This is a genomic window from Leptolyngbya sp. AS-A5 (assembly GCF_039962495.1).
In the GTDB taxonomy this organism is placed as follows: Bacteria; Cyanobacteriota; Cyanobacteriia; order Leptolyngbyales; family Leptolyngbyaceae; genus Leptolyngbya.
This window is the reverse complement of the sequence record NZ_JAMPLL010000020.1, coordinates 1-57671: the sequence shown is the minus strand read 5'-3', so window position 1 is coordinate 57671 and position 57671 is coordinate 1. Positions and strand designations below refer to the sequence as shown.

Here is a 57671-nt window from a genome sequence, read left to right as displayed (position 1 = left end):
CCACTGACAACTTGGGAACTTAACATGGCAACGATTCAACAGCAAAAAATTCGCATTCGCCTCAAAGCGTTCGATCGACGTTTACTCGATACATCTTGTGAAAAGATCGTCGATACTGCAAACCGCACGAATGCGACCGCAATTGGTCCGATTCCGCTTCCGACTCGTCGTAAAATCTATTGCGTTCTGCGCTCTCCGCACGTTGATAAGGACTCGCGTGAGCATTTTGAAACTCGGACGCACCATCGCTTGATTGATATCTATCAGCCTTCTTCTAAGACGATCGATGCTCTTATGAAGCTCGATCTTCCGGCAGGTGTGGATATTGAAGTGAAGCTGTAATTGGGAAGGATGTGAGAAAATCACATCCTTTATTTTTTGAATTGCTTACATCTCTTAACAGTGATCCGTTACAGTAGAGAAAAGCACCTCACCGTTTGCAGAGTAATGACTTCATCGATCGCGGTTCGCGAACTTCCCCTATTCCCGTTGCCTGACCTCGTTTTATTTCCAGGTCGTCCCTTACCGTTGCACATCTTCGAGTTTCGCTACCGAATGATGATGAACACGATTCTGGAGAGCGATCGACGGTTTGGCGTGTTGATGTGGGATCAAGCCAAAGGGCAACCTGCGCCTGTTGGGTGCTGTGCAGAAATCGTGCAGTTTCAGCGATTGCCGGACGATCGAATGAAGGTTTTGACGCTTGGACAGCAGCGCTTTAGAGTGTTGGAATACACTCGTGAGAAGCCTTACCGCGTGGGTTTGGTTGAGTGGATTGAAGATCGTCCACCAACTCAGGATTTGAGACCTTTAGCGAAGGAAGTGAATCAGCTTCTTCATGACGTGGTGCGGCTTTCGGAGAAGCTGTCTGGTCAAGATATCGAGCTACCAGAAGAAATCCCGAGCTTGCCGACTGAGCTTTCGTACTGGATTGCAAGCAATTTGCATAATGTGCCGGACGAGCAGCAATCACTTTTAGAACTGCAAGACACTCAGGCTCGGCTAGAACGAGAATCTGAAATTCTGACTTCAACTCGAAATCATTTAGCAGCTCGGACTGTGCTGAAGGACACGCTGAAAGATGTTGCAGAGTAATAGTCAGTAGAATGATACCCGTCCATTAAGAATGGCGGGTTATTTTTTGGCTATCCAACCGCTTGCTGTGCTTCTTGTTGAGTGACTTCTTGGAAACGGATTTCATCTCGGCGCGGATCGACTAGGCTCACTTTGAGGCGCAATTGATCGCCGGGACGCGCCGATCGCTGAAACACCATCGGCAACTCCAGACCCAATTCTTCGAGCAGCACCAAACCTAACCCTTCATGCTCCCGCAACCAGCGCAGCATCAAAGCGTCCCACACTTCATTAGAGTGCCGTCGCAAATATTCCAGGCTCCAGTAGCGATTGGTTTGACGCTCGACAAAGACCGCCTCTTGAACCGCGAGACCAATATTGATCATCAGTTCTTTTACTTCCTCGACTGAGAAAGGCAGAACATCGCCGCGCAAATGCGCCTTGATTTGAAAGTGAGCGACTAAATCACTATAGCGGCGAATCGGAGAGGTGACTTGAGTGTAGGTGTCGAGTCCTAGACTGGCGTGACGAGCAGGCGTAATCGTCAGCTCGCTGCGGGGCATACAGCGACGGATGGCGCACGATCGCACAGGCCCTGCCGGAAGTTGCAGCAGTTCTTCATCCGACGGTAATTCCGGCTGAGGTTGACCGCGAAAGGGAAGCGGCAAATTATGCGTTTGAGCGTAACGAGCGGCAACTTCTCCTGCCAAAATCATCATTTCAGCGACTAATTGACGGGAGAGGGAGTCATCAAGAACTTCGATCGTCACTTCGCCATCGCTTTTTACTTTGATCGAAGATTCCGGCATATGAATGCTAATCGCCCCTTGGGACTGTCGCCATGCAGTGCGCCGTTTTGCCCATTTTGCTAGTGCTTCGATTTCTGGTTCACCTTGAATTCCAAGATGCAGCATCTCATCGACATCATCGTAAGTGAGGCGATACGTTGACCGAATCGAACTGGCGTGAATGCTGTACTCTTCGACTGCGCCCTCTTCCGTTAGCGTCACGGCAAAGCTCAAGGCGCAGCAGGTTTTTCCTGGATTTAAACTCATTGGGCCGGTTGCTAATTCTGATGGAAACATCGGAATCATCCCGGTTGGTAGATAAATCGTGGTGATGCGTTTACGAGCATCCAGATCAAGTTCATCACCGGGAGCGACCCAACGAGTTGGATCAGCGATGTGAATCCAGATTTTCTCGCGCCCGCCGGGGAGAACTTCTAAGCTCAAGCCATCATCAATTTCGCGGGTGCTTTCATCGTCGATCGTGTAAACCTTCAAGTGCGTCAGATCAAGGCGATTGACATCGAGATCAGCAGGTGGGAATTCCAAACGATGGTGCGTCACTTCCAGAACCTTATTAGAGAATTGAATCGGAACCTGAGCACGCCGCAGGAACATGTTCTCGTGTGGACTCCAGATTCCAAGATCAACGAGAAGCTGGAAGGCGGCTGAAGACGTTTCAGGACGTTTCAGAGCGGCAAGTACCTCGATCGCGCTGGATCGATTCGGTGCTTCTTCAACAGTAGCAAATCGCTCCAAAGCATCAAGTCGGGGTCGATCAGTGGACTGCCACTCAGTAGGCGTTCCGGCTAGGACGAGTTGAATGCGTTCTAAGAAACTCTGCCAATCGCGCTGGCGTTGAGCTTCCATCTCGATTTGGTGCTTGAGTTCTGCAACCTGTGTTGCGGATCTGGGTTCGTAGCGATCGCCTTTCTGCTTAAAGTAAAGCTTATCTTCGGACAGCAAGTAGTAAGCGGCGTAACACATTACCGGACTCTGATCCGAAAACAGCAGCATTGCTAACTCTTTTGGATTGGTGCTGTCGCCGCCTTCACTCAGGATTTCCCAGGCGACTTCTAGGCTGGAAGGATCAAGGAAGGGCTGGACTTCTTTGAGAAAACTTGGAATGTCGGAAGGCTTAAAGGTCTGATTTGCGACTTCGTAAGTAATTTGGCGCGGATGAAGGGTGTGGTTTTGAGAACGATCGTCGATCGCAATCCAGTGCTTTTTACCTTCTGGACGATCGGCAACAGCGAGGCGGCGTTCTCCGTTGACGCGAAATTCGATTAAGGTTCCCTTCTCCATTGAACTTTGCGGGGGTGATGAATGAATTAAATAGGGGTGGCTGGGATTCGGCGGCTCACACCCTACACATTAGCACCCCCACAACGGTTTGAAGGGTTTAGCCTTCTTGATTAACAAACGGTAGTAAAGCAATGACGCGGGCGCGTTTAATTGCAACGGTGAGATCGCGCTGCTGCTTTGCGGTGAGTCCGGTAATTCGGCGAGGCAAAATTTTACCGCGCTCAGTGATAAATTTGCGGAGCAGATCGACATCTTTATAATCGATCGGATCACCAGGCTTAATCGGGGAAACTCGACGGCGGAAGTAAGTCATGACGGTGTGATTGGTAAAGGGTCAATGGGCGGTAGTTTTCAAAACTACGGGCAAAAACTTACCAGCTTTTGCTGACAAAGATTATTTAATTTCTTTGTGGGGGGTGTGCCGATTACAGTGGGTGCAAAACTTCTTCAGTTCTAGACGCGCTGTGGTGTTACGGCGGTTTTTCGAGGTGGTGTAACGAGAGACACCGGGAGAGCGTTTTGCCGGATTGGTGCGGCACTCAGTACATTCCAGCGTAATGATTAGCCTTACGCCTTTATTCTTTGCCATAGTTTTTATGCAAATGAAGACACGAAGATCTATTATTTCATACTTGCCGGGAGATGGGCAAAAAATTGTTGGGTGGGGGTGCGATCGAAATGCCTAAAAGGTTAATCAGTAGTTAGCTGTACATCGCGGATGTGGCATTCTAATGAGCGAAGCATTTTAACGGGTAAAGTCTTGTGAGGTTTCTGCTTCCCAGCGATTACTTCAATACAAAGAAAGTAGATGAGACGTTTTTGGATCAGGTTGCCTGTCTGCGAAGTGTAGGATTTGAGACATCAGCGATTTCTTTGGACGCTTTAGCTTCAGGAACGTCTAAAGTTTCTCCCCTGCCTGGTTCGGAAGAAAAGCTGATTTATCGAGGCTGGATGATTACCCCTGATGACTATTTGCGCTTAACTAATGCCGTAAAAAATGCTGGTGCAGATGTTTTAATCTCTCATGCTGAATATCTAGCAACGCACTACTTACCGAATTGGTACCCATTAATTCGTGATTTGACACCAGAAACACGCTTCTTTTCTATCAACGATGATCTAGAGAGCGCTTTAACTGGGTTGGGATGGGACAACTTCTTTATCAAAGATTACGTTAAGTCTCTTAAGACCTCGATTGGTTCAATAATCAATGAACCTTCAGCGATTAGAACAGTTGTCGCTGAAATGCAAAAGTTTAGAGGCAGCATTGAGGGCGGTCTTTGTGTTCGACAAGTTGAAGACTTCATTGCTGAGACGGAGAAACGTTACTTTGTGGTGTACGGTAAACCATTTGCAGCATTGCCTAATGAGGAAATTCCAGGAATTGTTAAAGAGTGCGCCAAACGCATTAACAGCCCGTTTTTCTCAGTGGATGTGGTAGAGCGCAGAGATGGTTGCAAACGAATTGTAGAAATTGGTGATGGTCAAGTATCGGATTTGGTTGGTTGGACGGCTGAACGTTTTGCTACATTGTGGGTAGAGTACAGTTAACAGTTATGCGGACACGCTTTGCGTGAGCAGAAGGCAGCGACATCGAAACCGGATCTTTTGAGCTTGCAGACGAAATGTTAACCGCAAACGATCGCTTATTTGAACGGATGCCCGATGCCCAACCTTGGATCGTTCGCATCGGGCACCGAGCCGTTGATCGTTTTGGTGCGCGGAGTTTGAAAAACCCATATGATGCAGGGTGTTTACGGGGAGCAAATTAGGTTAGAACATTGTGAACAAGGCTTCTGTACTTCCATCATTCTTACTTCTCGATCGCGTCCTTCAAGATTGGCTTCTCGAAGATATGGGGCGCGGCGATCACACGACTCAAGCGTTGATTTCGCCTGGAACTCGGCAGGCGGTTTGGATTGCAAAAGAGGCAGGCGTGATTGCGGGATTACCGATCGCGGCAAGAGTGTTTTATCTGCTAAATCCGTCTACTGTATTTACGCGATTGGTTGAAGAAGGGGAAGCGGTAGAGAAAGGGCAGACGATCGCGGAAATTCAAGGTGCTTACGATGCACTGTTAACGGGCGAAAGAGTTGCGCTGAATTTAGCGATGCGCCTCAGTGGAATTGCAACGATGACGCGGCAGTATGTTGAGAAGATTGAGGATTTACCCACGCAGTTAGCCGATACGCGCAAAACAACACCCGGATTGCGATTGCTTGAAAAGTATGCAACGCAGGTGGGAGGTGCAACCAATCACCGGATGGGATTGGATGATGCGGCGATGATTAAAGACAATCATATTGTTGCGGCGGGAGGAATCGAAAATGCGATCGCCCAAGTTCGCGCTCAGATTCCGTATCCGTTGACGATCGAAGTCGAAACCGAGAATTTAGACATGGTGCGGGAAGCGATCGCACACGGAGCCGATATCATCATGCTCGACAATATGCCGTTAGAGTTAATGGCTCAAGCGGTTCAAATGATTCGCGCTGCCAATGATCGCATTAAGATTGAAGCTTCGGGAAATGTGACTCTGCAAACCTTGAGAGCGATCGCAGAAACGGGAGTCGATTTTATTTCGAGTAGCGCTCCAGTGACACGATCGACTTGGTTAGATTTGAGTATGAAAATCAAGCTCTAACAAGCTACAGAAGCAAATTATCAAAAGGCTGAGTGTCGTTCCATCGGTAGACACTGAAATCGCGTCGATCGACGGTTAGGATGCGTCCATGTCGGAGATGTTCAGCTAAAACGACAAGTGACGCAAATGCCATTTGCAACTTGACGCAGGAAGCGGACAGAAGCGGCGCTATTGTTTCGAGCAAGTAGGAAATAACAGGTTTCTATCAGAATTAACGGTTCTTGAATGGAGCGTAGTGCAATTTGGGTAGCTTGATGGTTCGGGTCTCGTTGATTGAACAGTGCAAGAAAGGCTCCTGTATCGATAATGATCATGCCTGACCTTGCTGGTGTTTTTCTGCGAGATAGTTTTGAATCACAGATTGATAAGATTCGTCCGGATCAGCATCGATAAACCTAACTAATCCCGCTTCCTCAAAAGCTTGTAGGGCGTTTGCCGGTGGAGACTTTAGGCGTTCGTTAGAGATCGATCGCTTGCCCTAAAATCTCAGCAATATCTTGCCGAGTTTGTTGCTGAATGTAGGTTAGCTTCGCCGCGTGGTTTGAATCAATCTGAGTATTGATTTCCATCTTGCAAGGATCAACTTTTTCTTCATTTTACCGTTGTAGTATTGACAAATGAGCGGATAAAGATCGAGGTATCGGAGATTGTGATCTTACAGATGTTGAGAGCGATCGCCCAAACGGGTGTGGATTTTATTTCGAGTAGCGCTCCAGTGACACGATCAACTTGGTTGAATTTGAGTGTGAAATTCAAGCGATGACTCAAGCAAATTGATATGGAGAATCGAAGGGTTCAGCTTGGCCGTCCTTTAATGCAATATGGCTTGCAGGTTTGAGCGATCGAAATTAGAAAATGTCTTGCGTAAACGATCTTCGTGCTGAATCATTAATAAGTTAGGTCGCTATCCTAAAAGGGACTTGCGCTATTGTCAGGTTGAAAAATTATGATTGCTACATTCGCTGAATTAAAAAATCGTCTAGAAGCTGCTTTGGTGTCGGCGTTTGGTGCAGAACTGGTAGGGACTGATCCGATGCTTGTGCCAACCAATAATCCGAAGTTTGGGGATTATCAGGCGAATGTGGCGATGTCGTTGGCGAAGCGATTGGGCAAACAGCCAAGAGCGATCGCGCAAGAAATTACGCAAAATTTGCAGGTTGATGATCTTTGTGAAACGGCGGAAATTGCAGGCCCTGGATTTATCAATTTGAAGCTGAAGCCTGTCTACCTTCAGACGCAGTTAAGTGCAATGGCAGGGGATTCGCGCTTAGGAATTGCGGTGGTAAAAGAACCAAAGAAAGTGGTCGTGGATTTTTCGAGTCCGAACATTGCGAAAGAAATGCACGTTGGGCATTTGAGATCGACCATCATTGGGGATTCGATCGCTCGCATTCTAGAATTCCAAGGGCATGATGTGTTGCGCCTCAATCACGTCGGCGATTGGGGAACACAGTTTGGAATGCTGATTACTTATCTTCGGGAAGTTGCACCCGAAGCATTAACGACAGCAGATGCTTTAGATTTGGGCGATTTAGTTGCGTTTTATAAGAAAGCGAAACAGCGATTTGATGAAGATCCAGCGTTCCAAGAAAAGTCACGTCAAGAAGTGGTGCGATTGCAGTCGGGTGCAGAAGATACTTTGAAAGCTTGGCGATTGTTGTGTGATCAGTCGCGTCGTGAGTTTCAGGTCATCTATGATTTGCTAGATATTCAACTTACAGAACGGGGAGAGTCGTTTTACAATCCACTATTACTGCAAGTGGTCGAAGACTTGGAGAAGGAAGGTTTACTGGTTGAAGATCAAGGCGCAAAATGTGTGTTTCTTGAGGGCTTTACGAACCGGGAAGGCAATCCATTACCTTTGATTATTCAGAAGTCAGATGGCGGCTATAACTATGCAACTACTGATTTAGCTGCGATTCGCTATCGAGTGCAGCAGGATAATGCCGATCGCTTAATCTATGTCACTGATGCAGGTCAGGCAAATCACTTTGCTCAAGTGTTTCAGGTTGCCCGCCGCGCAGATTGGATTCCGGGTAGTGTTGAAGTCGTGCATGTGCCATTTGGATTGGTGCAGGGTGAAGATGGGAAGAAGCTGAAGACACGATCGGGCGATACCGTTCGACTGCGGGATTTGCTCGATGAAGCAGTGGAACGATCGCGCACTGATCTAGAAACTCGACTCGCAACCGAAGAGCGCCACGAATCCGAAGACTTTATCAATCATGCTGCAAAAACAGTAGGGATCAGCGCAGTGAAGTATGCTGATCTAAGCCAGAATCGCACTAGTAACTATATTTTCAGTTACGACAAGATGCTTGCGCTTCAAGGCAATACTGCGCCTTATATGCTTTATGCTTATGCTCGGATTCAAGGGATTAGTCGCAAAGGCGGAATTGACTTCAATCAGCTCGGCTCTAATGTTCAAATGGTGCTAGAACATGAAACCGAACTCGCTTTAGCAAAACAGTTACTTCAGTTCAGCACTGTTCTATCCGAAGTAGAGCAAGAACTATTTCCAAATCGACTTTGTGACTATCTGTTCCAACTCAGTCAGAAATTCAATGTGTTTTACGATCGCGATCAAGGCGTTCCTGTGCTGCAAGCAGAAGAACCCGCGCGAACTTCTCGATTGGTACTGTGTGACTTGACAGCAAGAACATTGAAGCTTGGACTATCGCTGTTGGGAATTCAGGTGCTAGAGCGGATGTAAGAGGCGCGATCGTAGAGAGGCTGGGAACTGGAAGATTCCAACCCCTGTTCTCTCTGACGCAGACGATCGAGAAACTGAAGTACAACACCTTCTAAGTGACGATCTACGATCGGTTCCGCAAACTTATCCAATGGATTAAGATCCACCACCCATTCACCGATTTGAACTCCAACAGGTTCTAAATGTTTACCTGAAAGTTCTCGATACAGCACTCGATAGTGGCGCTGTTTGAGTTGGGATAAAAACCAAAGCACATCATTTTCACTCAAGGGATGTTTTTGCGCGTTTGCAAGGCTTCCAGCAATGGTATCGCGATCGAACGAAATTAACCCCGTTAGATTAAATAGCTCACTCTGCTCGACCAAGCACTGAGTTTGAGCGCGAGTAGGCAACGCACCCAGCTTAAACTTATCTAAAAGCTGTGCTAGAAATCGAATCGGAACTGCACTCTCAGTATCAGAAATGTCGGGAGCTAGGAGCAACGAGGGTTGCCCTTTAATCGAAACTGAATCTATTGAAAGGTGAGCGATCGCTCGTTCAACTTGCTCAATCTGCTTTGCTTCGACACAAGAACACAACACTTGCCGCCATTGTTCACTGCTTAAAAGCTCTAGCAGTGCAATGTACTTACAGCCTAAACTATGTCCGATCCAAGAGTAATTCGTTTTATCCTGGTAAAGCTCGTAATCATAGTTAAGATGCTTTGCGATCGCTGTTAGTTCTTGTCTCAGCGTATTTTGCTCCTCTAAAAGCTCGATCGCTAATGACCAATGACGAAAACCAAACCGAAACGGTAAGGCAACGACGGTATATCCTGCTGCAAAAATCTCTTGTAGCAAATGCCGATACGCGATCGTTGGAAACGACCCAAAGAAAGCACCCCCAATAAACTGAACCACACCTCTGGGATGAGGATGCAATGCGACCCAACTATGGCAAAGCGGTCTGAATTGAAAAATACTCATCCTACACCTCTAGAGAAAGGGTTGACGGCAATCTCTAACCGCCAACCACTTGGAACAAACGACCAAACCCGAAGACTAACGCCAATGCTTGATTACATTCCTCGCATGGTGACAGGAAGGTCTAACTCTGCAAGCGATTGGTTCAGCGACTCTAGATTTGCACCATTGCCGTTGCTGCTGACCATCAATCCTGCAATCATTGCTCCCAAATCTGCTGCTGCACTGTCGGATGCGGAAGACATTCTGACCGCGCCCGGTGTCAGTTCTAGCCCGACTGAACTACCTGGAACCAGAATTCTCGGCGGTTCAGACTCAATCTCATTTAGCGCTTTACCGCTCGCCAGCGCCAGTGAGTAATTGATTTGATCAAAGTCAGTGCTAGCAGGATTGGCGGGGAAGTCATTCGGCAAGAACGTGCCGCGAATTTCAGCATTTAGCAACACCTTGACCGGACGCGGACTCTGAGGTCTACCGATCAATCTTTCTGGAAGCGTTGTGCCTGTGAAGATCCGGGGTAAGAAGAGCGAAACAAAGCCCCGAATTTCCAAGGCTGGGTCGTCTTGGGATGCAAATCGAACGACATCAGGAAGCAACTCGATCGAAGCTGTCTTCTGCGCTGGAATCACAAATTCCTGACTGATATATCGTCCTGTTGTGCCAACGCGGATCAACGAGAGCGTATTGTTTGATCCAGCAATGTCGAAGATCAAGAAGGTATTCCCCTCCAGAATGCGAGTAACAGCATCTGCCTGAGCTGGACTATCCGGTAAGCTAATGCGGAACTCTAAGCGATATCTCAAGTCGATCGTTTCCAAGTTAGAAAGCGTCAGAAAGTAACCTTGCACAATGCGACGAGCAACGGGTTGTGCTGCTGGCGGCAATGCTAGTCTGGGAGCAATTCGTTTGACGAGCAATTCAAAGGTCGAAACTTCCATGATGCGAAACTCCAAATTGAATAATATGAGAGGCTCTTAGCTCTGTTTGAGACTTTCTATTCAAATTGTGGAAGAGCAACCTGGCTTTTACAGTACCCAGGTGGGTACTATTTCTTTGTCTACAATTTAGTCACTATCTCAAAAGAAAGATGGTGCAAATCTGTATTGAGATGTTAAAGTTCTAGGATTCGAGTCTGTATCGCCTAATTCGGACAATTGCTCCGAAGCGGAGGAACCAGTTTAATCGGGGCTTACTGTTGTGAACTTAGAAGTTCTAAGCGAGCCAACAGGGGACAATCTCTCAGTCCTCGCCCGTCAGCTAACTCCGTAGGCACGTTGAGAGTTTGGCTCTGGAGAACCAAATCATATGATTCTGCAATTGAATTTAGCGGCAGTGTTTACTGCTGTAGTTCAGGCTACGGTACGCCGGACAAAACCAATCCTATCGAGCGATCGCATTCTCTATCCGGCGCTCGGTTTCCTGGGTGTGATTGGTGTGTGGTGGATTATTGCACTAAGCAAACACGAACTGATGCCCACGCCGCCCGAAGCGCTGGTAGCAAATTTAGACTACATTCTTAATCCGTTTTATCGTCGAGGTCCTGGCGATCTAGGAATTGGTTGGCTGTTACTCGCAAGCTTGAGACGAGTATTGATTGGGTTTGGTCTGGGTGCGATCGTTGCCATTCCGATCGGCTTTTTGATTGGAATGTCCGAAAAAGCGATGATGGCGCTGAATCCGGTGATCCAGATTCTCAAACCCGTATCGCCACTGGCTTGGCTCCCGATCGCGCTGGCGATTTTTAACTTGGCTGATCCCTCTGCCATCTTTGTAATTTTCATTACCTCGCTATGGGCAACGATCATCAACACTGCATTGGGAGTTGCCAGTGTTCCTAAGGACTATTTAGACGTAGCGCGAGTGTTGGAAATGCCGCGCTGGAGACGCATACTCAAGATTGTTTTGCCTGCAAGCTTGCCGTATATTTTTACAGGCTTACGAATTAGCTTAGGCGTTGCTTGGCTTGTCATTGTTGCCGTGGAAATGCTCACAGGCGGAGTCGGGATCGGTTTCTTTGTGTGGGATGAATGGAGCCGATTGAACCTGAGTTCAGTGTTCTTAGCCGTGCTAGTGATTGGACTAACTGGACTATTGTTAGACCTCGCCTTAGCCCAAATTGAAGCTTGGGTTACACATCGCCGCCGCGCTTCGTAGGGGAAAAATTATGACGAATCAATGGACGCGCCGCGAATTTCTTGCAGGAGTAGGCGCATCGGCGATCGCAGCTACCTTACCCTCTTGTGCAATTAATGCGAATCGTGCGCCGCAAGAACTCTCTGAAGCGGCAATGTCGATCACTCCGGTCATTAAATCGAGTGAACTTGAGAAACCGAACCTAACGATCGGCTATGTTCCAGTAAACGACTGTGCGCCGTTTGCGATCGCTTGGGAGAAAGGCTTTTTTCGCAAGTATGGCTTGAATGTCCGCTTGAGCCGTGAAGCAAGCTGGGCAACCTCACGAGATGGCGTAATCTTTGGTAGATTAGATGCCGCCCCGGTCGTTGCAGGGGCGGTCACGAATGCCAGAACGGGTGCAGAAGGGGCGCGTCACGCTCCGATGTGTGCAGGCATGACGATTCACCATCACGGCAATGCGATGACGATGAATCGCGCTATGTGGAATGCAGGCTTGCGCCCGTGGTTCGAGTACAACGGGAATTTAGAAGCCTTCGGACGAGATTTTCGCCGCTACTTTGAAGGCTTACCCTCAGAACGTCGAGTTTGGGCAGTCGTGCTGAGTTCTGCCATCTATGAATACTTCGTTCGCTATGTTGCAGCAGCAGCCGGAGTTGATCCGCTCAAAGAGTTTCGCATCATCATTGTTCCACCGCCGCAGATGGTGACGAATGTGCGAATTGGAGCAATGGAAGCATACATGGTTGCAGAACCGTGGAACACCCGCGCCATTACTGGAAATGAAGGCATCGGATTCACGTTTGCTCAAGGTCGTGAGATTTGGAATGGACACCCCGATCGCTTACTCGGTGTGATGCAATCGTTTATCGATGAGAATCCTAAAACCTACCGCGCCTTGCTCAAAGCGATGATCGAAGCTTGTCGCTACTGTGACGAAAATCGAGAAGAAGTAGCTCAAATCATTTCGGCTCGATCGTACACCGGAGCGAAACCGAAGTTTACTAAACCCGCGATCGTGGGTGAATACAACTATGGTGGCTTTGACGGCAAGCAACGCATTGTTAAATCAGATGCAACCACGATGTTTTTCAAGATGTCGAAAGAAGTTCCGCAAGTTGCGAACGAGCATTCTACGTTCATGTGGCGATCGCGCAGTCTATGGTTCATGACGCAAGCCGCTCGCTGGGGACAAATCAAAGAGGTTCCCAAAGATGCGGACAAACTTGCAGAACAGGCTTGGCGCACTGATGTCTATCGAGAAGTTGCGGCTGAGTTAGGCATTGCTTGTCCGGCTGAAGATTACAAAATCGAACCTGCTGAAGCGTTCATCGACAAGAAAGCCTTTGATCCGAGCGATCCAGTCGGGTATCTCAACAGCTTTGACATTCGTGTGAGTCGATCGACAAACATTTATCTTTCTTAGAAGAGGTTCTCATGGTTCAGTTCAACATGATTAATGATGTTCAAAACGTTGCTCCTACCCAGTCAGAGGCACCGTTTCTCGCAATCAATCACCTTTACAAGTCTTATAAAACGGGCGACCGTGAAACGGTGATTCTCAAAGACATTAACTTAACGATTGGGGAGCGCGAGTACATTTCGATCATTGGTCATTCTGGCTGCGGTAAATCCACGTTGCTAAAGATTGTTGCGGGACTAGAGCGATCGACTTCGGGTTCTGTATTGCTCGAAGGCAAAGAAATCCGCAAGCCGGGAGCAGAGCGCATGATGGTGTTTCAACAGTATTCGCTGCTGCCGTGGTTAACCGTGAGCCAGAACATTCGGTTGGCGATCGATGAAGTGCTAAAAGATGCGTCTCCCGTTGAGAAAAAGCAAATTGTGAGTGAGCATTTAGCCATGGTGAATCTCACCGCTGCTGCCGACAAGTATCCGGATGAGATTTCCGGCGGGATGAAGCAACGGGTCGGAATTGCCAGAGCCTTGGCGACTCGTCCGAAAATGCTGCTGATGGATGAGCCATTCGGAGCGCTCGATGCCTTAACACGCGGCAAACTTCAGCGTCAGGTGTTAGAAATTTGGGAGCAACATCGGCAAGCTGTGATCATGATTACACATGATGTTGATGAAGCGATTTACATGAGCGATCGGATTGTATTGATGACCAATGGGCCTGAAGCGACGATCGGCGAAATTTTAGAAGTTCCCTTTGCACACCCGCGCGATCGGGCCAAACTTCGCAATTCACCAGAGTATTACCAATTGCGAAACCATGCGCTGAACTTCCTGGATTCTAATTTTGAATCCGACGACTAGCGCAACACCTAAGCAACAAGAAAAGATAGGCAGACCGATATACTAAAGCTATTCCTCTGCGGCATATCGTCATGGTCACACTTCAGCTTCGTCAACTGGTGGTTCAGCCAGGTCAACGGGTTCAACTTCAAGAAGTCAACTGGCAAGAATTTGAAGCGATCCTCGACGAGCTTGGAGATAAGCGTGCCTGTCGAATTGCTTACAGTGATGGAGTGCTAGAAATTCGGATGCCTTTACCAGAACACGAAGTTGATAAGGAACTCATCGGTGATATGGTCAAGATTCTGCTCGAAGAACTTGACCTAGATAACGAGTGTTTTGGATCAACTACCTTTAAGCAGCAAGATCTGGCAAAAGGCATTGAGCCTAATCAGTGTTTCTACATTGAAAATCATGCAGTGATGGTCGGTAAGCGCAGATTGAATCTCACCGTTGATCCTCCTCCAGACTTAGCAATTGAAGTCGATGTTACATCTAAAACTGGATTGGAGGCTTATCAAGCATTAGGAGTAGCAGAACTTTGGCGATTTGAGGACGGTCAACTCCGAATTAGCGTGTTGCAAAACGGGGAATATCAGGACGCACAGGTTAGTCCTCACTTTCCCGATTTCGCGATCGCTGAAAACCTCACCCACTTTCTAGAATAGAGCCAAACTGAAGGACGCAGGCAAACTCTAAAAGCCTCTCGGCAATGGGTACGACCTCAGTTAGGATAAGCTGATTTGAACTGACTATTGAACTTGAACGCCCTGTTAAATGAAAAAACCGATCGCTTTCTGAGCGATCGGTTTTTTCATTTAACCAACAACACGAACTATTCCCGACCTGCTGGAGCGGGTTGCTGTGAGGTTTGCTGTCCTCCCGGTTTCGCGAATGCCGTCCGCTCTAGAAGGTTTAATGCTCTTGCATACTGCGGATCTTGGGTTGTTCCAATCAACTTCGGATTGGTCGCCAAGAACTTCTGCTGGGCATCCGACAGATCTACCTTGATATCTGGGGTGACTCCTTTCTGACTGATATCAGTTCCCTTCGGCGTGTAGTAGTGCGCGATCGTCACGGCAACGCCTGATCCATCGGACAGCGAATGTACCGACTGCACCAGTGCCTTACCGAAGGTCTGACTGCCAACAATCGTTGCGCGTTTGTTATCTTTCAGCGCTCCGGTGAGAATCTCACTCGAACTTGCCGATCGACCATCCACTAACACCACCAAAGGTAGCTTAGATAATTGTCTACCGTTGGCATAGGCAGTATCACCCACACCTTGCCGATTCACGGTTTTGACGATTGCGCCCTTGTCTAGCCACATCCGGCTAATATCGATGCTCGCTTGCAGCAGACCGCCCGGATTGCCGCGCAAATCCAGCACAAACGCATCGACTTTTTGAGCACTCAAGTTCTTAATCGCCCGTTCCATCTGCTCCGCTGCGTGGCTGCTGAACTCTCCTAGACGGATATAGCCGACTTTGTTCTTGCCTTCCTGCTTCACGCTGGCGCGGACTGCTTGCAATTCGATCCGAGCGCGGGTCAGCGGCATATTAAATGCTGATGCACCATCGCGCTGAATTTGCAGCGTTACCTTGGTTCCGACTTCTCCCCGAATCAGATTCGAGGCATCTTCAACCGTCATGCCTTTCGTGGTTTTGCCGTTAATTGCCAGAATACGATCGCCCGTCTTGATCCCCGCTCGAATTGCCGGAGAATTCTCCAGTGGCTCAACCACCGTTAAAACTTTCGTTTTTTCGTTTTGCTCAAGACGAATCCCGACCCCAGAAAGCTCTCCAGAAGTTTGACTGCTCAACGCCTCAAACTGTTTAGGATCCATAAATCGCGTATAGGGATCGTCGAGTTTTTTCAGGGCATCTCGGAGTGCTGTGTATGCCTGCTGACGAGAACTATAGTTCCGGCTCAGGAGCGTTTGCCGGACAGCATTCCAATCGTTTTTATTGAAACTGCCATCTACGTATTCGCGATTGACAATTTGCCACGCTTCATCAAGCACGGATTTAGGACTGTCTTGAAGAGCCGCTTTGACGGAGCGATCGGCGTTAAACACGGTTCCAGCAGCGGTAGCCGCAATGACACCACTACAGAGGGCAACTTGAAGCAGCGAAACACGTCGGGTGGGTCGGTTCATTGAGTGTAGAGGAGAAGTGGACAGTTTGAAATCGAAATCACGCCTGCAATCAGGGTGACACAGATGAAATTAATCTGAAGGGAATAAATAACGTGACGAAGGGTTAGAAGATACTGGAATCCAAAAAACTAGATACAGCGTACACAGTTAAATTCCAGAAAGTGGGACGACTTTAGGACAGTTAATCAGGTGACTCTAGTTTAAGGCTAGACATACTGATTAATATGACCTAACTTCCGTAAGGTGAATGCAATCATTATGACAATCTAACGGAATTTGGGTAAATTGTTCTAGAGTTCCAGGCTGAGTTCTATTAAGCTTTCTTAAAGAGGTTTTTCTACTGTGGTTTTGAGCGCTAAACGGCTTTGGATTGGAATTGCGGGTGTCGCTAGTCACTGCGCGATCGCAGGTGTGGCGATCGCGGGAATCGTCGCGATTCAGATCGATCGGCTGAAACAGCCTTCGATTTCGCTGCTTACGCCGCAGCAAGCGGAACAACAAGAACGATCGCGGCTGAATCTTCTCAGCAAAACGCCGAGTTTTGGCTTTGATAATCTAATTGCGGGCTGGACGTTTTTGAATTTTATCCAGTATTACGGCAATGTTCCCGCACGACAGGCAACTGGATTCTCGCTAAGCCCAGAATATTTTGACATTATCACTCGTCGCGATCCTCGCTTCGTCGAAAGCTATCTATTTCTGTCAGGAACGGTATCCCATCAAATGGGTAAACCAGAATTAGGGCTGAAATTGATGCAGCGAGGCATTCATACGCTTTCACCTCAAATGCACCCAAGAGCATTCACGCTCTGGCGCTGGAGGGGAATGGATCAGATTCTTTTGCTTGGAGATTTACCGGGAGCGGCTCGATCGTTCGACATGACGGCAAAATGGGCGACTGACACCGAGGAATACAAGCAGTTCGCACCCAACTTTCAGGAAACGGCTGACTTTTTAAGAACCAATCCTGAGATTCGCTGGGTTCGGTTCCAAGCTTGGTTGTTAGTGTATCAGGATGCGATTGCTGGCGGCGATCGATTCACCCGCGATCGAGCAAGACGCGAACTCCTGAAACTGGGCGCAATAGAGCAAACAAACAAGAAAGGCGAAACAATTTTTATTCCGTCTAAAGCATTGCAGCAGCCGAAAGCCAAGTAGATCGAAGGTAAAACATACAGCTCAAAGAATGAGCTGATCGATCATTCGCTCGGCTTGAGATGCGTAGCCACCCCCAAACAGATTAAAGTGATTCAAGATGTGATACAGGTTGTAGAGCGTTTTTCGCCGCTTGTACCCTGCATCAATTGGGTAAATCTCTTCGTAGCCCCGATAAAACTCAGCCGGGAAGCCGCCAAACAACTCAGTCATTGCCAGATCAACCTCTCGATCGCCCCAATACGTTGCGGGATCAAAAATTACAGGCTCCCCAGATTGCAGTACGGCGGCATTTCCTGACCACAAATCACCATGCACGATCGACGGTTGTGGATGGTGATGTGCCAGTAGTTTTGGAATTTGCTCTAGGAGACGCGATCCATTGCGGAACCGCCCGCCGTTTTGCGCTGCTAATTTCAATTGATACCCAATTCGGTGCTGGGTAAAAAATTCCATCCAATCTGATGTCCAAGAATTAATCTGGGGGGTTGAACCGATCGTATTATCGCGCTCCCAGCCGAATGCCGTCGATTTGTGATACTGGTGCATTCGCGCCAAGTTTCGTCCCAATTCTGCCCAAGATTGAGCGCTCCCACGACCGAGATCAAGCCATTCTAAAACGATATAAGCTGAACTTCCCGTGCCACCCACACAGATTGGTTTTGGCACTCGGATGGCTTGTGCTTCTGCTATCTGCTGCAATCCGAGCGCTTCTGCCTCAAACATTGCAAGCTGATTGGCTTGATTCAGCTTGACAAAGAACGTAAGCTCACCATTACTCACCTGATAGCCCTGATTGATGCAGCCACCGCTCACCGATCGTCGGTCGCGGCTTTCAAACGCTTGTCCCAGTGCTTGACTAATCTGAGCATCAATTTGCGTCCACATCGCTTATTTTCCTGGCTTCACCACCACACAACCGTAAGCCTGAGTGGGCAAATAGGTTTGTGCTGCGGTTTGCAGATCCGCAGCAGAGAGCGATTGAATGTAAGTCGGATAGTTGAACGCTGGCTCTAAATCGCCGACTAAAGTTTGATAGTAACCGTACAGACCGGAACGATCGCTCGGTGTTTCATTCCCAAACGTGAAATGATTTGCCACCTGAGCCCGGACGCGATCGAGTTCCGATTGTTCTACCCATTCGGTTTGCAGCGCTTCAAGGTGTGACGCGATCGCGGCTTCGACTGCATCAATATTTTCAGCGGGTAGTTGAGCCGAGATGCAGAAAATTCCTTGATGGCGGTAGGTCATATTACTAGCAGACACACTTGATACCAAACCCCGTGTTTCTCGCAAATCTTTGACCAATCGGGCTGTGCGTCCATGTCCGAGAATGCTTGCTAAGCCATCAAGCGCATAAGTCTGCTTGAGATCGACGAGTCCCGGAACGCGCCACAACATCATCAATCTAGCCTGCGTCAAACTGGGATCAAGATGCTCTTGGCGAATGATTTCGGTAAAGGGCTGTTCTACGGTGAATTGTGAGCTTTGCTGCACATCGTTGCGCTTTGGTTTAGACACGCTCTCTTCGACAATGCGAATCAATTGATCCACAGGTAAGTTTCCGACTGCAACGGCAGTCATAGATCGTGGGTGATACCATTCGGCGTGAAAATCGCGCATTTGTTGAGCGCTGAGCGTTTCAATCACTGAAGCAGGACCTAAAACCTGTCGTCGGTACGGCAGCGATGTAAACGCCATCTCGGACATGTATTGATAGGTGCGACGGCGCGGATTATCTTGCGATCGTCGGATTTCTTCTAGCACGACAAACCGTTCCCGCTCAAAGCCATCTTCTGGAATTTGGGCATTAAGCACTACGTCCATTTGCAGTGGTGCGAGCATTGCAAAATCTTGGGGCGCAGTTGTGATGTAGTAGTGCGTGTAATCTTGGCTGGTTGCAGCATTAGTCACAGCTCCACGCTGCTCGATCTGCTGCTCGAATTCACCGCTCCGCAGCCGATCGGTGCCCTTAAACACCATATGTTCCAGAAAGTGAGCCATGCCATTGATCGAATCCGACTCGACGGCTGATCCGACATCTAACCAAACATTCAGATTCACCGCATCAATGGGAATCTGCTCAGCAATAATCGTTAAGCCGTTGGCGAGGCGATGAATGGTCGGGGCGTTGAGTTTGGGCAATCGAATGAGGGTTGAAGTCATAGCGGTTTGTGGCGTTCTTTACCTATCTTAGTGTTTGCCGAGGAGTAATTCACCTTCAAAATTCATCCAATTCTCCTAAAGTCGCGTCTTTCGGCTTATTCGCTTGGTTCTGCAATTCACTACAATGAAGGCAAGATGTTAAAAAATGTTAAGCAATGCAGAGCAACTCTTCCCGAAAAGTCGTCGTTGTGGGTGCGGGAATTGGTGGATTAACGGCAGCAGCGCTGCTTGCTCATCGCGGATATGAGGTTCTCGCCTTAGATCAGGCACTTGTCCCCGGTGGATGCGCTTCAACATTCAAACGACAAGGCTTTACCTTTGATGTCGGCGCGACTCAGGTTGCAGGCTTAGAACCAGGTGGAATTCATCATCGGATTTTTACAGAACTCGCGATCGAGCTTCCTGTCGCAACGGATTGTGATCCCGCCTGCGCGGTCTTTCTTCCGGGTGAAACTGAGCCGATTCGAGTGTGGCGCGATCCAGAGCAATGGAAAACCGAGCGTAATCGCCAGTTTCCCGGAAGTGAACCGTTCTGGCAATTGTTGAAGGACTTATTTCGCTATAGTTGGGCGTTTCAGTCGCGTGATCCGGTGCTGCCGCCGCGAAATATTTGGGACTTGTGGCAATTGACGAAGGCAGTTCGCCCCGATACGCTGCTGACGCTGCCCCATGCGTTTTCAACCGTAGGGGATGCGTTGCGAACGTTTGGATTGACCCACGATCGCCGACTGCACACTTTTCTTGACTTGCAACTGAAACTATATTCGCAAGTCGATGCGGATGAAACAGCGCTCCTGTATGCGGCGACTGCATTAAGTGTGTCTCAAGCACCACAGGGATTATTTCATCTTCAAGGCAGTATGCAGGTTTTGAGCGATCGTCTGGTTGAGGCGCTCAACCGCGATCGCGGCAGACTTTTGATGCGTCACACGGTTGAGCAAATTCACACTGAATCCGGGCGCACGACCGGGGTTACAATCCGCAATCAAAAAACCGGTGAAACTTGGATTGAGCCCGCTGATCATGTGGTCACCAATGTTACCGTGCAGAATTTAGTTGAACTGTTAGGGGAAGCTGCACCTGAAGGATATCGTCGTCGCGTCGATAAATTGCCGCCTGCTTCTGGTGCGTTTGTGATTTATTTGGGAGTCGATCGCGCTGCCATTCCCACAGATTGTCCGCCACATTTGCAGTTTCTCTACGATTATGACGGCGCGATCGGTGAAAACAATTCCCTGTTTGTGTCGGTCAGCCACGAAGGAGACGGACGTGCGCCCAGCGGAAAAGCCACGATCGTCGCCTCATCGTTTACCGATACGGGAGCTTGGAAAAATAGCGGTGATTACGAAGGCATGAAGCAGCGATATGCGGCAGAAGCTATCGAGAAGCTAGGACGCTATTTCACGCTGACTCCGGAGACGATTGTGTATCAAGAAGCAGCAACTCCTCAAACCTTTGAGCGATTTACAGCTCGTATCGAAGGAATGGTCGGTGGTATTGGTCAGCGTATTCCCACATTTGGCCCGTTTGGATTTGCCAATCGAACTCCGGTTCAGAATCTTTGGCTTGTCGGCGATTCAACTCATCCCGGAGAAGGCACCGCAGGCGTGAGTTATTCTGCATTAACCGTGGTGCGTCAGATCGAAGCGTTAACGTCTTAGGTTTTGTTGCCATAGGGGAATCAGCGATTGTGCTTGCTCATGGGCGCTAGTTCCAAGCGGGATTTTTTGGGCGATCGCGATCGCGCCTGCTGGATCAGCGCTGGCTTGCGACATTGCCGTTTGTAAAAGCTGCTGGCTCCATTGATCGATCAGCGATCGCGCCTCTTCACGCATTGGGCTAGACAGCGCCACGCTATCTGCTTTGCGAATCGCATCTGCGATCGCATCGACGGTGCCGCCATTTGCGATCGTTCGAGCTTCTTGTAGCGTTTGCTCAGCTAGGGCATTGCCTTCAATTCGATCTTGCACCAGCGGATCAGGTTGAGTTGCTGCCCGTTCTTGGTCGCGAATCGATTGAAGCTGGCGGGCGTATTGTTGCCGTTTGGTTGCAGCTTCTTGCCCCAGAGCGCGACGCGACGAAATCCGGCTCAGCAGATCGATCGCTTGCTGCAAAGAACTAGCATCGCCACGGTTGGCAATTTGTTCGGCTTGATCGATTAAGGGACGGTCTTCACTGCTCTGAAATTCGGTGGTGATTTGGTCAATGAGTTGCCGTGCTTCTTTGGCTTTGGGATTAGAACTGGGAATTTGAGAAGCAGTTGCGATCGCGGCTTGGAGATCTTCAGGTCGGGTGGATTGTGCCAATTGACGAGCGCGATTCAGTTGGGCGATATCCACCTTTTCAGCCTGCCAGCGAGCAATCAACCTCTGCGCTCTGCTGAATAAGGGACGATCGGAACCAACTTTCTGAGCTTGAGCGATCGCCGCATCGTAATCTTCGGGAGCACCGTTCCAAATTCTGCTGACCGCACTAGCTAACGTTTCAAAATCTTCGACTTCTTTCTGCAAATTTGCGCTCGTCGGGATTTGCCTGATCACATCGAGTGCAGTGGTTAAGTCTTTGCGATCGAGTGCCGCTTCTGCAAAATCCAGCATCTTCTGACTGGTCTCCCCGATCACTTCTTGAGCGACTTGATAAACGTAACTCTGGTTGCCGATACTGGTTAAGAGCTTAATCGCCTCTAGGAAATTCTTGACTCCACCGGATTCGACTAGATTCTTCGCTTTGCCAATTTTGGTAATGTCTTCGCGGGTGGCTGTGATTTTATTGCTGAGTTCTTGGTATTTGGTGGTTTGCCAGAAGATGTTATCGATCGACAACAATCGTCCTGCCTCGGTCAATGCAATCTGCACTCTCTGTTTCCGCAGCGCGTCTTCTGCTTTTCGGTAAAGCGTTTCGGCTGAAGTCCAGATTTGCTCCCAGCGCGTGATTTTGTCTTCAACTTGCTGGTAAGCACTGCCAATTCTCGGAACTTTTCTCGCGGTACTAATCGCTTCGTCGAGTCTTCCGGCTTGAAATGCTTCTTCGCCTAGATTCAAAATTTCTTGTGCCCACAGTTCGATGAAGCGCTTGGCTTCGTTGTAGAGGGGGTGATCGGGCGGCAGGCTTTTGACAAGCTCGATCGCCTCTAATAAATCTTTGGTGGTGCGCTTGTTGGCGGCAATTTCAGCACAGTGTAAACGCAGAGAAGCCGAAGCGAGGGGCCAAAAGATCGATGGACAATTCGGAACAGCAGGAAGTTTGAACAGAAACGCAAGCGACAAGGCGGTGGTGCCTCCAGTCACTACAAACCCTAGGGCAATCATGGCTCTCCAGTCGTTCAGCAGCCATTTTTTGAGCCGATGAAATCGATCGACGATCGCCATTCGATCTAGTTTTCCCTCACCGTGAGGAGGTTCTTTAACCGTTTTAATCGGTTGTTTCTCCGGAGTGCGATTGCTCGATCGACGTGACGGTTTAGGGTTCCGACGATTGGAAATGCCGCGATCTCTGGTCATAGATGGGTGTAAAACTGCAAGAATGCGATCAGGGAATGAAAGCGATCGCGTTAGAAGCCATCCTACCCCCCATTCAGGGAAAAAATAACCTCAAGTGGTTTGAGTTAATCATCTTTTCAAGAAATGATCAAGCAAGCGCAGCGCGTAAAACCTGGATTTGGCTGGTCTGCGTTTGCCTGATCCCGATATGATCAGATCCGCACATTTATATCAGGTCAGGATTCATGGAAGCGCAACTGCAAGGAAAAGTCGCGATCGTCACGGGTGCATCACGCGGAATTGGGCGGGCGACGGCGCTAGCACTCGCAAACGAAGGCGCATCAGTGGTCGTGAATTACGCCAGTTCTAGCGGTGCGGCAGATGAAGTGGTGGCGCTAATTACCGAAAAAGGCGGAAGTGCGATCGCGGTGAAAGCCGATGTGTCGAAAGCCGATCAAGTCGATGCGCTGATTGAAGCCACGATGGAGAAATACGGCAGAATCGATGTGTTGGTGAACAATGCAGGAATTACTCGCGATACGTTGTTGCTGAGAATGAAGCCTGAAGAATGGCAAGCGGTGATTGATTTGAATCTTACTGGGGTCTTCCTCTGCACCAGAGCCGTGAGCAAAATTATGCTGAAACAACGCAGTGGACGGATTGTAAATATCACCTCAGTTGCCGGACAAATGGGCAATCCAGGGCAAGCAAATTACAGTGCCGCGAAAGCGGGCGTGATCGGATTTACCAAAACAGTTGCGAAGGAACTCGCCAGCCGAGGAATTACAGTGAATGCGGTTGCACCCGGATTCATCGAGACCGATATGACGCATGACTTAAAGGCAGATGAAATTCTCAAATTTATCCCGCTCAGCCGTTATGGTAAGCCGGAAGAAGTCGCCGGAATGATTTGCTTCCTTGCAGCCTCTCCTGCGGCTGGCTATATTACGGGACAGGTGATGAATGTCGATGGCGGCATGGTCATGGCGTAATGGAGCAACGAAGATGAAGATTGGCGTGATTGGGGCGGGGGGAATTGGCGGCACGATCGGCACTCTCTGGGCAAAAGCGGGACACGAAGTTTTCTTCAGTTCTCGCAATCCAGAACAGCTATCGAATTTGATTACCGGAGAGAATACGCGGGCGGGAACCGTGGCAGAAGCGGCGGAGTTTGCGGATGTGATTCTGCTGGCGTGTTATTACACGACGATCGACGAAGCGATCGCGGCGGCTGGATCACTCGATGGCAAGATTTTGGTCGATGCCACCAATCCTTATGAGCGCGAGAACGGCAAACTTCATCGAGTGCCGGATGCAAGTTCGGGTCTAGAGCTCGCGGCAAAACTGCCAAATACAAAAGTTGTGAAAGCCTACAACACGCTACCGACTGCAACGTTTGCGAACGAAGCGCATCGGTCTGAACCTTATACGGTGTTTTACTGTGGGAATGATGCAGAGGCGAAAGCGATCGTGGCTCAACTGATTATCGAGAGCGGCTTTATCGGCATGGACACGGGCAATCTCACTCAGGCAATTCATCAAGAGCCGGGAGGCGTGTTGTACAACCGTCCGATGCTCGCGAATGAAGCACAGCAGTTAGTCACGTCTCTGATCTAACGCTGGTTCGAGAGGAGTTCACTTCGATGTTAAATCCGGGATGCCCCTAAATCGAGGCGCTTTCAGGTTGGTCTATTTTGGCTTCACCACCAAAACCGAGCAGGGGGCATCTTCAACAATCTGACTGCTAACCGAGCCAAGGAGAATCCGCTTCATTCCGGTTAAGCCTCGGCTCCCCAACACGATTAAATCTGCATTGTGGATCTTCGCAAGGCGGACAATCTCTTCGGCTGGATCTCCGATGACGATTTCGACAGCGCTCTCGCAGTCTAAGCGCCGTTGATAGGCGTGTAGCTGCTGCTCAATTTGGCTGTAGGGAAAATGTTCGACAGCGGTTGCGGGTCGATCGACGACCACTTCTACTTCGGATTGGTTCGACGGAACGACGTGCGCCAAAACGACTTTCGATCGAGCTTCGAGATGGAGTTCTTGCAGCGTTTTTAGCACTTGGTCGGAGAGTTCTGATTTTGCAATTGGAGGATTTGCTGTTACATCCAACGCAACGAGAACAGTATTCAGCATCGGAGGTTTCCCCAACAGAGCACCACGAGATCACTCTAGCGCAGTCTTTCTCTGGTTTCAGAAACGATCGGATTCCCTTAAGCTTCTTTCCGTCTTTGGATTGCCGCAGCGTGACCGAATTCCTTCTAAAATTTATAGACTGAATAATTTCTGCCGACGGATTCATGGTGAACGACGAACAAATCAGCCTGTTTGATATTCCTGCGACCGAGCCATCGACACCGAGTGGCTTTGATCCGGAGTTGATTCCGACGAGCGCAAAGATTCCAATTCCCACAGGCACGTATCAAACAATGGAGCAGATGAGCGCTCATTGTAATCACTGTCATCGCTGCGATTTGGGAGCCTCACGGACTCATGCGGTGATTGGGCGCGGTAATTTGAACGCACCGATCATGATTGTGGGCGAAGGGCCAGGACAAACTGAGGACGAAACGGGTGTGCCGTTTGTCGGTCGATCAGGGCAACTGCTTGATCGCATTCTCGCCGCTGTGCATCTCACAACCGAGGAGCACGTTTTTATCTGTAACGTGGTGAAGTGCCGTCCGCCGGAAAACCGCACTCCGACGACCGATGAAGCAGAAGCGTGCAAAGGATACTTGTCCGAGCAGATTCGTATGGTGAATCCGAAGATCATTTTGCTGACGGGCGCGACAGCGATGAGGGCACTGGTTGGCATCAAGCAAGGGATTACGAAGGTGCGGGGGCAGTGGATCGAGAAGGACGATCGCTTCTATATGCCGATTTTTCACCCTGCTTATCTGTTGAGAAATCAATCGAAAGAAAAGGGTAGCCCGAAATGGCTAATGTGGCAGGATATTCAAGCGGTGAGAGCGAAGCTTGACGAAATTCAAGCTAAGTAACGCTTTCAGGCAGTCTTACCGTAATATCCCATTGAGTTGAGAGAAACCGCACGTTTTCAGTAAAGACATTCGCCTGATCGGTTTGCTGAATCACGGGAAGAACTGTTCCGGCGAACGCTAAGAAATAGGCTTTGATCCGTTGGGGTTTGCGACGGTAAGCCACTTTCATTTCGTTTTGCAGATCTTCGAGGTAAACTGCCGCAATTTCAGCCCGATCGCTCGGTAGCTTTTCGACGATCGGCTGAAGTAAATCAAGCGCTTTGAGGATTTGCTGCACATCTGCGGTAGCCTCTGCGGGTGAATCGATTACCGGCGTTTTAACGATCGACGCTTTTCCTTTATCGGTAAGATAGGCTCTGACCACCTGAAACTCGCGGGTAGCGTTGTCGTAAACTTTTGCAACTTTGAGGTATCCATCTTCGGACAGTGTATCTAAGTAGTAGCGAATCATCTGCATCGAAGAACCGATTGCAGTTGCAATACTTTCTCCGGTGGTATTTCCGGCATCAATCACCTCTAGGATTCGCTGTTGCTTTTCGTTGAGTAGCATGGAGAGCCTATATCCCTAGCAGGATGTTTACTGTACCAAATTCGAGAGTCGTTTTACTATGTTAGGCTTTTCGCAAATTGTTAAAATTTGTAATACGATAGGGACATTCCTCTCATTTTTTACTAAATATGGAACCCGCATTCGCACTGAATATCTCGATTTGCGCTGCGATCGTTGGAATCACCGGATTCGCGATCTATACCGCGTTTGGTCCACCTTCCGCGAATTTGGAAGATCCGTTTGAAGATCATGAAGACTAACGATTAGAGGGTGTCAGCAGATGCCCTCTTTTTGATTTTGCCTCTTCTTAATTTTGTATGTCCGAATTTCCCAGGGGCGGATGCGATCGGGAACTTGGAGGGGACGTTCGAGTAAGTCAAGCGCTTCAACGATCTCGAAGTCGCCTTTTAGGTTGAGTTGTGCGGATTCGCCGTGGCATTCGTAACAGCGCAGAATGTACTCGTCTGGATTGTCTTCGGATTGCTTCAGGCTAGAGAGAATGAGATTTTCGGATTGGAGGTCGAGGAATGAGTAGACGGGCGGGAGTGTGCCGTTTTCGGAAGGTTGATCGAGTGTGAAGACTTCTAAGGGCTGTAAAAGTTCAGTCGCTTTCCGCGTGGTTTGAGCAGTTTTCCAAGTTCCAGCATGAGGATACAGGGCGTAAGTAAATTCGTGAGAACCTAAATCCGCTTTAGGATCTGGAAATTCTGAGCCACGCAGCAAAGTAAGACGAATTTGGTCAGATTGGCAGTCGAAACCGTGCTTGCAATCACTTAAAAGACTAACGCCGTATTCTCCATCATTCAGATCCACCCATCCAAGTGCGGGAACTTCCCATTTCGCTTTTTCGGCTTCGGTTTCGGGGCGAGTAGTTCGCTCAATCGCGCCGCCTGCCATTTCATAAGTCGCGAAATTAACTTTTAGGTTAAGCGGAAACGCAGCTTTTACTAAAACGTGCCGTTCCTGCCAATTGACTGACGTGTATATGCTCAGAATAGGTGAATCAGGCTCCAAGTAATACCACTGCTGAAAAATAGATTCTCCGATCGCTCGTTTAACTTCAACTCCAGGGATCAAAGATCCCCATTTTCGATATTTAATCTCTAGCAATCTAGAACGATCGAGAGGGTGAGCGGCATAGTTCGGATCAATATTCCAAGCGTCCCAGTACTGCCCACTATCTTGAAAAGCTTGAAGATCATTTCCAAGCCCGTTTAGAATTTCGCGATCGTTCACTTTATCAAAAACGCTAGATAAGCTACCTGTTTCAAAATCAACGATCGCTTTAATAAACTCATTTTCTAAGATGAACTCATCGGAAGATACATTCGTATCAGGCAATAAAGGCTCACCGGGATAGAGCCAAAAGCATCGATAGCCGACAGATGGAATGGTTTCTGCCCAAAATGAGTAACAATAAACGCAAAACTCGCCTGTGTTAATCCAAGATTTCTCTATTTGAACTTGAACATCTTCACCATTTAAATTGCAAATTTTCCAGTTCCGTTCGTCTGAAACAGACTTTATTAAATCTGCCGTAACAATCCCAGATCTTTCCCAACTTGATGGATTAAAAACTACAACAAGTTCTGCTTCTGGATGGGGCGGAACAGGAAGCTTAATTTGCGTCCCAATATTCGATTTGCCGTAAACTTTGTCAAGAATATCTCCAAACTCAAACTGCTTAACGACTGCGGTATTGTAAACTTCGCGAATTGATGAACCTGGCAAAATATCATGGAACTGATTGAATAGAACAACTTTCCAAGCTTCTTCTAAATCTGTCTTTAAGTAGCTTGAGGTTGTCAAACTCGAAGATAAAGAAGCATCCAGTTCGACAAGATGTAGCCGAGCTTCTGCTTCCCGATTAAATCGTTTTTGATCGCCATGTGTTGTATAACAACCGCGATGAAATTCTAAATAAAGCTCATCGTTCCAAGTCTCTTTTGGAGTTTCTAAGTTTTCTAAATATCTCAATGCAGTGGTGAATTCTAACTTTGGAAAAAAGGGCGATCGCTTCCACCGTTCCGCAATTTCCAACATATCGCGAGTCGGGCCTCCACCGTGATCACCCACGCCAAATAGCCAAAGCGCATTCGGCTGTCCGGTTTTTCTTACCCAATCCCAAGCGAATTTTGCCATTTTGATCGGCTCAATTCCTTCACCGATCGGGGATGACATTAAACTTTTAACTTGACTTCCATCCGGTGCTTGCCAGTTAAACCATTCATACGGAAACTGCGTCGTATCATTCCATCGAAGCTTCTGCGTCACAAAATAATCAATTCCTGCAAGCTTGAGAAATTGTGGAGTTTGCCAATTGAAGCCAAAGGTATCGGGAAGCCATGCAACGCGACAGATTTCGCCAAACTTTTCTTGACAGTATCGTTGACCATATAAGAGATGACGTGCGATCGATTCCGCATTAATCAAGTTCATCTCTGGTTCAACCCACATTCCGCCGACAATTTCCCATTTTCCTGCTTTTACTTGCGCTTGAATTTGGGCAAAAATCTCCGGTCGATTCTGTTCAATCCACTCGTATAAAGCGGGTGTGGTGTGACAAAACGTAAGCTCAGGAAAATCTTTTTGCAAATTGAGAACAGAAACAAATGTGCGTTCTGCTGCTCTCCAAGTTTCCTCAACATCCCAAAGCCAAGCCATATCTAAATGAGCATGACCAAGAAGAAAAATTGTATGTTGTTTAATTTGAGAACTGAGCGGTAAAAGCGAGGTTCTTAAGGCTTCTAGAGATTGATGAAAATATTGTTGATCGTCAACCTTCCAATCCAAGTTAATCTCAGGTTGATCTAACTCAAACGCATCAATATAGCCCTGAATTACTTCTAATTCATCTGCGACAAATCCTGGATCAATTTCGTCGTAATTGGATTCGTAGATGAGGCGCGATCGCATGAGCCCCCCAATGTCATGCCCCGGACTCGCTAATCGAATTGCAACCGCAACTTTCTCACCTGGAACGACATTTGAACTCAGAACAACCCGACAAGAATGATCAAATAAATCACCCTCTTGAACTTTCCGACCGTTGACATAAACTTCAGCCAATTCCGCCCACCAAGTTAATGCCAATCTCAGCGTTAACCCCGCTAACGGATACTCATTCAGCGCTTCAGGCAAACCGAATTCTTGGTAAAACCAGCGAACTTTGCGCCCTTTTTCCCACACCAAATAGCGCTTCTCATTTAGTTCAATTTTTGTGAGCGATTGTGTGGAAATATTCTCGACCGCGCAATCTTCGCACACCCCCCAACCCTCAATTGCATCAGCTTGTACTAAATTTCGTAAGCGCTCGATAAAAGAAGCAGTGAGAACGTCAGTCATACCGATATGATGAGGGTGAAACGTGCGATCGTCGTAATATCGTCCCTCAGTCTATGACTTCTCGACGCTATCAAAGCCAATTATTTAACTTCGTTACACGGCAGACCCAGAAACTCGCGGACAAAAGCGCCACACTCCTGCGACACGCTAAAATCACGACAATCTGGACAACTCAAATTCTGCTCTATCCGATTTACGCTGCATTTCAGGGAACCAGGGCGATCGCTCAGCAAATTGGGCAACGGGTGGAAAAAGCGGTGCTGCGATTGCGGATGAGTCGAGAAGAAATCGCCATTGATCCCGATGCCAATTTAAGTGATGCCCCGATTCAAAACGTGCTCACTGCGGTAAAACGAGCGTTAGTTAGCGGCGGAAACTTACCTGCATTAAGAGAGCGTCACCCACTGGTTCTGATTGGGCGATTCTTGGCACGTCGAGACCCTGAGAATTTAGCCGTGTCGAATCCGTATCAAATTCAAGCGATCGCTTCTCTCGTCGATACGCGCAACCTTGTCTTGATTCTTGACGGCAATATCATTCTCGATACGCTCACCCCAGAGCAACAGCGCCAAATCGAACACCGCATTCGATTAGAACTCGCACGTTACTGGCAATGGCGACGCAAGCTTTATCTCAAATCCGCACCGCTCTCGCTTCCCGAAGATCGAGAAACCTTACTGCCCCCGATCCGAGTGTTTCGGCAACTCATGGCATGGGTTCAAGCCAGCCCAGTTGCGATCGCCCTTAACCTATTCCAAGAAGCCGAACTGGTCACACAGCCGAATGAACTCGATTGGTTTGTGCCTTCTGTTCCGCTTTCTGCTTGGAACCCTAGCAGCTTAATTGGGCGATCGCCCAATCCCAAAAACCTCACTGCCTGGTTTGCTCAACTCCCCAACTTCTCAGATCTAGAAGCCCTGATCTGGGCGGCAATCCGTTACTTTTTTGGAGAGCGTACCCAATTTGCTCCGACTCAAGCTGGATTGCCTGGAGCGGTTGAGGCTTCCCCAAGCTTAGGATTTGCCCATCTATTTCGTAAAAACCTTGCAACGCATGATGCACAGGAACCTTTGATTCTCGAAGGAAGAGCGACCGGATTTGAAGAACCGCGATCGTTCTCTTTTAGGCCTTCTCTGCGTCAGCAAGTCCGCGAAGCATTGAGAAAACTTTCAGGCGCGATCGCAATTCAGCGAAAATCAAAAATCATCGTGCGGCAAGAAAGCCTGATCGTTGTGCAACAAGAAACCTCAATCGAACAGATTTACGTTGAAGCGCGATCGCAACTTGTCAGTCCGGAGTCGTCTTCCACTGAAATCACGTCAACTCACGCACACAGTCCTGTAGCAAGAACCGCAGAACCCTCAGAAGTCGTAACGGCATTTGATTGGATCGAGACTCCAGCAACGCATGTGGAATACGTCCTCACACCCTGGCAGAAAGTCCTGAAATGGCTCGATTCCGGCATTTTGTGGATCGAACAGCGGCTAGTCATCTTGTGGCGCTGGCTCACGCGTCGAAACTAAAACGATCGCGCACTCCTGTAAGATAAAGGGACGAACTGCAAACTATCCGCCATTGCCTTTGGAGTCATTCATATGCTCACACTTAAAGTCGTTGTTTACATCACTGTCGCTTTCTTTGTCGGTTTGTTCGTGTTTGGGTTCCTTTCAAACGACCCAGCACGGAACCCCAACCGTCGCGACTTAGAATAATCACTTCTCGCGCTATGAGAGTGCTAGGGCAGATGACTGCCCTTTTTTTATCACAACATTCGGAATCAATTTGTCTAAATCCCCGTCAATCGGCTAGAGTGCCGATATTTCCTGCTGTCTGCTTCAAGCTAAACCCTGATTGATATGCCTTATTCGGTTCCACCTGTACCGCCTGCGATCGTTCAATCTGCTCCAGTCGCCAAGTCCAATCTTGCGGTCAAACCTGCACCCCCAAAAACTCTAGCGATCGAGCCGCAAATCGCTTCACATCGAGCAGACGATCTCGCTGGAACCGAACCGATCTTTGCTTCAGAGCCAGAATGGAGTTTCGCCGTACCTCCAGAAGCCGATACTCCTGCCTCTGTGACCCAAATCTCTCCAACGCCATCCGCCCCACTCCCTACCTCCACTCCTGTTCCCGCTCCTACCCCGACTCCCGCGCCGAGTAATCCTCCAACGAATCCCCCAACGAATCCTCCACTTAATATTCCAACCGGACGACTGACAAGCGAGGGCATTCTAGAACTGAAAGCCGATCGACAAGAATACGACCAGTTACGCCAAGTTTTCACAGCTGAAGGTCGGGTTTCGCTGCGGTTCCGAGGAGCCTTATTGACTGGCGATCGCCTACAGGTGAATCTGGTCAATCGGCTGACCGTTGCAGAAGGAAACGTCACCCTCACACGAGGCGATCAAATCCTGCGAGGGCAGCGGTTTCGCTACAACCTGATTCAAGAAGAAGGAACCGTTGAACAAGCGAGCGGCGAGATCTTCATCCCCACAGCAGGCACTGATCTAAATCCAAACCTGCCAACCAACATCACAGCGGGCGTAGTTCCAGTTGGATCAGTCGGCGATCGTGCATTGGCAACTCAAGATAACGTCTCTCAAGCCGGAGGAATCCGGCTGGTCGTTGGTTCACAACAAAATGCAAGTGGTAGCCCCGCTGCGGCACAAGCAGGCGGCTCAGTGCGACGATTGCGATTTGAAGCGGCTCAGATTGAGTTTTATCCAGAAGGCTTCCAAGCCAATAACATTCGCATCACGAATGATCCATTCTCTCCGCCTGAACTTGAACTTAGAGCCGATCGTGCCGTCTTAAGACGAGTTTCACCCTTGCGTGACGAAATTCGCACGACTCGGAATCGATTGGTGTTTGATCAAGGATTTACGCTACCGTTACCCAGTCGAACGATCGTGCTCGATCGCAATCAGCGAGCGCCCTTATTGTTTGATTTTGGCTATGATGCCCAAGACCGTGGCGGCTTCTTTGTTCAGCGTGAGTTAAACGTCCTGCCGCAATCGCCGATCAATTTCACGATCACGCCGCAGTTCTTTGTGCAGAGAGCACTTGAAGATCGAAGCAACATTGCTAATCTGTTTGGACTAAGAAGCCGTTTGTCGGCTCAAGTCACGCCTCGAACGATCGTTCGAGGTGAGGGCGTTTTCACGAGCTTAGATCTTTCGCGGTTTGAAAACACATTTCGCGGCAGCCTGCGGGCGCAACAATTGATCGGAACGCATACGCTCAGTTTGGAAGCGAGCTATCGCAATCGCTTATTCAATAATTCGCTCGGCTTTCAAGATGTCCAGAGCAGCATTGGGGCGCTCTTTTTCTCGCCTGCGATTCCGCTTGGCAACACCGGAATTAATCTGAGCTATCAAGTGGGATATCAGTACGTCAATGCAGATACCGATCGTCCAGACTTACTTGCCCCCATCCGAGCGAACAATCGCATCAGCCTGGGGCGCTTTCAGGCAAGTGCTGCGATCAATCGCGGCTTCAATCTCTGGCAAGGAACCGCTTTACCTGCTACGCGGGAGCAGGGGCTGAGGTTTTCTCCGACTCCGATTCGCCCATTTGTCGGGGTGGGCGTTGGAATAACGGGAGTTACCACGTCTTACAGCAATGGAGATAGTCAAAATAGCGTGAGTGGTGCGGTCAGCTTAATCGGGCAATTTGGACACTTCTCGCGTGATTTCTTGGACTATACAGCATTCAACATCACCTATTCTCAGGCGATTCGTGCGGGCTTATCGCCGTTTTTGTTCGATCGAATTGCCGACGATCGGATTCTCTATGCGGGAATTACTCAGCAGCTTTATGGGCCGATTCGCATCGGGTTCCAAACGGCTTACAACATTCAAACCGGACGAGAAATTAGTACCGATTACTTTTTAGAGTACAAGCGTCGTACCTATGGGGTTTCGCTGCGCTATAACCCTGTGCAGCAACTTGGATCGATCGGCTTTGAAATTAGCGACTTTAACTGGACTCGCGGCAGTGTAGAACCGTTTGCTGGCAGCGGGGTAATTCCGGTTGACGGCGGCGTGATCCGATCTCCCCAGTAGGAAGTGATGCGATCGGGCTAGTAGAACTCTGTCGCTGATCTCAAGAAGAATCCTTTTAGATTGAAGAAATGAATTTGAATTTTGCCCTAAAATAGCGGGGTATGATATCTGATCCGGCGAAAGGCTCTTCTGGAGATTCCAACGCGTCTCTGTGGTATGAGACGACAATTCATGTTGCGGATTTACTGACTCACTACAGTTTTGATCTGGGTGAAAATAATGCACAGCAGCTAGCCGATAGTTGGCAGTCTAGCTATTCTGCAAATTGGGTACGCTGGGCAGTGATCGAAGCTCTGTATCAAGGGCGATATAAAGCCGTTTCAGTCGAGCAGATTTTGCAGCTTTGGCAACGTCGGCAACAACCGTGCTATCACTTCAACTACGAGTTTGAGCGGTTGGTTTGCAACAACTTCCCCCGCAATTTGTCCCAGGAGCCACGATCGAAACCTGTACGCGATACGATTCTTCCGCCGCCCCTGCCTGTACCGAATCGCTCAGGTTCCCCTGTGCCAAAGGCAGCCACTCCTATCGTTTCGGAATCGCCCCCCTGGGCTGAGCTAGCTGAGCAAATTCAACAAGAAGACGATCCTCCTCAAGCCCTTGAATCGAAGCCTGTGATCACACCGCTAAACGTGAAGCATTTAGAACCTCCAGAGATTTTGCTCGATCGGGTTGCACGACTCCAGGCAGGTGTAGAAGCATTAATCGAGCAAGCAACTTCTAGTTTGAATGCCTCTACAGAAGCGATGACAACGAAGTTGCATCCCGAAGAAAATAAAGCTGTAACTGCATCAGAAAACGTTGAACCCTTTGCAAGTGATGCACCTTTAGAACTTGCTGAAGAAGTTCATCCACCGATTCATCAATTTATGCCCTCTGAATCAGAATTTCACAGCAAATTAAAAGCAGTTGTAGAGCAAGAAACGATCGAATAGCAATTGTTTTCGTTTAACTTGTCGATCGCCCGATTAAACTTGAATCAGTTGAAGACTTTGCAGGATCTATGATTCAACTTCTTAACAAGCCGATCGACCAGCGAATCGTTTTATACGGCACTTGGGAAGACTTCAAACTACTTCAAAAATTTTCTCAGAACTCTCCTGGCGTGCGGGTTGCTTTTTACGATGGGGAAATTGAACTCTTTATGCCCGGTTTGCAGCACGAACAGTTTTCCGAAATCATTGGCTATCTCGTGACTACTTTTTTGCTGAAACGCGGCCTTATCTTTGTTCCTTCAGGCTCCGTCACTCAGGAAAAACCTGGAGAAGTGGCTGCACAAGCGGATAAATCTTACTGCCTGGGTACTGCTAAACCGATTCCAGATTTATCAATTGAAATTGTCTTCACCAGTGGAAGCGTCAATAAACTTGCCCGTTATCGATCGCTCGGTGTTTCTGAGGTTTGGTTCTGGGAGGATGGAAGTTTAAAGCTATATCATTTACGTGATCGCGAATATGACCAAATCGCTCGAAGCGAATTACCAGGGCTAGAAAACCTAGACATTGAGCTTCTAAAACGCTGCATTTTAATAGCTGAAACTAATTTTGCAGGAGCCGTCCAATTGCTGCAATCGGAAAGTTAAGCTTTTCGCTCTGCAATTCGCAATTTTGCCGATCGCGCTCTTACATTTTCTTGAATCTCATCTTCTTGAGCCACGATCGGCTTCTTTGTAATCACCGTCAACAGCTCCGATTCTTTCATTCGATGTTTCACAATCCGATCTTCCAAGCTGTGAAAACTAATAATTGCAAGTCGTCCCCCTGGTTTTAACCAAGTCGGGGCTTTTTGCATCAACGTTTCTAACACCTCAAGCTCTCGATTCACCGCAATTCGCAAGCCTTGAAACACACGAGTTGCAGGATGAATCCGACCATAACGATATTGCTTTGGCACTGATCCCGCGATCGCATCTGCTAATTCTGTTGTGGTCTTAAACGGTCGCTTTTCCACAATTCGTCGGGCAATTCGTCTCGAAAGCCGCTCTTCTCCATAGGTGTAGAAAATATCAGCTAATTTTGACTCTTCCCAATGATTAATCATCTCGGCTGCGGTTAATTCTTGCTGCTGATTCATTCGCATATCTAGCACCGCTTCATGCCGAAAACTAAACCCACGATCGGCAATATCAAACTGAGCCGAACTGACACCTAAATCTGCTAGTATTCCATCGAACTTTGTTTCACCCGGATCAAAGTCAGCAAAATTTGTATGGTGAAAGGTGACGCGATCGCCTAATTTCTCCCGTGCCGCATCGAGCGCAAACGCATCTTGATCGATCGCTGTTAGCTTCACATCCGCAGCCGCACTCAGAATCAGCGCACTATGACCCCCACCGCCCACGGTTGCATCTAAATATTCTCCGCGATCGCGAATCGCCAATCCTGCAATCACTTCGCGACTTAGCACAGGAATATGAATAAACTCAGAATTCATTGCATTAAACAGCTTAAAAATGACCTTCTTTAGTTTTGTCCCCAGCTCTAAAATTTTTTCGTCTTCAAAGTCCCTCACTCGTGGGGGATTTAGGGGACATCCATTCGACTCAAACGGGGTGCGATCGATCTAACTCTTCTCTCACAACGCTATTGATTCCATTCTATTCGTCTCTAAGCGTAAATTGAATCCTGAGCGAATTGATTCAAACCTACGCAGATAGACACGATTCTCTATAATTAAAGAAGTGCAACAAGCGCCCATAAAGCCTTATTCCACAAAGCTTGCCCGCAAATCGTGAATCGAGAGGCAGAACACCGATGGCAATGATCGAAACCAAGACAGAACCCATGGTACTCAACATGGGGCCGCACCATCCCTCGATGCACGGGGTAATGCGGCTAATCGTCACGCTCGACGGCGAGAACGTGGTCGATTGTGAACCTGTAATTGGGTATCTCCACCGAGGCATGGAGAAAATCGCCGAAAATCGCACCAACATTATGTTCGTCCCCTACGTGAGCCGCTGGGACTATGCAGCTGGGATGTTCAATGAAGCAATCACGGTGAATGCCCCGGAAAAACTTGCCGGAATCGCCGTTCCCAAACGTGCCAGCTACATCCGCGTGATCATGCTGGAACTCAACCGTATCGCCAATCACCTCCTGTGGCTTGGCCCGTTCATGGCGGATGTCGGCGCACAAACTCCTTTCTTCTACATCTTCCGCGAACGCGAACTGATCTATGACCTGTGGGAAGCCGTCGCAGGCTACCGCATGATCAACCACAACTACTTCCGAATTGGTGGCGTTGCGGCTGATCTACCCTACGGCTGGATTGATAAATGCTTAGATTTCTGTGACTACTTCCTGCCGAAAGTCGATGAATATGAACGGTTAATCACAGAGAATCCGATTTTCCGCCGTCGTGTTGATGGGGTAGGTGTCATCACTCGCGAAGATGCAATCAACTGGAGCTTATCTGGCCCGATGCTGCGTGCTTCTGGCGTGAAGTGGGACTTGAGAAAAGTTGATCACTACGAATGTTATGACGATTTTGATTGGGATGTGCAATGGGAAACGGCTGGCGACTGCTACGCTCGCTACATCGTGCGAATTCGCGAAATGCGTGAATCGATCAAGATCATCAGGCAGGCAATCAAGGGACTTCCCGGGGGCCCGTTCGAGAATCTTGAAGCAAAACGGATGATGGAAGGACCAAAATCTGAGTGGAACGGGTTTGATTATCAGTTTATCGGTAAGAAGATTGCGCCGACCTTCAAAATTCCGAAAGGTGAACACTATGTTCGTCTAGAAAGCGGTAAAGGCGAATTGGGTGTTTACATTATGGGTGAGGATCACGTCTTCCCCTGGCGCTTTAAGGTTCGGGCAGCAGACTTTAACAACGTCCAGATCCTTCCCTATCTTGTCAAGGGCATGAAAGTCGCGGATATCGTGACCATTCTCGGTAGCATTGACATCATCATGGGATCGGTTGATCGCTAAACTGAATCCCGCCATCCATCATTTTTGGGCAGGTGTAACAGACCTGCCCATTTTGTTGCGCGGTGTAAACGGTTCGATATATCACAATACAATGACACGCGATCGCACCGTTTTAGGCTAGGATGGATCGTAGTCAATCTTAAGCATTCAATAACCTCTTTTTATTCTGCTCCTCTATCGTGGGGAGTGAACCTGAATTCGGTTCTGACCTCAAGCGAAGAATTGAATTTTATACTGGCGCTACTTTTGTATCGTCTGCTCACGATATTCCTGCTGATGTGCCACTCAGCTTTCTCAGGCGATGAGAGTTGTCAACTGCGAATTTTTTGGACGGTCTGAATTAGTGGCTTTTTAAGTGTTGAGATTTGGTTGAAACAGTTGCAAATTATTGATGGTGTCTAATTTAACAATCTAAGCTTCTGTGATGCGGGCTGGGTATCCCACTAAAGTAGGATTTTCCGACTGAAGGAATTGAGCTTAAGCCAATCTTCGACTGCTTGCGCCGTTAGCGTCGAGATTTCAGCACAAACACTGAGCGAATGCACGGACATTCATTCGTGCAAAAAAGATTGACTTTCTTTGATTTAGACGCTATCAATAGTATGTGAACTGAAGCGCAACCGCTGTATGTAGCGTTACTGATTTACAGTTCCGCTTGCCCGCTTTCTGTCATTCCACTATCCTCACAGTGAACTATGAAGTACCAAGAGCAGTTAACTCCCTGGGTTGTCTATCAAATCACTCCCGACTTGCAGCGTCAAGTTGTCATTCGGTTTCGTCGTCGCAACGATGCAGATTCTTACCTGAAGGTATTAACGCAAACCCGCCCAACTGCCCAGTTTGTTGTTGCCTTCGATGCACCCCCCTCTGCCACACCAGCCGCTACGGGTGAAGCCGCACTTGTTTAAGCAAACTTGTGGAGCTGAAGGTTCTAGGCGGAATGTGGTGTGCGATCGACCTATTACAGTGTGCGCACTGCCTTTTGCCTGAACATTAGACTAATCGCTAGAAGGTGAGCTTCTTCTAAGTCGGAGTGCATCACCGGCTTGCAAAACTCACTTCAATGGAATGACTTATTGCCTGCTTTTTGTGCGTGGTTTATTCTCTCCAGCTAACGCTCAGTTTAGTACAGATAATCTACTCTGATTGGCTGGAAAATGCAATAGATTAGAAGCGATCATTTCTAATGTTCAGGTTAACCCCGTGGTTGCTCAAGAAAATCAATCTGCGGACTTGAAACGTCCGCTTTACAACTTCATATCGCAGCAGATTCGCGAATTAGGGCGAATCACATTCGCAGAATTCATGGATTTAGCATTGTATTGTCCGCAACTGGGCTATTATGCTAGACCTCGCGAAAAAATTGGGGCGCAGGGTGATTTTTTCACCTCGCCCCATTTATCGTTTGATTTTGGTGAATTGGTTGCCGAGCAACTAGCGGAAATGTGGCAAGTGCTCGGACAGCCGAATCCGTTTACCTTAGTTGAGATGGGTGCGGGACAGGGATTGCTTGCAGTCGATATTCTGCGGTATCTCGATCGCTTTTATCCTGAATGTTTTAATTCGCTGACTTATCTCATTGTTGAAAAGGCAGCCGCACATATTGTCGAGCAGCAGCACCGATTGCGGCGCTGGACGGAAGCGGGAACGCGAATCGAGTGGACAACGATCGAGGCACTTCCGAATGATTCAATCGTAGGGTGTGTATTCTCAAATGAATTAGTCGATGCGTTTCCGGTGCATCTGGTCACGTTGCAGAATCAAGCGCTCAAAGAAATCTATGTTTGTCTGCAAGACAATCGATTTGCTGAAGTGGTTGGTGATCCTTCAACTGAGAAATTAGTGAATTACTTTGACCTCGTTGGAGTCAAGATTTCTAGCTACGCAGACGGCTACCGGACTGAAGTGAATTTAGCCGCATTAGATTGGATGAGTACGATCGCCCAAAAATTGCAGCAAGGATTTGTTTTAACGATCGATTACGGCTATTTGGCAACGCGATACTACAATCCGATGCGATCGCAAGGAACATTACAGTGCTACTACCAGCACAGTCATCACAATGATCCATACCTCTATATCGGTGAGCAAGATATCACCACTCATGTTGATTTCACAGCGCTGCAACTCCAGGGAGAGCGATCAGGACTGCAAACCGTTGGCTTTACGCAGCAGGGATTATTTTTAATGGCGTTGGGATTGGGCGATCGACTCGCCCAGCTCACTCAGACGGAAGCCACCAGCACCCAGGATTTACAAAACCGACTGCAACGCCGCGACGCACTACATCAGTTAATGAACCCAATGGGACTAGGTGGCTTTGGTGTTCTGATTCAAAGTAAAAACTTGAGTCAAGAGATTCAACTGAAAGGATTGATGCAGCGAATTTGAACCAATTAAAAAGGAGTGAACGATTTAATTAACAGTTCGCTGCACCTTTTCTCAGTCTAGTTACCCGATGCAACCCGTCTCGAATCCCGGACTTCAAGGCGGACGGGAGCAACGCCGCTTTGAATCAAGCCGAGAACACGAGCCGCACCCGCAGATAAATCGATGACCCGATCGCCGGAGAACGGTCCGCGATCGTTGATGCGGACAGAAACGGTACGCCCGTTATCGAGGTTGGTCACTTGCACGACTGTGCCAAACGGAAGCGTCCGATGGGCTGCAGTGAGTGCATTCTGGTTAAATCGCTCACCGCTGGCGCTCATGTTGCCGTGGAATCCTGGGCCATACCAAGATGCCATGCCCGTCATCCGTAGACGAACCGGGCCGATCGCAATTTGGGGGGCGCGATTTGGACGATTGGAAATTTCGCGCAGGGGGGCAGCATTACCGAATAGGCGACGGAGACGATTTGCAACTTGCAGTGCGTCTTGCCCTGGGTCGCGGGTGCTATTGGGAAGAACGGTCTGTGGATCGACGGCGACGATCGTCTGTTTGTTTGCCTCGATTAAGAACTGATCGCCGGATTTACTTTGATGCCATCTCACCGTGATTTGATTGGCATCGACTCCACTACGTTGGAGTTGGTTTAAGCGGGCTGCGATCGCGGTGGCTCTAGCGATCGGGTCAGCAGATGAATTTGAGGAATTCTGGCGCGGCTGGGTGCTGGATTCAACCGGGGTAGTAGCACCGTACTTGAGCTTCGCGGCTTGGGGGCTGGCTTGCACTTCACCGACTTTCACTGCGGTGGACGAGTTATGAGCTTCGCCAAGGAACGTAACAACGGGAATATTGCGGACATAAAGAGTGGCGGCTTTGCGCCCAGAAATTTCGTGCGAATGAATTTTTGCGATGGACTCCTCAGTTTGGCGGGTTTGTGAGGTTTGCTGTTCGCCGACTTTCACCACGCTTCGCCTTGTGGCTTGCAGGGAAGACGGTCGAGGAGTTTCAGACTCCGTAGATCCTTGGCTGGCTGCCGGGGTGGACTCTGCTAGGGCAGCAGTCGCACCGACGGTACTGGTACACAGTAGAGCGGCAGTCAAACCGCTAATCAGTTTCTGGTTCATACATCCTTTGTGAGATTCACTTCCAACCTTGAGTCCGAGATGTGGCAGTTTACCATCTGACACAACTTAAGCTGTGCTAACTCGTACTCGCTCCGTGTTCACTCCTGAGTTCAGAACTGCAACAGACTAGCATGAAGTTTTTCCTAATTGGATCAGGGTGACGCCTGTACGAAATAAAACTTCATATTTTCTTCAAATTCGGATGTAAGCTGAAATGATTGCTGTTACTAGCTTCTATAAGAAAAACTGCTTCAGCGTTTTTCTCCGGCTTCACAAGAACTTAACATCTTCTTCATACAGCTTGTGAGGTATGCTGATGTTTTGCAGATTGAAGTCGCGCTCATGGATTATCGGGAAGCAGGGGTTGATGTTGAAGCGGGACGGGCGTTTGTCGATCGGATTCGCGATTCTGTTCGGCGCACCTACCGTTCCGAGGTTTTAGGCGGCTTGGGGGGCTTCAGTGGCTTATTTCAATTGCCATCTGGATATCAAGAGCCTGTCCTAGTGTCGGGAACGGATGGCGTTGGGACGAAGCTGAAATTGGCACATCAACTTGACGTTCATCACACGGTTGGCATCGACTTGGTGGCGATGTGTGTGAATGATGTCTTAACCTGTGGCGCAGAGCCGTTGTTTTTCCTGGATTACGTCGCCACAGGGAAACTGCTGCCAGAGCAACTTGCTTCTGTAGTAGAAGGAATTGCAGAAGGATGTGAGGCGGCGGGATGTGCGCTGCTTGGCGGTGAAACGGCGGAGATGCCAGGGTTTTATCAGCCGAATGAGTATGATCTAGCTGGATTTTGTGTGGGAATCGTTGAGAAAAGCCGGATTTTGGATGGGTCGCAGGTCAAGGTTGGAGATGTGGCGATCGCGCTTCCGAGTTCGGGGGTACATAGTAACGGGTTTAGCTTGGTGCGGAAGATTGTGATTGATCGTGGATTTGATTGGAGCGATCGTCCTTCTGGATTGAGTGGTGCAACGCTCGGAGAAGTTTTGCTTACGCCGACTCAAATTTACGTGAAACCGATTCTTGCTGCGTTGAAGGTGGGACTTGAAATCCACGGCATGGCCCATATTACCGGGGGCGGTTTGCCTGAAAATTTACCTCGCTGTTTGGCTGAAAATCAAGCGATTGAAATTGACCCAAATCGATGGCCAATTCCACCCATTTTTCATTGGTTAGCAACTGAAGGGAAAGTCGCACCCAATGCGATGTTTAATACCTTTAATATGGGAGTTGGATTCGTGGTCATTGTTCCGGGCGAAAGTGTCGATCGAACCGTGGAGTTTTTCAACTCGCAAGGATTAAACGCTGCTGCAATTGGAACCGTAATTCCGGGATCGGGTGAGTTATTAGGATTGCCTGAATAAGTGCCAAAAGCAAGAAAACAATTTGGTCAGCACTGGTTAAAAAGCGAAAAAGCTTTGAACAAGATTGTCAGTTCTGCGGAATTGACAGAAAACGATCGTGTTCTGGAAATTGGAGCAGGAACCGGGATTTTAACGCGGCAATTGATTGCTCAAGCTCAGGCAGTTGTGGCAGTGGAAATTGATCGAGATTTGTGCCCAATTCTAGTGCAAAAATTCGGCAAGTTTGAGAATTTCCTATTGCTTCAAGGCGATTTTCTCACGTTAGAGATTGACCCATTGCTAGAGCCATTTCCACCGTTTCAAAATCCTCGAAAAGTTGTAGCCAATATTCCCTACAACATTACAGGGCCAATTTTGGAGAAGCTACTGGGCACGATCGCAGCTCCAAATCCAAACCCGTTTGAATCGATCGTTCTGTTGCTGCAAAAAGAAGTAGCGCTGCGAATTTGTGCAAACTCAAATTCATCGCATTACGGGGCATTATCGATTCGGGTTCAGTATTTAGCGGATGCCGAATTTATTTGTGATGTTTCAGCAAAAGCATTTTCGCCGCCGCCAAAAGTAGACTCCGCAGTAATCCGGTTGCGCCCAAGAGCGATCGAGCATCCTGCCACAGATCCAAAAAAATTAGAAACCTTGATCAAACTTGGCTTTTCAAGTCGGCGTAAGATGCTGCGAAATAATTTGAAAAGCGTGGTTGAACTTGAGCCGCTAAATGCTCTTCTTCAATCCTTGGAAATCAATCCACAAGCGAGGGCTGAAGATTTAAGCATAAGGCAATGGATCGATTTGAGTAACGCGTTTAGCCTGGACAAACTCGCTCATAATATACCCTAACTTCTTCTTCGATACAGCGCCTATCTTTGTATCTTCGGCATCGTTTTGATTCTCTTTGGACTAATTTTGATTCTCTTGCTTGTTCCAAGGTTTGCTCTTCAAACGTGGCGGAAAACTTGCCCGTTTCGATCGATTGCTGTCCCCGCCTAATTTCATATTCAAACTGATTTTCACCGGGTTGAACTGCGAGAAATTTTCCTTCATGACGATCTCCGAATCGCATCTCAAATCCTTCGGAAACATCGCCGCTAAAATATTCACGATCGGTAAATGGCTTTTGTTCGCCTGCAAACCCGAATGTTACGTTTTTCACGAGCGCTCGTAGCTCTGGTGCAGGGCGAGTTGACTTTGAGAAGAACCGCGCTCGTGTAGCTGCCGCTAGTTCTCCAGGACACTCCCCTGTAAATCGAATCCCTACCAGTGGAACGGGAGTTTGGCGAGAGTCACCGATGCTGCGAACACCAAACAACAATCCCACGGGCGGCAGGTCTTGTGCATATCCGGTTGATACCGCAACCATTAGCCCAGCGATCAATAATCCGATTAACCCTAAAAATTTTTTCAGTGCTGTCTTCATTGCTCTTGTCGGTGTGAATCAAGCGGTTGCTGCAATTTTTCTTCGCTGAACTGGGAGACGATCAGTAAAAAACGTCGTAAAAGTTTACTAGCAAAATTGTCTCAGCAATCCTAATAATGGAATAGGTCAGAAAAAGCTGATTTATGCGCTCCTATTCTCTAATTGCTCCCGCTAAAATTAACCTCTATTTGCAAATTGTTGGCGATCGCCCGGATGGATTTCATGAACTCATCATGGTTCTGCAAAGTATTGAACTCGCCGATCGGGTGACGGTACGATCGCGCAGTGTGGACGACATCCGGGTTCAGTGTGATCATCCTGCGGTTCCGGTGGATCAGACTAATTTGGCATATCGTGCCGCAGAGCTGATGATGCGCGAATTTCCAGAAGTGTATGCGAGGTTTGGCGGTATCGAAATCGATTTGCACAAGCGCATTCCAATGGGTGCGGGTCTAGCAGGCGGTTCGAGTAACGCTGCTGCGGTTCTGGTTGGAATCGATTTAATGTGGAATTTAGGCTTAACGCAGTCCGAGCTACAGGATTTGGGTGCGAAGCTTGGTTCAGACGTTCCCTTTTGCATTTCGGGTGGCACGGCGCTGGCAACCGGACGCGGCGAGAATCTTGCGGCTTTGACGAGTTTAGATCACCTGTATGTTGTGTTAGCAAAATATCGGGATTTGCCTGTTTCAACGCCTTGGGCATATCAAGCCTATCGACGAAACTTTGGTGAAACTTATGCCAAAACGTCACAAGAAATTGAGGCGAAAAAAGCCCGATCGAAAGCGATTTTGAGCGCGATCGCTCATCATGATTACGCCCAGATCGGTCAGCAGTTGCACAATGATCTGGAAAAAGTTGTGCTTCCCGAATTTGAAAAAGTGCAGCAATTGCGCGATCAGCTTGCCCAACTCAATCCAATTGGCACAATGATGTCGGGTTCAGGATCGACGGTCTTTACATTATCAGAATCACGATCGCAAGCCGAAGAGATTAAAAATGCAATGCGATCAAATAATCCCGATCCAGAGTTAGAACTTTGGGTAACAAAATTAAGTCAGCGCGGCGTTCATTTAGCAACCCATTAAAAGGAAAAATTTATGGCAGATTCACCCACACCTAAAGCCTCTCAAATGCCAAGTCCGCTTCGCTGCTTTATTGGCGCGATCGTGGCTGGTGTGATGGCATATGCGCTTTACAACATGACTAGCGCGATCGGAATTTCCTTTGCAACAAAACCAATTGTCGCAGATAGCTTGGTGGTTCGACGCATTTCTTCAGCGGTTAGAACTTTAGTGCTGGGGATGAGCGCGATGGGAACAGGAATTTTTGGGCTTGCCTCGTTTGGGCTGGCTGGCTTAGGGGTGCAATTGCTGCTGCGTAAGCCTGAACAAGAACAGCGTCCGGATTAGAGATCGATCGATCGATCGATCTCTTCCACAGAGTTGGAGCGCTTGGCTTTTTAGCTCTATAAGCGCCCATTCTTACACTGAGCGATCTCTGAGCGTTAAACTCTGTACCGCTTTGGTAAATTACAATCACGAAAGGAGTGACTCCTGCACGAAGTGCTGCTACAATCCGAAAGCTTGAATTGATGAGAAGGTTTATCCATTTGGTTGCTTCTACTAGGACTTTCTTGATCGACTCTGCAAGAAGCTGACAAATTGGGGACGTATGAGCTTTATTCGGTCAATCTCGAAAAATATGACCCCGAAAGCCCGCTCGATCGTCCACTAAAAATTGGTATCAACGGCACTCAAGCCTTGAGGAAAGCGTGAATTTTCTAGAGAAGCAATTTGCTTGCCTTCTCCACTTTTCGCAAGAGTTTTCCACAGATTGATGCACTTTTCCACAGGTAAGTTTTTGGACTTGTGGAAAAACCGTATATTCACTGAAAAGTTCATTGAAATTTGTATTACTCACTATTTTGAGCATTCAGAATACTACAGCCAAAACGGCTGTAACCTGCGCTCAGCAGTTGTATCAGGACTATAGAACGCTTCTATTGACCGTTTTTTATCTTGACAAAAATACAAGCTTTTCCTGAGACTCTACTCCATTCTGCCAACCTGCCTTTCATTGCTCAAAGAACGGCTGAAAGCATTACAAACCTTGCATTCTAACTATCTTATCGGTATCAGTTTACACCCTGTCTGATCAAAGGGATTTGATCTAGAAAATTTAAAGTTTTCCACAACCTGTTAAAAACGAAGCTCGTTTCTGCATCTCCTGATCGAGCAGTAAGCTGTATGAATTGAACTTGGATTTTTCAGCTTCTCTAATTAGAACGGAGTGCCACATTGCGCCTGATTTTATTGCAGAATGGAGAATGCGATCGACAACTCACTTCGATGAACTTCGATGCGCTTTTCAAACACTTCGCATAACGATTCTTATGGCATATCAGTGGTTTAAGGCATTTCACATTGTGGGAATCGTCTGCTGGTTTGCGGGACTGTTTTATTTGCCCCGCCTGTTTGTCTATCACGCTGAAGCAAACGAGCAACCCGAACCCGCCCGCAGCATTCTCAAAAACCAATATCAAATCATGGAGAAGCGACTCTATCGCATCATCATGACCCCGGCATTGCTGCTCACAATCACAATGGCGATCGGGCTAATCTACACAGAACCCGATGTTCTCAAGCAGCCTTGGCTCCATATCAAGCTAGCGTGTGTCGCGCTTTTGATTGTTTACGATCATCTGTGCTTGAGAATTATGAAACGCCTTGCTGCTGATACGTGCAAGATGACAGGGCAGCAGTTCCGCTGGTTTAATGAATTCCCCACCGTCTTGTTTGTCATCGTGGTCATGCTGGCGGTGTTTAAGAATGACATTCCCACCAGTACAACCGCTTGGGGCATTTTCGGCATGGTCGTGGCAATGGGAGCATTCATTCAGCTTTACGCCCGCAAGCGGCGCTTGGCGAGGGAACAACTTGCAGCAACCTCAACCTCAGAAGTTAGCGCATAAACCGCCAATTCAATCTGATTTTTAAGGCGTTCTGAAGAGCGTCTTTTTTATTGTCAATTTGCCAGTAAAGCTAGACTGTAGGAAAATTTAAATAGTATTGATTATTCGCTAATTGGTAGATATGTTACCAACAGGTGTGGCTGGAAGGAGGGCTTGCTGTGATGCGTAGAATTCAGCAAGGTGCTGTTTTTTCAAGTCAGGGAGAAAGCGAAATGAATTTCAAAATTGTTTTATCCACGATCGTATCTTTTGGGATGGTGGCGCTGAGTAGTTTGCCTGCTTTGGCTAGAGATGTTGTGCTAAGAGCGGATTCTGCCAACTCTAGAGTGAGCCTACGATCGACTCCGAGTAATAATGCGCCCGCGCTTGCATCAGCGCCTTCGGGAAATCGAGTACAGGTCATCGTTCAGCGACCTGGAGCGAATGGAGTCACCTGGTATTACGTGCGGTCTTCTACAGGTGCGGAAGGCTGGATCGATGCAATCTATACTCGTCCTGTCAATCGCGGCGGTTTAGGGTTCAATGACAGAACTGAGACTGATAGAAGTCGCCGCTATCTGATCCAGCAATACGAGGTCAGACTCTTTTCCGAAAGATCGCAGGTCTTCCTGAATGTGTTCGATCGCAATAGAAATCGAACGGTCGCGAATGGGGTGCCCGTCAGCGTAATCAGCGGCAGGGACGGCGTAACTTATACAGGTCGAAACGTGGTGCTGTTTGTTCATAACACCCGCGATGAAAAGACCATCACAATCACTCGGTAATCAAGAAAGCGCGATCGCCAAATATGGCGATCGCGCTTTTTCGTGTCAAAGAAATTGCGGCTACTTACCTAAAAGCTTGACGATTCCAATTCCACCGAAATACAACCCTAACACTGCGCCACCTAATAGACTCTGAGTCAGGGGATCGGTGGATGGTGTGATCACGGCTCCCAGGATCGCAGAGCCAAGTAGGACATACTTCCAGCCAGACAGCATTGTTTTTGATGAGACAATGCCTAAAAATCCAAGCAAGGCTTGAACCACTGGGATTTGGAATGCCAAACCCGTGCTAAACATCAGCAGTAAAACGAACTCGAAATAGCGATCGATCGACCAAGCCTGCTCAACTACTTCTGCACCGTAGGAGATGAAGAAGTTCAGCGCAGCGGGAATCAATAACGCATAAGAGAACGCTAATCCTCCGAGGAAAAGAACGCTTGATCCTAAAATCACAGGAGCTAGAAATCGCTTTTCTCGCCGCGTTAATCCAGGTAGCACAAACGCCACAATCTGATACAAAATCATAGGGGCTGCCAGCACTAATCCGCTGTAGCCTGCAACCTTCATCGAAACAAAGAAATACTCTCCGGGTGCAAGCTGAAGAAATTTCACGCCCACAGCAGGCACTTCAAGAAATTGCACCAGAGGTCTGACATAGATAAAGCACCCGATGATGCAAACGACGATCGCAATCAATGAATAAAAAATCCGCTGCCGCAATTCCTCCAAGTGGTCGAACAGCGACATCTCAACATCATCAATGATATTGTCGTCATCTTCGAGCGTGGCGGGTTGCGCGGGAGCCAATTCACTAGGGGAATCGTCGGCAACGACTGGGGTAGAAGAGGTTTCGAGTTCCGAAGGAGCAGTCATGGATTGATGGCTTCTGTCCGATGGGCTGTAACCATTGTATCGAGGACAGGCAACCCGACAAGCCCAAGCAACAGATTCGATCGCTTCATAAAGCTTTACCTAGCAATTTTCAGCAGATCCATAAGGAGATGAACGGTTTAGCACAATCCCCCGCATTTGCTTAAATTAACTTAGCAGACACGCCGCCGGAAAAAGCAAATATTCTAGGAAAAACAGTTTCCAAATAAATTGATAAAAGCGCGTCACTTCTGCTTTATTTTGCAAATCAATTTTGTAACTCCGAAACCAAATTAAACATAATGCAATCAGGTGGCTGATTACCAGAAAGGGTGCGTTTACTCCGGGTAGAAAGAAGGCGAGCGCAATGATCGATAAATAACATCCGGTTAAAACGGCTCGTGCCAAATTAAACACGGGTCGCTGTCCAAGTTTGAGCGTCAATGTCCGAATGTTGTACTGGCGATCGCCTTCAGTATCAGGCATATCTTTGAAGATGGCGATCGCGAACGTGAACACCAAAATAAATGCGGTTAATGCCCAAACTTTTGCGGGAATGGGAAAGCCTTGATTGAAATGGAGAAATAATCCTAAATTGACGATCGCGCCTCTGACCGTAAAGATGCAGAGCGAAGCCCAGAACGGAAATCGCTTCAATCGCACCGGGGGCAACGAGTACAGTGTGCCGATCGCTAGACTCAATCCCACCATTCCAAGCAGGTAAGAACTTTGGGGGGCAGCGATCGCCACGGCTAGCATTCCTGTTAAAAAGACGATCGTTTGTCCTTGTCGAGCCGAGAACTCACCCGAAGCAAGCGGCAGATGCGGCTTATTAATTTTGTCGATCGCAATATCTTCAAGCTGATTCAGTCCAACGATGTAGATATTGCCACATAAACACGCGATTAAGGGTGCAAGCCAAGCAGTCGGTAGGAGTGGGCGATCGCTGCCGAGAACAATTAGATAAAGTCCAAGAACGCTCAGTGATGTTCCGATCACTGTATGAGGGCGGGAGAATTTCCAGAAAGCGTAGAGCCAGCGTTGAATGGGATTAGCGTGCGGCGATCGGGGCGAAATTCGATTCATGGATGTCCTAGAGTCCTGATTTTCCTACCGTACCTGGTTTTAGTCTTTTGCTCTAGGCTTTCGTGCCGCAGAGTAAGCCAAACTTAATTAACCCACGCTTGTATCCCTGCTGCATTGTTCCAAGTGACAGCGCGGCTTGAATCGTTGTCCACCCAGAGGTCAGCAAGCCAAAAATTGCGGAGGGAGTGAAAGCCGAGTCGATCACTACATCCCAAAACGGCGCAACGGCTCTTGACCAATCTGCGGTACGAATCTGTTGCAGTCCGACATCCTGCGCGATCGCTTCATATTCGGGGAGCGAAATCACATACGGCAAACAGTAGACTCGATAAATTTCAGCCAGACGCTTGCGATCGTCCACAGTTAAAGGCACTTTATCCGTCGGGCGATGACACCAGGTTGCCATCACAAAAGTTCCGCCGGGTTTGAGAACGCGATAGCATTCCTGCAAAAATTTCACCTTGTCGGGCATATGCTCGCCACTTTCAAGTGACCAAACGAGATCAAAAGAATTGTCGGCAAAGGGCATATTAAGTGCATCTGCGACTTGGAACTGGGCGTTAAGATGAGTTGATCGTGCTCGATCGATTGCTCGATTCGCCTGCACTGGACTAAGCGTGATCCCCGTTGCGCTTGCACCAAATTTTTCTGCTAGAAACAGTGAACTTCCGCCGATCCCGCAGCCGACATCTAAAATCTGTTGTGCGTCGGTCACGTTTGCCCAGTTGAGCAACTCTTCGATGAGATCAATCTGGGCTTGTCTGCGCTCTTTTCGAGTTTTGCCATCTGCGCCGTAGTAGCCGTGGTGCATATGCTCGCCCCAGGTTTGCTCCCACAGTCCCGAAGACGCATCGTAGAATTGCTTGATTTGTTCAGATAGCGATGAAGTCATAAATAAATCTGCCTACGAAATGTATTTAATTTATCAAATCACTTCTAGAAATTACGAGCCCTTGGGCACTAAAAGGAAGATTTGATAATCAGAAGTTAACTAGGTAATAAAAACTACGGTTCCACGAAAAAGGCTCAAAGATCTATTGTTATGTCTAGGGGTTAATATCGTTGGACGTAGTTTTATGAAGTTGTAAAGAAAAAGTTACCCTTTAGGGTGCTGTGCGGTGATTTCGGGGATCACTTTAATGGAAATATCTTCAGAAAAAAACAGAAATAACTGAACTAGATTTCTGCATAACTTGAAGAGTTCGGACGTATATATGGGTATGTTGAATCGTAAATCTAGATTATTAATTTACCCGACTTATTTCACTCAATCTTTATCAAAGCTAGGATTATCTCCCTTCTAAAACTCACGGAAATCTCAGATTCGCTCTGTATCTAATAGTAAGAAAAGAGATCATTTCCTCAGCCTTGAAAAGAGCAAAACTCTCTTAATCTCTTTGGGAAGGTCATCATGTCTGAATCGCAATTTGCCTTTGATTTTCCACTTTCGTCGGCTGGTCAACTCCACTCCAAACTTGACTTACTGAAGCCGATCCGCAGCTGGTTAGATTCTATTGAAATTCACGATCGCAAATCTGCTCATCTCGTCTGCAAACTGATCCCCGCACAATGCCCGTTTGAGCGCGACATCAAACTCTTTGGACGCACGATCGCGCATATTCCGCCGATGTGCAAACTAAATCCGCTCTACGATCAGTTCGTGGGTCTGCGCTTCCGAGCATTGTGCTATCTGGTTGATGAATGTGGCGAAATGGTCGTTTAAGCAAACTGTGCCGCTAACCGATTGGAGTCGAGATCTTTGCCGATAAAGACCAATCGAGTTTGTCGCAGTTCATCCGGTTTCCAAGGTCGATCGTAGAAATGCTCGAATCTTGAGCCAACCCCTTGAACAACTAATCGCATCGGTTTATCAGGAACCGCCACAAATCCCTTCACACGGTAGATTTCCTGCTCTTGAACCAGTTTTTCTAAGCGCGATCGCAGTTGATTCGGATCAAACGATCGATCCAGGATCAGATGCGTCGATTGAATTTCATCATCGTGATCGTGTTCTTCTTCGCTGTCGTGATGGCTTGGACGAGCGGCTAAGTTCTCTTCAACTGCCGCATTGAACCCAAGCAGTAAACTTGGATCGAGTTCGCGATCGTTCCGCCCATTTTCGACGATTTTCACGGCTCTGGGAAGTTCTTGTTCGACGAGCGATCGGACTTGCTCTTGAGCTTCCATATCGACGAGATCGGTTTTATTCAAAATCACGAGATCCGCACAGGCAAGCTGATCTTCAAACAGTTCTTGCAGTGGGGTTTCGTGATCGAGATTGGGATCAGCTTGTCGTTGGGCTTCAACTGCTTGCAGATCAGCCGCAAGAGTGCCTGTGGAAACAGCTTCGCAATCGACAACGGTAATTACACCATCAACGGTTGCCGCATTGCGAATCTCATGCCAGCGAAATGCTTTGATTAATGGTTTCGGCAATGCTAAACCAGAAGTTTCGATCAAAATGCAATCTAAGCTGTCTCGACGCTTGAGTAATTCCAACATCGTCGGGAGAAATTCTTCTTGGACGGTGCAGCAGAGACAGCCGTTGGTGAGTTCAACAATGTTGCTGGTTTCGTCTTCGGGGCAAACTTCACACGACTTTAAAAGTTCTCCATCAATCCCCAGTTCTCCAAATTCATTGACCAATACTGCAATTCGCCGACCTTGATTGTTTTGTAGCAGATGACGAATGAGGGTTGTTTTTCCACTGCCTAAAAAGCCAGTAATGACCGTAACCGGAATCTTTGCAGCCATAGTTTATTTAAGTCCGTTGCCTTCAGTTCATGCGGCGCGTGTCCGCGAGTATCAATATTCGATCGAATCGAACCGTCGCCGATCGTACCAATTCCAAACAACGAATCCTGGAAACTCGATGATTTTCTTCACCGTAGCCTCCAGGATTCAACCGATTGAGAAGCAAATTTCTAATTTTCTGCCGTTGCCAGTTCGGTGCTACCCCGTCCGCGTCTGCGAGTGAGAGCATTAAACAAAGCAAGTCCGATCGCTTTGATCAAGTTGCCTTCTAGCTCTTTGAACATTTCCATGTTCATGCCGAACGCATCGTTCGCTTCTTCAACAATTCGATCAGCCATCGCATCGTCGATCGCCATCGAATCCAGCCGAGCGCGATACTCTTTCTTGAAGGCTTTCTCGTCGGAGATGTGTTTGAACTCATAGAAGTTTGTGCCTTCTCCTTCAGTCAAATTCATGCCGTTTTGGGCAATCTTCTTGAGAATTTGACCGCCAGACAGGTCACCAATGTAGCGTGTGTAAGAGTGAGCAATCAGGAGTTCAGGATTGCTGCTGCCAACTTGGTGAATTCGTGCAATGTAGGATTGAGTCGCTCTCGAAGGAGCAACTTGCTCACGCCAGTTTTTGCCAAAATAATAAGCTAAATCTTGCTCTAGGGCTTCTTTACGTTCGAGTTCGGGGAAGTACACTTTCGACAAGATTGCATGGTCTTTGTGGCGGCGCATTTCCTCTTCCATTGCCGAATAGACAAAGTAAAAGTTTGCAACGAGCTTACGGTAGGACTCCTTTTCTACCGTTCCTTTTAGAAAACACGCGATGAAGCCTGTGTTCTCCGCCATTGTGTGAGCTTTCTTGGTTCCTTCGCGAAGTTTTGTTGCTAAATTGCTGCTCATTCTAAACTTCCCAACACTGTAAATTTAAGTGATTCGCTGGCGTTTGATGTTCGCTTGTGATCCCAAACTTTAGATTAAGTTCCTGAATCCAGTGCCCTTCAAAGCTTTGAACTCGGAATCGTACCCTAAATGCCAGAACCACCCTGTTGCGTTATTTACTAAGGTATGTCGAATTGATGAACGTTTTTATTACAAATTCTTACACAGGGCAGATGCTACATCGATTTTTGACCTTTTAACTTTCTCTAACTCATGCTGCAACAGGCTCTTACTTGGATTCAGAATTTTGGTGCGTTAGGTACGATCGTATTCATCGCTCTCTATGTTCTCGCTGCCGTTCTTTTCATTCCCGGAACGATTCTAACGCTCGGAGCGGGAGCCGTGTTTGGGGTGGTGTGGGGATCGATTTATGTGTTCGTTGGAGCGTCTTGCGGGGCGATCGCGGCGTTCTTGATGGGACGCTATTTGGCGCGAGGTTGGGTGACACAACGAATTGAAGGAAACCCAAAATTCAAAGCGATCGACGAGGCGGTTGCGGCATCGGGATTAAAAATCGTGATTCTAACTCGGTTATCGCCTGTGTTCCCGTTTACGTTGCTCAACTATGCGTTTGGAGTGACGCGGGTAACGCTGAGAGATTACGCGATCGGTTGTGTGGGCATGATTCCCGGCACTGTGATGTATGTATATATTGGCTCGCTGGCAGGAAATTTGGCAACGATCGGTACAACGCAATTGAGTCAAGAAGCACAATCCGCACAATGGGCAATTCGCATCGTGGGGTTGATTGCTACAGTGATTGTATCGGTGTATGTAACTCGCATTGCTCGAAAAGCATTGCAGGATAACGGTTTAGAACAGAATTAATCACATGAAAGACTCGCTCATTTCTCCGATCGATGTTCACAATGAATTACTGGTTTCTCGCGTTCATCCGCTCGATTGGAGCAATCCACAACCTGCGGAATGGTATGACCTAATCGTAATTGGTGCGGGGACAGCGGGTTTAGTGGTTGCAGCAGGAGCGGCAGGATTAGGAATTGGATTGAAAGTTGCGCTGATAGAGAAGCATCTCATGGGCGGTGATTGTCTCAATGTCGGCTGTGTGCCGTCGAAAACAATGATTCGATCGTCTCGCGTGGTCGGAGAAATGCAGCAGGCGCGATCGTTCGGAGTGATGCCACCAGATCCAATTGAGGTCGATTTTGCGGCCGTGATGGAACGGGTGCGGCGAGTGCGATCGGAAATTAGCGAGAACGATTCAGCCCAACGATTTCAAGAACTTGGAGTTGATGTATTTCTGGGTGAAGGGAAATTTTTGGATCGAGAGCAGATTGCGGTTGGCGATCAAATTCTTAGATTCAAAAAAGCTGTAATTGCTACGGGAGCGCGTGCCAGCCATCCCGATATTCCAGGATTGGCGGAAGCAGGATTTTTGACGAATGAAACGGTCTTTTCATTAACCGATCGCCCGAATCGATTAGCAATTATTGGCGGTGGTTCGATCGGCTGTGAAATGGCGCAAACTTTCCGACGTTTGGGATGTGAAGTCACGCTATTTCATAACAAAAATCGATTGCTCGATCGAGAAGATCCCGAAGCCGCAGAACTTCTACAGCAAGTGTTTCTAAAAGAGGGAATTCAGATTGTTTTTAATAGCTCGATCGATAAAGTTGAAAAAACCAATCAGGGAAAAGTCATTCACTTCAATTCGCAGCAAATTACGGTTGATGAAATATTAGTTGGAGCGGGTCGATCTCCCAACGTAGAGCGATTAAATCTAGATGCGGCTGGCGTTAATTACGACAAAAAAGGCGTGAAAGTGAATGATTATTTGCAGACCACAAACCCACAAATTTATGCAGCAGGTGATATTTGTATGGGCTGGAAATATACTCATGCAGCCGATGCCGCAGCGCGAATTGTGATTAAAAATGCGTTCTTTTCACCGTTTGGATTAAGTCGATCGAAGCTCAGCAATTTAGTCATGCCCAGAGCTATTTACACTGATCCTGAAATTGCCCAAGTTGGACTTAGTGAAGCTCCAAACGCTGAAGTTATCAAGATTCCGTTAGAGCGAATCGATCGCGCAATTGCAGATGGAGAAACCAACGGATTTGTCAAAATTTTGCACAAAAAAGGATCAGATCAAATTTTGGGAGCAACGATCGTCGCCCGTCACGCAGGCGAAATGATTAGCGAAATTACTTTGGCGATCGTCGGCAAACGCGGTTTAAACACCTTATCCAGCGTAATTCATCCTTATCCCACGCAAGCCGAAGCGATCAGAAAAGCTGCCGATGCCTATCGAAAAACTCTGCTTACGCCAAATAGTCAGAGACTTTTAGCATTCCTGACCAAACTTTCATAATCAGTTGAATCTGGGTAAGTTTTGTTAAGCTGAGAGCGCCTTAACCCACAACGATATGCAGCCCCTATTCAATCAGTCTGTCAAAGTCGAAACCCTGACCGTTGAGATCGACAATCTCCCTGCTCATTTAGATGGAACAAAACTCGTTCAACTTTCGGATTTACATTACGACGGCAAGCGTTTATCTGAGAAAGCGCTGAACCAAGCGATCGAGGCAACCAATCAAGCCGAAGCGGATTTTGTTGTAATTACAGGCGATTTTGTCACCGACGATCCGGCTCCAATCTATGAGTTAGCCAAGCGATTGAAACAGGTAGAAGCGCGATCGGGCATTTATGGAATTTTGGGCAATCATGATTTGTACGGTCGCAACAGCAAGCAAATCATTACCGATGCCCTCGCACAAGTTGAAATTCAAGTGCTGTGGAATGAGGTCGCCTACCCGCTTGGCGAAGGACTTGCACTGGTTGGTCTAGCTGATTATTGGACAGGTGCATTTAAGCAAAAAGCAGGGGCGGTAATGGAGCAACTTCCCGTAGATTTGGCGCGGATTGTCCTCGCGCATAATCCTGACTGCGCCGATTCGCTGCAAAAATATCGCGTAGATCTACAGCTTTCGGGGCATAGCCACGGTGGACAAATTATTATTCCGGGAATTTTGAATGTCTCAGTTCTGTGTGCCTATTTGTACCGCAATCTACCCAAGCAAGTTCGGCATCGTATTCCTGTGTTAGCCGCTTGTTATCGCGTGATGAAACATTGGGAATGGGTGAAAGGCTTTCATCAAATTGGAAATAATCGGCTGTATGTGAATCGCGGTTTAGGAACCTATTTTCCAGGGCGATTGTTCTGTGCACCAGAAGTGACAGTCATTACGCTAAAGCGCAAAGCTGCTGAACTTGCTCAGGAAGAGAGCATGATGGTCAGCGCTGCACCATAGAAGCAACCTCTATTGCATTCGATCGATGGTTCGATACTGAATCGCTTCTGCAACATGATGCGCTTGTAACGTCTCGTCGCCTGCTAAATCTGCGATCGTTCTTGCCACTTTAAGGATGCGATCGCTCGCCCTCACCGATAATCCCAACCGTCGAATGGCATTTTCTAACAGCGATCGTGTTGTATCGTCAAGTTTGCACCACTGGCGTAAATGAGCGCTCTGCATCTCGGCATTACAGCGCAGGGGAGTGTCTTTGAAGCGGAAAGCGGCGCGATCGCGGGCTTGTTGAACTCTAGCGCGTACCGTTGCTGAATCTTCTCCGGTGGGTTGCTGCGTAATTTCTTCGGGCTTTAGTCGATTCACCCCCACTTGCAGATCAATTCTGTCCATCAACGGGCCAGATAATCTCGCCCAATATTGCTCTCTTGCTCTCGGTGAACAAGTGCAAGGCTGCACTGTATCTGCATAAAATCCACAAGGACAAGGATTGGTACTGGCAACTAAGGTAAATTGCGCCGGAAAAGAAACCGATTGCCGGGTTCGAGAGATCGTGACGTTGCCATCTTCCAGCGGTTGCCTCAAAAACTCTAAAACATCGCGTCGAAATTCTGTTAATTCGTCCAGGAATAAAACGCCTCGATGTGCCAAGGAAATCTCACCCGGACGCGGAAACGTACCGCCGCCAACCAACGCCGCACCCGAAGCCGAATGATGCGGGCTGCGAAACGGACGATCGCCAATGAGTGATCCTTTATCTTTCAAGAGTCCCGCGACCGAGTGAATCTGAGTGACTTCTAACGCTTCTTCAAGCTCCAGGGGCGGCATGATTCCAGGCAATCTTCGCGCCAGCATCGTTTTTCCACTGCCTGGAGGCCCGACAAAAATGAGTTAACAACAGTTCTTTTCTTTAATTATTTATAGTAAACAACAACAAATATTAGGACAAACATCCTATTTTGTGGAATAATAACTGAAAGCTGTTATTTAGCGTCTTCAGTG

At 48.0% G+C, this 57671-nt stretch carries 54 protein-coding genes, 3 pseudogenes and 1 riboswitch; of the genes and pseudogenes, 35 read left to right on the top strand and 22 right to left on the bottom strand.

The genetic code is table 11. The features are described 5' to 3' along the window. The first annotated feature begins 24 nt into the window (after window positions 1–24). Window positions 25–342, top strand: coding sequence for a 30S ribosomal protein S10 (gene rpsJ, locus NC980_RS19165; RefSeq protein WP_190377368.1), 318 nt, complete (start codon window positions 25–27; stop codon window positions 340–342). Window positions 343–447: 105 nt separating this feature from the next. After that, window positions 448–1095, top strand: coding sequence for an LON peptidase substrate-binding domain-containing protein (locus NC980_RS19160; protein ID WP_190377367.1), 648 nt, complete (start codon window positions 448–450; stop codon window positions 1093–1095). 50 nt (window positions 1096–1145) lie between these two features. Here the strand turns inward: NC980_RS19160 and NC980_RS19155 are convergent, their stop codons facing one another. The 3 genes from NC980_RS19155 to rpmG all read right to left on the bottom strand — a co-directional run bounded on the left by NC980_RS19155 (window position 1146) and on the right by rpmG (window position 3753). After that, window positions 1146–3164, bottom strand: a complete 2019-nt coding sequence (locus NC980_RS19155; RefSeq protein ID WP_190377366.1) for a ribonuclease R family protein — start codon at window positions 3162–3164, stop codon at window positions 1146–1148. Between the two features lie 97 nt (window positions 3165–3261). Beyond that, the gene (gene rpsR, locus NC980_RS19150; protein WP_059000004.1) at window positions 3262–3477 is read right to left on the bottom strand and encodes a 30S ribosomal protein S18; all 216 of its coding nucleotides are present in this window, start codon (window positions 3475–3477) and stop codon (window positions 3262–3264) included. An 81-nt stretch (window positions 3478–3558) separates the two neighbouring features. Next, a complete protein-coding gene (gene rpmG, locus NC980_RS19145; RefSeq protein WP_190377365.1) occupies window positions 3559–3753 on the bottom strand; it encodes a 50S ribosomal protein L33 in 195 nt (64 codons plus the stop codon). 230 nt (window positions 3754–3983) lie between these two features. Between rpmG and NC980_RS19140 the strand changes: the two genes are divergently transcribed. From NC980_RS19140 to nadC, 3 genes and pseudogenes are all read left to right on the top strand, one after another. Next, window positions 3984–4715, top strand: a complete 732-nt coding sequence (locus NC980_RS19140) for an ATP-grasp domain-containing protein (RefSeq protein ID WP_348253983.1) — start codon at window positions 3984–3986, stop codon at window positions 4713–4715. 38 nt (window positions 4716–4753) lie between these two features. Then, window positions 4754–4936, top strand: a pseudogene (locus NC980_RS19135) (hypothetical protein); the annotation flags it as partial. An 8-nt stretch (window positions 4937–4944) separates the two neighbouring features. Next, entirely contained in the window at window positions 4945–5808 is an 864-nt protein-coding gene (gene nadC, locus NC980_RS19130; protein ID WP_190377391.1) for a carboxylating nicotinate-nucleotide diphosphorylase, read from the top strand. Between the two features lie 4 nt (window positions 5809–5812). On the opposite strand, the pseudogene NC980_RS19125 reads toward nadC, so the two are convergent. After that, a pseudogene (locus NC980_RS19125) lies at window positions 5813–6122 on the bottom strand (hypothetical protein). 296 nt (window positions 6123–6418) lie between these two features. Between NC980_RS19125 and NC980_RS19120 the strand changes: the two are divergent. Both NC980_RS19120 and argS read left to right on the top strand, forming a co-directional pair. Continuing rightward, the gene (locus NC980_RS19120; protein WP_190377363.1) at window positions 6419–6571 is read left to right on the top strand and encodes a hypothetical protein; all 153 of its coding nucleotides are present in this window, start codon (window positions 6419–6421) and stop codon (window positions 6569–6571) included. Between the two features lie 183 nt (window positions 6572–6754). Next, entirely contained in the window at window positions 6755–8521 is a 1767-nt protein-coding gene (gene argS, locus NC980_RS19115; protein WP_190377362.1) for an arginine--tRNA ligase, read from the top strand. On the opposite strand, the gene NC980_RS19110 is transcribed toward argS, so the two are convergent. Further along, window positions 8500–9486, bottom strand: a complete 987-nt coding sequence (locus NC980_RS19110) for a DUF1350 family protein (RefSeq protein ID WP_190377361.1) — start codon at window positions 9484–9486, stop codon at window positions 8500–8502. The genes argS and NC980_RS19110 overlap by 22 nt on opposite strands. A gap of 92 nt (window positions 9487–9578) precedes the next feature. After that, the gene (locus NC980_RS19105; protein WP_190377360.1) at window positions 9579–10421 is read right to left on the bottom strand and encodes a hypothetical protein; all 843 of its coding nucleotides are present in this window, start codon (window positions 10419–10421) and stop codon (window positions 9579–9581) included. A 190-nt stretch (window positions 10422–10611) separates the two neighbouring features. Then, window positions 10612–10769: riboswitch (cyclic di-AMP (ydaO/yuaA leader) on the top strand. Window positions 10770–10788: 19 nt separating this feature from the next. Here NC980_RS19105 and ntrB point away from each other — a divergent pair. From ntrB to NC980_RS19085, 4 genes are all read left to right on the top strand, one after another. Continuing rightward, window positions 10789–11637: a nitrate ABC transporter permease gene (gene ntrB, locus NC980_RS19100; RefSeq protein WP_190377359.1), complete on the top strand. Its 849-nt coding sequence runs from the start codon at window positions 10789–10791 to the stop codon at window positions 11635–11637. A gap of 10 nt (window positions 11638–11647) precedes the next feature. Next, window positions 11648–13042, top strand: coding sequence for a CmpA/NrtA family ABC transporter substrate-binding protein (locus tag NC980_RS19095; RefSeq protein WP_190377358.1), 1395 nt, complete (start codon window positions 11648–11650; stop codon window positions 13040–13042). Window positions 13043–13068: 26 nt separating this feature from the next. Beyond that, window positions 13069–13893 carry a nitrate ABC transporter ATP-binding protein gene (locus tag NC980_RS19090; RefSeq protein WP_199298574.1) on the top strand — a complete coding sequence of 275 codons (825 nt, stop codon included), beginning with the start codon at window positions 13069–13071 and terminating at the stop codon, window positions 13891–13893. Between the two features lie 71 nt (window positions 13894–13964). Continuing rightward, on the top strand, window positions 13965–14540 hold the full coding sequence (locus tag NC980_RS19085; RefSeq protein ID WP_190377356.1) for a Uma2 family endonuclease: 576 nt from the start codon (window positions 13965–13967) through the stop codon (window positions 14538–14540). A 167-nt stretch (window positions 14541–14707) separates the two neighbouring features. On the opposite strand, the gene ctpB is transcribed toward NC980_RS19085, so the two are convergent. Beyond that, window positions 14708–16030: a carboxyl-terminal processing protease CtpB gene (ctpB, locus tag NC980_RS19080; RefSeq protein ID WP_190377355.1), complete on the bottom strand. Its 1323-nt coding sequence runs from the start codon at window positions 16028–16030 to the stop codon at window positions 14708–14710. A 342-nt stretch (window positions 16031–16372) separates the two neighbouring features. On the opposite strand from ctpB, the gene NC980_RS19075 reads away from it, so the two are divergent. Then, a complete protein-coding gene (locus NC980_RS19075; RefSeq protein ID WP_190377354.1) occupies window positions 16373–17188 on the top strand; it encodes a hypothetical protein in 816 nt (271 codons plus the stop codon). A gap of 21 nt (window positions 17189–17209) precedes the next feature. Here NC980_RS19075 and NC980_RS19070 read toward each other — a convergent pair whose 3' ends face one another. Beyond that, a complete protein-coding gene (locus NC980_RS19070) occupies window positions 17210–18073 on the bottom strand; it encodes a fructosamine kinase family protein (RefSeq protein ID WP_190377353.1) in 864 nt (287 codons plus the stop codon). A 3-nt stretch (window positions 18074–18076) separates the two neighbouring features. Next, entirely contained in the window at window positions 18077–19351 is a 1275-nt protein-coding gene (locus NC980_RS19065) for a pitrilysin family protein (RefSeq protein WP_190377352.1), read from the bottom strand. Window positions 19352–19506: 155 nt separating this feature from the next. Between NC980_RS19065 and crtD the strand changes: the two genes are divergently transcribed. Then, window positions 19507–21012 (top strand): C-3',4' desaturase CrtD, encoded by a 1506-nt coding sequence (gene crtD / locus NC980_RS19060; RefSeq protein ID WP_190377351.1) that lies wholly within the window; start codon window positions 19507–19509, stop codon window positions 21010–21012. On the opposite strand, the gene NC980_RS19055 is transcribed toward crtD, so the two are convergent. Continuing rightward, window positions 21001–22851: a chromosome segregation ATPase gene (locus tag NC980_RS19055; protein ID WP_190377350.1), complete on the bottom strand. Its 1851-nt coding sequence runs from the start codon at window positions 22849–22851 to the stop codon at window positions 21001–21003. The genes crtD and NC980_RS19055 overlap by 12 nt on opposite strands. 224 nt (window positions 22852–23075) lie before the next feature. On the opposite strand from NC980_RS19055, the gene fabG reads away from it, so the two are divergent. Further along, the gene (gene fabG / locus NC980_RS19050) at window positions 23076–23822 is read left to right on the top strand and encodes a 3-oxoacyl-[acyl-carrier-protein] reductase (RefSeq protein WP_190377348.1); all 747 of its coding nucleotides are present in this window, start codon (window positions 23076–23078) and stop codon (window positions 23820–23822) included. After that, entirely contained in the window at window positions 23800–24447 is a 648-nt protein-coding gene (locus NC980_RS19045) for an NAD(P)-binding domain-containing protein (RefSeq protein WP_242027016.1), read from the top strand. The genes fabG and NC980_RS19045 overlap by 23 nt, the downstream gene beginning before the upstream one ends. 72 nt (window positions 24448–24519) lie before the next feature. On the opposite strand, the gene NC980_RS19040 is transcribed toward NC980_RS19045, so the two are convergent. Continuing rightward, window positions 24520–24969: a universal stress protein gene (locus NC980_RS19040; protein ID WP_190377347.1), complete on the bottom strand. Its 450-nt coding sequence runs from the start codon at window positions 24967–24969 to the stop codon at window positions 24520–24522. A 164-nt stretch (window positions 24970–25133) separates the two neighbouring features. On the opposite strand from NC980_RS19040, the gene NC980_RS19035 reads away from it, so the two are divergent. Then, complete coding sequence (locus NC980_RS19035) at window positions 25134–25832, top strand: uracil-DNA glycosylase (RefSeq protein WP_190377346.1); 699 nt, start codon at window positions 25134–25136, stop codon at window positions 25830–25832. Here NC980_RS19035 and NC980_RS19030 read toward each other — a convergent pair. After that, entirely contained in the window at window positions 25825–26382 is a 558-nt protein-coding gene (locus NC980_RS19030; protein ID WP_190377345.1) for a hypothetical protein, read from the bottom strand. The genes NC980_RS19035 and NC980_RS19030 overlap by 8 nt on opposite strands. Before the next feature lie 128 nt (window positions 26383–26510). Between NC980_RS19030 and psbN the strand changes: the two genes are divergently transcribed. Further along, window positions 26511–26642, top strand: coding sequence for a photosystem II reaction center protein PsbN (psbN, locus tag NC980_RS19025; protein ID WP_190377344.1), 132 nt, complete (start codon window positions 26511–26513; stop codon window positions 26640–26642). Window positions 26643–26655: 13 nt separating this feature from the next. On the opposite strand, the gene NC980_RS19020 is transcribed toward psbN, so the two are convergent. Beyond that, window positions 26656–29727: an alpha-mannosidase gene (locus tag NC980_RS19020; RefSeq protein ID WP_190377343.1), complete on the bottom strand. Its 3072-nt coding sequence runs from the start codon at window positions 29725–29727 to the stop codon at window positions 26656–26658. 53 nt (window positions 29728–29780) lie between these two features. Here NC980_RS19020 and NC980_RS19015 point away from each other — a divergent pair, with 53 nt between their 5' ends. The 5 genes from NC980_RS19015 (at window position 29781) to NC980_RS18995 (ending at window position 35373) form a co-directional block, all read left to right on the top strand. After that, window positions 29781–31250 (top strand): hypothetical protein, encoded by a 1470-nt coding sequence (locus NC980_RS19015; RefSeq protein WP_190377342.1) that lies wholly within the window; start codon window positions 29781–29783, stop codon window positions 31248–31250. A gap of 72 nt (window positions 31251–31322) precedes the next feature. Beyond that, window positions 31323–31439: a photosystem II reaction center protein I gene (locus NC980_RS19010; RefSeq protein WP_190377341.1), complete on the top strand. Its 117-nt coding sequence runs from the start codon at window positions 31323–31325 to the stop codon at window positions 31437–31439. Between the two features lie 144 nt (window positions 31440–31583). Further along, a complete protein-coding gene (locus tag NC980_RS19005; protein WP_190377340.1) occupies window positions 31584–33791 on the top strand; it encodes a DUF3769 domain-containing protein in 2208 nt (735 codons plus the stop codon). Between the two features lie 101 nt (window positions 33792–33892). Next, on the top strand, window positions 33893–34726 hold the full coding sequence (locus NC980_RS19000; RefSeq protein ID WP_190377339.1) for a hypothetical protein: 834 nt from the start codon (window positions 33893–33895) through the stop codon (window positions 34724–34726). A 68-nt stretch (window positions 34727–34794) separates the two neighbouring features. After that, a complete protein-coding gene (locus NC980_RS18995) occupies window positions 34795–35373 on the top strand; it encodes a Uma2 family endonuclease (RefSeq protein WP_190377338.1) in 579 nt (192 codons plus the stop codon). Here the strand turns inward: NC980_RS18995 and rsmH are convergent. Next, on the bottom strand, window positions 35370–36224 hold the full coding sequence (gene rsmH, locus NC980_RS18990) for a 16S rRNA (cytosine(1402)-N(4))-methyltransferase RsmH (RefSeq protein ID WP_190377337.1): 855 nt from the start codon (window positions 36222–36224) through the stop codon (window positions 35370–35372). The genes NC980_RS18995 and rsmH overlap by 4 nt on opposite strands. Before the next feature lie 320 nt (window positions 36225–36544). Here rsmH and NC980_RS18985 point away from each other — a divergent pair, with 320 nt between their 5' ends. The 3 genes from NC980_RS18985 (at window position 36545) to NC980_RS18975 (ending at window position 40120) form a co-directional block, all read left to right on the top strand. After that, window positions 36545–37729, top strand: a complete 1185-nt coding sequence (locus NC980_RS18985; protein ID WP_190377389.1) for an NAD(P)H-quinone oxidoreductase subunit H — start codon at window positions 36545–36547, stop codon at window positions 37727–37729. Between the two features lie 695 nt (window positions 37730–38424). Beyond that, a complete protein-coding gene (locus NC980_RS18980) occupies window positions 38425–38637 on the top strand; it encodes a hypothetical protein (protein ID WP_190377336.1) in 213 nt (70 codons plus the stop codon). 325 nt (window positions 38638–38962) lie between these two features. Continuing rightward, the gene (locus NC980_RS18975) at window positions 38963–40120 is read left to right on the top strand and encodes a class I SAM-dependent methyltransferase (RefSeq protein ID WP_277881410.1); all 1158 of its coding nucleotides are present in this window, start codon (window positions 38963–38965) and stop codon (window positions 40118–40120) included. A gap of 56 nt (window positions 40121–40176) precedes the next feature. On the opposite strand, the gene NC980_RS18970 is transcribed toward NC980_RS18975, so the two are convergent. Continuing rightward, window positions 40177–41241 carry a septal ring lytic transglycosylase RlpA family protein gene (locus NC980_RS18970; protein WP_190377335.1) on the bottom strand — a complete coding sequence of 355 codons (1065 nt, stop codon included), beginning with the start codon at window positions 41239–41241 and terminating at the stop codon, window positions 40177–40179. Window positions 41242–41583: 342 nt separating this feature from the next. Between NC980_RS18970 and purM the strand changes: the two genes are divergently transcribed. Next, window positions 41584–42612, top strand: coding sequence for a phosphoribosylformylglycinamidine cyclo-ligase (gene purM, locus NC980_RS18965; RefSeq protein WP_190377387.1), 1029 nt, complete (start codon window positions 41584–41586; stop codon window positions 42610–42612). Beyond that, the gene (rsmA, locus tag NC980_RS18960; RefSeq protein ID WP_190377334.1) at window positions 42613–43449 is read left to right on the top strand and encodes a 16S rRNA (adenine(1518)-N(6)/adenine(1519)-N(6))-dimethyltransferase RsmA; all 837 of its coding nucleotides are present in this window, start codon (window positions 42613–42615) and stop codon (window positions 43447–43449) included. Here rsmA and NC980_RS18955 read toward each other — a convergent pair. After that, complete coding sequence (locus tag NC980_RS18955; RefSeq protein ID WP_190377333.1) at window positions 43415–44026, bottom strand: hypothetical protein; 612 nt, start codon at window positions 44024–44026, stop codon at window positions 43415–43417. The genes rsmA and NC980_RS18955 overlap by 35 nt on opposite strands. Before the next feature lie 143 nt (window positions 44027–44169). Here NC980_RS18955 and ispE point away from each other — a divergent pair, with 143 nt between their 5' ends. The 4 genes from ispE (at window position 44170) to NC980_RS18935 (ending at window position 47761) form a co-directional block, all read left to right on the top strand. Further along, window positions 44170–45111, top strand: a complete 942-nt coding sequence (gene ispE / locus NC980_RS18950) for a 4-(cytidine 5'-diphospho)-2-C-methyl-D-erythritol kinase (protein WP_190377332.1) — start codon at window positions 44170–44172, stop codon at window positions 45109–45111. A 12-nt stretch (window positions 45112–45123) separates the two neighbouring features. Continuing rightward, the gene (locus tag NC980_RS18945; RefSeq protein ID WP_190377331.1) at window positions 45124–45435 is read left to right on the top strand and encodes a DUF3082 domain-containing protein; all 312 of its coding nucleotides are present in this window, start codon (window positions 45124–45126) and stop codon (window positions 45433–45435) included. Between the two features lie 983 nt (window positions 45436–46418). Continuing rightward, complete coding sequence (gene hemJ / locus NC980_RS18940; protein ID WP_190377330.1) at window positions 46419–46997, top strand: protoporphyrinogen oxidase HemJ; 579 nt, start codon at window positions 46419–46421, stop codon at window positions 46995–46997. A gap of 212 nt (window positions 46998–47209) precedes the next feature. After that, window positions 47210–47761 carry an SH3 domain-containing protein gene (locus tag NC980_RS18935; RefSeq protein ID WP_190377329.1) on the top strand — a complete coding sequence of 184 codons (552 nt, stop codon included), beginning with the start codon at window positions 47210–47212 and terminating at the stop codon, window positions 47759–47761. 60 nt (window positions 47762–47821) lie between these two features. On the opposite strand, the gene tatC is transcribed toward NC980_RS18935, so the two are convergent. The 3 genes from tatC to NC980_RS18920 form a co-directional block, all read right to left on the bottom strand. Further along, window positions 47822–48634, bottom strand: coding sequence for a twin-arginine translocase subunit TatC (gene tatC / locus NC980_RS18930; protein WP_190377328.1), 813 nt, complete (start codon window positions 48632–48634; stop codon window positions 47822–47824). Between the two features lie 165 nt (window positions 48635–48799). Then, window positions 48800–49717, bottom strand: coding sequence for a homogentisate phytyltransferase (locus tag NC980_RS18925; RefSeq protein WP_190377327.1), 918 nt, complete (start codon window positions 49715–49717; stop codon window positions 48800–48802). A 52-nt stretch (window positions 49718–49769) separates the two neighbouring features. Next, window positions 49770–50609, bottom strand: a complete 840-nt coding sequence (locus NC980_RS18920) for a methyltransferase domain-containing protein (RefSeq protein WP_190377326.1) — start codon at window positions 50607–50609, stop codon at window positions 49770–49772. Window positions 50610–51128: 519 nt separating this feature from the next. On the opposite strand from NC980_RS18920, the gene NC980_RS18915 reads away from it, so the two are divergent. Continuing rightward, window positions 51129–51440: a Mo-dependent nitrogenase C-terminal domain-containing protein gene (locus NC980_RS18915; protein ID WP_190377325.1), complete on the top strand. Its 312-nt coding sequence runs from the start codon at window positions 51129–51131 to the stop codon at window positions 51438–51440. Here the strand turns inward: NC980_RS18915 and cobW are convergent. Beyond that, window positions 51437–52471, bottom strand: coding sequence for a cobalamin biosynthesis protein CobW (gene cobW, locus NC980_RS18910; protein ID WP_190377324.1), 1035 nt, complete (start codon window positions 52469–52471; stop codon window positions 51437–51439). The genes NC980_RS18915 and cobW overlap by 4 nt on opposite strands. 170 nt (window positions 52472–52641) lie before the next feature. Next, on the bottom strand, window positions 52642–53361 hold the full coding sequence (locus tag NC980_RS18905; protein WP_190377323.1) for a heme oxygenase (biliverdin-producing): 720 nt from the start codon (window positions 53359–53361) through the stop codon (window positions 52642–52644). A 252-nt stretch (window positions 53362–53613) separates the two neighbouring features. On the opposite strand from NC980_RS18905, the gene NC980_RS18900 reads away from it, so the two are divergent. From NC980_RS18900 to NC980_RS18890, 3 genes are read left to right on the top strand one after another with little or no spacing between them, the layout of a single operon-like run. Then, window positions 53614–54228, top strand: a complete 615-nt coding sequence (locus NC980_RS18900) for a TVP38/TMEM64 family protein (protein WP_190377322.1) — start codon at window positions 53614–53616, stop codon at window positions 54226–54228. Window positions 54229–54232: 4 nt separating this feature from the next. Continuing rightward, window positions 54233–55732: a mercuric reductase gene (locus tag NC980_RS18895; protein ID WP_190377321.1), complete on the top strand. Its 1500-nt coding sequence runs from the start codon at window positions 54233–54235 to the stop codon at window positions 55730–55732. Window positions 55733–55787: 55 nt separating this feature from the next. After that, a complete protein-coding gene (locus tag NC980_RS18890; RefSeq protein ID WP_190377320.1) occupies window positions 55788–56672 on the top strand; it encodes a metallophosphoesterase in 885 nt (294 codons plus the stop codon). A gap of 9 nt (window positions 56673–56681) precedes the next feature. Here NC980_RS18890 and NC980_RS18885 read toward each other — a convergent pair. Then, window positions 56682–57560 (bottom strand): annotated as a pseudogene (locus tag NC980_RS18885) (YifB family Mg chelatase-like AAA ATPase); the annotation flags it as partial. Window positions 57561–57671 lie beyond the last annotated feature (111 nt).

Bases quoted from the DNA above. Each gene is read 5' to 3' on its own strand.
- rpsJ (WP_190377368.1), top strand. From the start codon at position 25: ATGGCAACGATTCAACAGCAAAAAATTCGCATTCGCCTCAAAGCGTTC.
- NC980_RS19160 (WP_190377367.1), top strand. From the start codon at position 448: ATGACTTCATCGATCGCGGTTCGCGAACTTCCCCTATTCCCGTTGCCT.
- NC980_RS19155 (WP_190377366.1), bottom strand. From the start codon at position 3,164: ATGGAGAAGGGAACCTTAATCGAATTTCGCGTCAACGGAGAACGCCGC.
- rpsR (WP_059000004.1), bottom strand. From the start codon at position 3,477: ATGACTTACTTCCGCCGTCGAGTTTCCCCGATTAAGCCTGGTGATCCG.
- rpmG (WP_190377365.1), bottom strand. From the start codon at position 3,753: ATGGCAAAGAATAAAGGCGTAAGGCTAATCATTACGCTGGAATGTACT.
- argS (WP_190377362.1), top strand. From the start codon at position 6,755: ATGATTGCTACATTCGCTGAATTAAAAAATCGTCTAGAAGCTGCTTTG.
- NC980_RS19110 (WP_190377361.1), bottom strand. From the start codon at position 9,486: ATGAGTATTTTTCAATTCAGACCGCTTTGCCATAGTTGGGTCGCATTG.
- NC980_RS19105 (WP_190377360.1), bottom strand. From the start codon at position 10,421: ATGGAAGTTTCGACCTTTGAATTGCTCGTCAAACGAATTGCTCCCAGA.
- ntrB (WP_190377359.1), top strand. From the start codon at position 10,789: ATGATTCTGCAATTGAATTTAGCGGCAGTGTTTACTGCTGTAGTTCAG.
- NC980_RS19095 (WP_190377358.1), top strand. From the start codon at position 11,648: ATGACGAATCAATGGACGCGCCGCGAATTTCTTGCAGGAGTAGGCGCA.
- NC980_RS19090 (WP_199298574.1), top strand. From the start codon at position 13,069: ATGATTAATGATGTTCAAAACGTTGCTCCTACCCAGTCAGAGGCACCG.
- NC980_RS19085 (WP_190377356.1), top strand. From the start codon at position 13,965: ATGGTCACACTTCAGCTTCGTCAACTGGTGGTTCAGCCAGGTCAACGG.
- ctpB (WP_190377355.1), bottom strand. From the start codon at position 16,030: ATGAACCGACCCACCCGACGTGTTTCGCTGCTTCAAGTTGCCCTCTGT.
- NC980_RS19070 (WP_190377353.1), bottom strand. From the start codon at position 18,073: ATGTGGACGCAAATTGATGCTCAGATTAGTCAAGCACTGGGACAAGCG.
- NC980_RS19065 (WP_190377352.1), bottom strand. From the start codon at position 19,351: ATGACTTCAACCCTCATTCGATTGCCCAAACTCAACGCCCCGACCATT.
- crtD (WP_190377351.1), top strand. From the start codon at position 19,507: ATGCAGAGCAACTCTTCCCGAAAAGTCGTCGTTGTGGGTGCGGGAATT.
- NC980_RS19055 (WP_190377350.1), bottom strand. From the start codon at position 22,851: ATGACCAGAGATCGCGGCATTTCCAATCGTCGGAACCCTAAACCGTCA.
- fabG (WP_190377348.1), top strand. From the start codon at position 23,076: ATGGAAGCGCAACTGCAAGGAAAAGTCGCGATCGTCACGGGTGCATCA.
- NC980_RS19045 (WP_242027016.1), top strand. From the start codon at position 23,800: ATGGCGGCATGGTCATGGCGTAATGGAGCAACGAAGATGAAGATTGGC.
- NC980_RS19040 (WP_190377347.1), bottom strand. From the start codon at position 24,969: ATGCTGAATACTGTTCTCGTTGCGTTGGATGTAACAGCAAATCCTCCA.
- NC980_RS19035 (WP_190377346.1), top strand. From the start codon at position 25,134: ATGGTGAACGACGAACAAATCAGCCTGTTTGATATTCCTGCGACCGAG.
- NC980_RS19030 (WP_190377345.1), bottom strand. From the start codon at position 26,382: ATGCTACTCAACGAAAAGCAACAGCGAATCCTAGAGGTGATTGATGCC.
- psbN (WP_190377344.1), top strand. From the start codon at position 26,511: ATGGAACCCGCATTCGCACTGAATATCTCGATTTGCGCTGCGATCGTT.
- NC980_RS19020 (WP_190377343.1), bottom strand. From the start codon at position 29,727: ATGACTGACGTTCTCACTGCTTCTTTTATCGAGCGCTTACGAAATTTA.
- NC980_RS19015 (WP_190377342.1), top strand. From the start codon at position 29,781: ATGACTTCTCGACGCTATCAAAGCCAATTATTTAACTTCGTTACACGG.
- NC980_RS19010 (WP_190377341.1), top strand. From the start codon at position 31,323: ATGCTCACACTTAAAGTCGTTGTTTACATCACTGTCGCTTTCTTTGTC.
- NC980_RS19005 (WP_190377340.1), top strand. From the start codon at position 31,584: ATGCCTTATTCGGTTCCACCTGTACCGCCTGCGATCGTTCAATCTGCT.
- NC980_RS19000 (WP_190377339.1), top strand. From the start codon at position 33,893: ATGATATCTGATCCGGCGAAAGGCTCTTCTGGAGATTCCAACGCGTCT.
- NC980_RS18995 (WP_190377338.1), top strand. From the start codon at position 34,795: ATGATTCAACTTCTTAACAAGCCGATCGACCAGCGAATCGTTTTATAC.
- rsmH (WP_190377337.1), bottom strand. From the start codon at position 36,224: ATGAATTCTGAGTTTATTCATATTCCTGTGCTAAGTCGCGAAGTGATT.
- NC980_RS18985 (WP_190377389.1), top strand. From the start codon at position 36,545: ATGGCAATGATCGAAACCAAGACAGAACCCATGGTACTCAACATGGGG.
- NC980_RS18980 (WP_190377336.1), top strand. From the start codon at position 38,425: ATGAAGTACCAAGAGCAGTTAACTCCCTGGGTTGTCTATCAAATCACT.
- NC980_RS18970 (WP_190377335.1), bottom strand. From the start codon at position 41,241: ATGAACCAGAAACTGATTAGCGGTTTGACTGCCGCTCTACTGTGTACC.
- purM (WP_190377387.1), top strand. From the start codon at position 41,584: ATGGATTATCGGGAAGCAGGGGTTGATGTTGAAGCGGGACGGGCGTTT.
- NC980_RS18955 (WP_190377333.1), bottom strand. From the start codon at position 44,026: ATGAAGACAGCACTGAAAAAATTTTTAGGGTTAATCGGATTATTGATC.
- ispE (WP_190377332.1), top strand. From the start codon at position 44,170: ATGCGCTCCTATTCTCTAATTGCTCCCGCTAAAATTAACCTCTATTTG.
- NC980_RS18945 (WP_190377331.1), top strand. From the start codon at position 45,124: ATGGCAGATTCACCCACACCTAAAGCCTCTCAAATGCCAAGTCCGCTT.
- hemJ (WP_190377330.1), top strand. From the start codon at position 46,419: ATGGCATATCAGTGGTTTAAGGCATTTCACATTGTGGGAATCGTCTGC.
- NC980_RS18935 (WP_190377329.1), top strand. From the start codon at position 47,210: ATGAATTTCAAAATTGTTTTATCCACGATCGTATCTTTTGGGATGGTG.
- tatC (WP_190377328.1), bottom strand. From the start codon at position 48,634: ATGACTGCTCCTTCGGAACTCGAAACCTCTTCTACCCCAGTCGTTGCC.
- NC980_RS18925 (WP_190377327.1), bottom strand. From the start codon at position 49,717: ATGAATCGAATTTCGCCCCGATCGCCGCACGCTAATCCCATTCAACGC.
- NC980_RS18920 (WP_190377326.1), bottom strand. From the start codon at position 50,609: ATGACTTCATCGCTATCTGAACAAATCAAGCAATTCTACGATGCGTCT.
- NC980_RS18915 (WP_190377325.1), top strand. From the start codon at position 51,129: ATGTCTGAATCGCAATTTGCCTTTGATTTTCCACTTTCGTCGGCTGGT.
- cobW (WP_190377324.1), bottom strand. From the start codon at position 52,471: ATGGCTGCAAAGATTCCGGTTACGGTCATTACTGGCTTTTTAGGCAGT.
- NC980_RS18905 (WP_190377323.1), bottom strand. From the start codon at position 53,361: ATGAGCAGCAATTTAGCAACAAAACTTCGCGAAGGAACCAAGAAAGCT.
- NC980_RS18900 (WP_190377322.1), top strand. From the start codon at position 53,614: ATGCTGCAACAGGCTCTTACTTGGATTCAGAATTTTGGTGCGTTAGGT.
- NC980_RS18895 (WP_190377321.1), top strand. From the start codon at position 54,233: ATGAAAGACTCGCTCATTTCTCCGATCGATGTTCACAATGAATTACTG.
- NC980_RS18890 (WP_190377320.1), top strand. From the start codon at position 55,788: ATGCAGCCCCTATTCAATCAGTCTGTCAAAGTCGAAACCCTGACCGTT.